This is a genomic window from Variovorax soli NBRC 106424 (assembly GCF_001591385.1).
In the GTDB taxonomy this organism is placed as follows: domain Bacteria; phylum Pseudomonadota; class Gammaproteobacteria; order Burkholderiales; family Burkholderiaceae_C; genus Variovorax; species Variovorax soli.
In genome coordinates this window covers 1-55,872 of the sequence record NZ_BCUU01000011.1, presented here as the reverse complement: position 1 = coordinate 55,872, position 55,872 = coordinate 1, and the positions used below count along the sequence as shown (strand labels likewise).

The window sequence follows — 55,872 nt, the reverse complement described above, 5'->3', positions numbered from 1 at the left end:
GCCTCGATGCTGAGCTTCTTCGGCGGCGGCCTGGTGCCCGGCTATGCAGCCAGCAAGGGCGGCGTGGCGCAGCTGACCAAGTCGCTGGCGCTGGCCTATGCGGCCGACCGCATCCGCGTCAACGCCGTGGCGCCGGGCTGGATCGCCACGCCGCTGACCCAGGCGCTGCAGGAGGACGCCGGGCGCAGCGACGCCATCCTGGCCCGCACGCCGATGGGCCGCTGGGGGCAGCCCGAAGACGTGGCGCAGGCGGTGGCCTTCCTGTGCTCGCCGGCGGCCTCGTTCGTGACGGGCGTGATCCTGCCGGTGGACGGTGGCTACCTGGTGGCGTGACGTGCTGCGCGGGCGCCAACGGGCGTGCAGTTCGCGGCCCGATAATTCCGGCTCGATTCTTCGCCCCTAACGCCCGTTGATGCCGCCTTCACGCGATGCCGCCGGCAAGGTGCCGCCCGCCGTGGCGGGCACCGCCGCCTTCTCCAAGTTCATGCATGTGCTGCAGCTCGTCGCCGACGCGCCGCAGCCCTTGGCCATGGCGAAGCTGGTGCAGGCCAGCGGCTATCCGCGGCCCACGGTCCACCGCATCGTCGCCGCCTTGATGGCCGAAGGCCTGGTGGTCGACCGCCCGGGCGGCGCCGGCTATGCGCTGGGTCCGCGCCTGCTGCAGCTGGCCAGCCGCAGCTGGGGGCGCTCCGAGCTGCGCCTGGCCGCGGTCGACGAGCTCAAGCGGCTGCGCGACATCACCGGCGAGACGGTGCACCTGGCGGTGCCCAGCGGCTCGGTCATGGTCTACATCGAGAAGCTCGAAAGCCCGTCGGCGGTGCAGATGAGCTCGCGCATCGGCACCACCGTGTGCCTGCATGCCACCGCCGTGGGCAAGGCCTGGCTGGCGCAGCTGGACGAGCCGTCGCGCGAACGCATGCTCAAGGACCTGCCCATGCCCGCCTTCACCGAGCACACGCTGACCACGCTGCCGGCGCTGCGCGAGCAGCTGGCCGTGACGCGCGAGCGCGGCTGGTCGATGGACGACGAGGAGCACGAGCCCGGCATCCAGTGCTACGGCGCGGCCGTGCTGGGCGCGGACGGCCAGCCGCTGGCGGCCATCAGCGTGACGACGCTGCGCTTTCGCCGCAAGGACGATCCGCAGGCCGCCTACGTGCAGCCGCTGCTGGCGGCCTGCAGCGCCATTTCGGCGCACATTGCGGCGACGCCGCAGCTGTCTTCGGCCAGCCTGCTGTAGGCGTCAGGGCACCCGCTCGTGCGGCTGCAGGTAGCGCCACTGGCCGGACGGCAATCCGGCCAGCGGCACGCGGCCGACGCGGATGCGCTTGATGGCCTGCGCCTCCAGTCCCGCGCGCTCGAGCATGTGCGGAATCTGGCCGGGCACCAGCCCCTTCATCGCAAAACGCAGGCCGGTGCCCGCGGCGCCCTGCCGCCCGATGCTGACCCGCACCGGCGCGCGGTTGAGCTGGGCCAGCTGCTGCGGCGTCACGGCGGCGGCCACGTCCACCGTCACCTCGTGTTCGATGTAGTCGGCGTCTTCGGTGAACTTGCGCTCCACGCGCCACTCCTGGGTGAACACCAGCAAGCCGCTGGCCAGCGGGTCGAGCGGCGTCACGCAGCGCTGCGCAAGCACATGGCGCGGCAGCATCGGGCGGGCCATGGCGCCGCTGCCGGTGAAGAGGTTGGCGGGCACCAGCAACGCTGCGGCATCCTCGATGCGCAGCCCCGCCGGCTTGTGCAGCAGCAGCGTCACGGGCGGCACTTCCACCGGGCGTGCGCCGGGCTCGATGCGCACGTCCTGCGCCGGCAGGACGCGGGCCTGGGGCAGCAGCGTCACCGTGCCGTCCACGCGCACCGCGCCGTTCTCGATGAGCAGCTCCGCCTCGCGCCGGGAACAGCCGGCCAGGGCCGCCACGCGCTTGGCGAGGCGAACCCCTTGCGGATCTTCTGAAGTCATTCGAAAGCTTTCGTGCCTCGCACTGCGCCGCAAGCCCCGGTCGGAGCAGCCGGGCAGGCGCTCATAAGGTCGACAGGGCGGAGGGCAGGGCGCCCGGCCGCGAAGCCAGCTCGCGGATGCGCTCCACGTGCGCCGCGAGCGAGCGCGCCGCCACGGGCCACAGCTGCTGCGGCACGTCGTCATAGGCCATGGCCAGCCAGTCCTCGGGCGTGCCGGCCGGCAGCTTGCGCATGGCGCGGGCGATCTTGGATTCGCGCTGCAGCCGGTGCGACTTGAGCTTGGCAATGGCCGCACGCGCATCGCCCAGCACATGGCCGTGCGCGGGCAGGATGAATTCGATGCCGCCGTCGGCGCAGGCTTCGTCCAGCAGGTCGAGCGACTCGAGGTACTCGGTCATGTTGCCGTCCGGCGGATCGACCACGGTGGTGCTGCCGTTGAGCACATGGTCGCCGGAGAACAGCAGGCCGTCTTCCTCCAGCACCAGGCACAGGTGGTTGGCCGCGTGGCCCGGCGTGTGGATGACGCGCAGCGTGTGGGTGACGGGCTCGCCGGTGGCCGCATCGATGCCGCTCAGTTCCAGCCGCTCGCCGTGCTCCAGCGCGCGTTCGGGCGTGAAGCGTGCAGGCGGCCGGGCGGTTGGGGCGGAGGGTAGGCCCAGGATCGGCGGCTTGTGCGGGCACAGGGCCTGCAGCGGCTGCGCGCCCGGCGAATGGTCGGCATGCGAATGGGTGCACACGATCATCCGGATGTCGCCGTTCGTTGCGCGCCACAGCCGCCCGACGTGGTCGAAGTCGGCAGGGCCGGGGTCGATCACGATGAAGCCGGTGCTGGCATCGCCCACCACATAGCTGTTGGTGCCCGGGCCGGTCATGGCCGAGGAATTGCCGGCCGTCAGGCGCTGCACGTTCCGCAGCAGGGGCACCGGCTCGGTGTGCTGCCAGTCGAGCGCGTGCAGCAGCCGGCCGTCGGGCACGACCAGGGCCAGCTCGCCGTAGGGCGCTTCGTGCTCCATGTAGCGCACGTCTTCGCTGTTCAACCGGGCGCCGCGCGGGCAGCTGGTCCACAGCGGCTTTTCCTGCGCGCACAGCTGCAGCACCGAATCCACGCTGGAGAAGACCGTGAGCCGCTTGAGCGTGCGCAGGGTCGGGAAGATCATGTGGAAGCGCCCCTTGGCATGGCGCGCCAGCGCATCGGCCGGGCGCACCCACACGGGCTCGAACTGCTCGGCGTCGTCGGACACCGGCACCTGGTCGGCCGGCATGCGGGCCACCAGGAAGGGCACGTCGAAGCGCTTGGGCAGGTCGCGGTCGGTGATCCAGTGGGCCAGGGTGTAGACCTGATCGGTGGCCAGGCGCAGTCCGCGCGCCGCGCATTGCTCGACGAAGGAGAAGGCGTTGGCGCCGCTGCGGTCCATGGCCGCGATTTCGGCGGCGCTGACCGGCGTGCCGTCGGCATGGTGGGCGAGCAGCACACCCAGTTCCTCGAAGGTCTCGCGCACGGCGGTGATGGCCTGCGTGAGCTGCACCCGGCTCTGGGTGCGGCGGCGCGTGGAGATGGCGCGCGCATGGGCGTCCGCGTCGTCGATGGTGCCGCCGGGAAACACGTAGGCGCCGGGCGCGAAGCTGGCTTTTTCGGAGCGCCGGGTCATCAGGACCTCGAGACCGTCCGGGCCGTCGCGCAGCAGCAGCACCGTGGCCGCGGGCCGCGTGGGCGCCGGCTCTCGGTAGGGGTGAAGCTGTTGGGAAGGGCGGACCATGCGGCGATTATCGAACCGCGCAGCTTAAACCGGTGGGCGTCCGGTCCCAACGACTCGTAACGTCTGCGTGGCAATTGCCCAACGCGTTGGGGTGCGCCATTCAAACCTTGGTTTGCAGGCGGCGCGCGGCCGGTCCGGAAAGCGCAACGAACCGGTGCGCCTGCCGCGCTCACCTGGCCTGCGCGTTCACGAGCCAGCTGATGCCGAACTTGTCCGTCACCATGCCGAAGCTTTCGGAGAAGAAGGTCTTTTCCAGCGGCATCTCGACCTTGCCGCCATCGCTGCCGAGTGCTGCAAACGCCTTGCGCGCGGCGGCCGCATCGGCCACGGCGATGGACAGCGAGAAGCCCTGGAACTTGACCGCATCACCGCCGCGGCAAAAGCCGTCCGAGCCCATCAGCGTCGTCTCGCCGATCTTGAACTCGCAGTGCATCACCTTGTTCTCGGTGCCGGGCGGCAGCTTCATCTTGACGGATTCGGACTCGGGGTTGTCCTTGTTGCGCATCAGCATGACCACTTCGGCGCCGACGGCCTTCTTGTAGAACTCCACGGCCTCTTCGCAGCGGCCTTCGAAGAAGAGATAGGGCTGAACCAGCATGGGGAACTCCTTTGGGTGGGATGAAAGAAAACGGAAGGAACGGGTATTTGTGTACACCGTCCACAAACGATAGCAGCAATAATGGACACTGTCCACTTTGGAAGAGAAATGCAGGATCAAGACCACGTTGCCGACTTCCGCCCGCCTGCGCGCGACACCTACCGCCACGGCGACCTGCGGCGGGCCCTGCTCGATGCGGGCATCGAGCTGGCGCGTGGCGGCGGCCCGCAGGCCGTGGTCCTGCGCGAGGCCACGCGCCGGGCGGGGGTGGCGCCCAATGCCGCCTACCGCCACTTCGAGAACCGCCTGGCGCTGCTCGATGCGGTCCGCCTGGCCGCGCTCACCGAGCTGGCGCAGGCCATGGAAAAGGAAGTGGCCGGCGTGCGCCGGGCGCGCAACTCGGCGGCCTATGCGCGCGACTGCCTCAGCGCCGTGGGCGCGGCCTACCTGCGCTTCGCCCAGGAGGAGACGGGGCTGTTCCGCTCGGCCTTCGTGCCGCCGGATCCTTCGGAGCCGGAGCAGCCCGGCGGTCGGCCGGCCAAGGCGCAGCCCGGCGTTCCGCATCCCTTCCTCCTGCTCGGCGCGGTGCTGGACCGGATGGTGGAGTCCGGCGTGCTGCCGGCGTCGCGCCGGCCGGGCGCCGAATACCTGGCCTGGTCGGCCGTGCACGGGCTGGCCATGCTGGTCATCGACGGGCCGCTGGCCGTCATGCCGCGCAAGGAAGTGCAGGCGCTGGGCCGGCGCCTGCTCGACATGGTGGAAAAGGGCCTGTGAGGCGCCAGCCTTGCGGCGCGCACGGATAATCCGAAACCATGCGTGTTCACTTCACCAAGATGCAGGGCGCTGGCAATGATTTCGTCGTGCTGGACGAAACGGCCGCGCAGCTGGGCCTTTCTGCCGACCAATACCGCTTCCTGGCCGATCGCCACTTCGGCGTGGGCGCCGACCAGATCCTGAGCGTGCGGCCTTCGCCGGCCCAGGGCGTGGACTTCGAATACGTGATCCACAACGCCGACGGCGGCGAGGTGGAGCAGTGCGGCAACGGCGCGCGCTGCTTCATGCGCTTCGTGCGCGAGCGCGGCCTCACGGCCAAGAACGCGGTGCGCGTGCAGACCTTGTCAGGCGTGATCGAGCCGCGCATGGGCGAGGACGGGCGGGTGACGGTCGACATGGGCGCGCCCATCTTCGAGAACGAGCGCGTGCCCTTCGACGCCGCCGGCCTGAGCCCGATCACCACCGGCAACTGGTACCAGTGGCACCTGGCGCTGGGCACCCATGCCGAAAGCGCCATTGTGGCGGTGTCCGTCCTGTCGATGGGCAATCCGCATGCGGTGCAGCTGGTCGACAACGTCGACACCGCGCCGGTGGCCCAGCAGGGGCCGCTGATCGAGAACCATCCGCGCTTTGCGCAGCGTGTCAACGCCGGCTTCATGCAGGTGGTCAGCCGCAACCAGATCCGCCTGCGCGTGTTCGAGCGCGGCGCCGGCGAAACCCTGGCCTGCGGCACCGGCGCCTGTGCCGCGGTGGTGGCGGGCATTCGCCTGGGCCTGCTCGATTCGCGCGTGGACGTGCACACGCGCGGCGGGCTGCTCACCATCGAATGGCAGGGCCAGGGGCAGCCGGTCCTGATGACCGGACCCGCCGTGACCGTGTTCGAGGGCGAGATCGACGTGCCCGCGCAGCCATGACCCCCATTCATCCGCACCCACAACAAGACGCCATGAATCCCATCACCGAAGACGACATCGCCAACTACCTGGCGAACACGCCGGACTTCTTCGAGCGCCATGCCCAGCTGCTGGCGCAGGTGCAGCTCACCAGCCCGCACGGCAACCGCGCCGTGAGCCTGCAGGAGCGCCAGGCCGAGATGCTGCGCGAGAAGATCAAGGCGCTGGAGCACCGCATCATGGACATGGTGCGCCACGGCACCGAGAACGTGCTCACCGCCGACCGCCTGCAGCGCTGGACGCGGGGGCTGCTCACCACCCGCGAGCCGCGCGGCCTGCCCTGGCAGATCGCCGCCGACCTGCAGGCCATCTTCCTGGTGCCCCAGGCGGCCATCAAGGTCTGGGACGTGAGCCCCGAATACGAGAACGAAGGCTATGCCCAGGGCGCCGGCGAAGACGTGCGCGCCTTGGCCACCTCGCTCACCACGCCGTACTGCGGCCTCAACACCGGCTTCGACGCCGTCAACTGGCTGGGCGACGCGCGTGCGGCCGTCTCGGTGGCCATGATCCCGCTGCGCAACGAGCCCTCGGAGTCGGCCTTCGGCCTGCTCATCCTCGCATCGCCCGACGGCCAGCGCTTCCACGCCGACATGGGCACCGACTTCCTGGAGCGCATCGCCGACCTGTCGTCGGCCGCGCTCTCGCGCCTGCGCCCCTGATGCGCACGCTGGGGCGGCGCCTGGGCTGGCTGGTCCTCGGCCTCGCCTTTTTCGTGGCGGCGCTGGGGCTATACGTCTGGATGCATGCGCAAGAGCGCCTGGCCCAGCCGCAGCTGCACCCGGCCGATGCGGCGCTCGTGCTGGGCAACCGCGCCTACCTCGACGGCCGGCCCAATCCCTGCCTGACCCAGCGCGTCGACCGCGGCGTGCAGCTGTGGCGTGACGGGCGGGTGCGCCTGCTCACGCTTTCAGGTGGGGTCGACCGCGAGGACGGCCGCATCGAAGCCGAGGTGATGGCCGCGCATGCGCGCGCCGAAGGTTATTCGGGCGTGCTGCTGAAGGAATCGCTTTCCTCGTCCACCCGCGAGAACCTGGCGATGTCCTGGCCGCTGCTGGCGGCGGCCGGCGTGCGCCGCGTGATCGTCGTGTCGGACGCCTACCACCTGTGGCGTGTGGAGCGCCTGGCCAAGGCCAGCGGCTTCGACGGCGCCTTCGAGGTGCAGTACGCGGCGGCGCCCGCCGACTGCGGCCGGCCCGCCTGGCAGGCCATGCGCAGCGCATTGCGCGAGCCGCTGGCCATCGTGAACAATGCGCTCAATGGCTACCTCTAGCGCCCCCAGCGCCGGCACGCCCGCAACGTCTCCCTGGATCGACAAGTACCTGGAGCATGTGCGGGTGGAGCGCCGTCTGGCAGCCCGCACGGTCGAGCTCTACGCCATTCACCTGGCCACGCTGGCCGATCTGGCCGCCGCCGCCGCACTGCCGCTGGAGTGCGTGGGCACCGCCCACATCCGCCGCTGGATGGCGCAGATGCATGGCGCCGGCCGCGAGCCGCGCGGCATCGCGCTGGTGCTGTCGTGCTGGCGCAGCTTCTACCGCTGGCTGGGCCAGCAGGGGCAGATTCCGTCGAACCCGGTGCAGGACGTGCACGCCCCCAAGGCCGCGCGCCCCTTGCCCAAGGCGCTCGATGTGGACGACGCGGTGCGCCTGGCCGAACTGCACGATGCCGATGCCGACCCCTGGACCGAAGCGCGCGACCGCGCCCTGGTCGAGCTGCTGTACGGCTGCGGCCTGCGCGTGAGCGAGCTCACCGGCCTGGACGTGCACGCCGGCAAGGCGTCGCTCGGCTGGATCGACCTGGACGGCGCCGAGGCGCATGTGCTGGGCAAGGGCGGCAAGCGGCGCAGCGTGCCGGTGGGCAGCAAGGCCATGGAGGCCCTGCGCGCCTGGCTGGCCGTGCGCGAGGACTGCGCCGCCCTGGCAGGCGCCCGCCTGCAGGCGCCGGACGCGGCGGCGGCCCTCTTCATCGGCCGCAGCGGCAAGCGGCTGTCTTCGCAGGGCGCATGGAAGCAACTGCGCCAGCGCGGCGTGAAGGCCGGCGTGGCCGCGCCGGTGCATCCGCACATGCTGCGCCACTCCTTTGCCAGCCATGTGCTGCAGTCCAGCAGCGACCTGCGCGCGGTGCAGGAACTGCTGGGGCACGCCAACATCGCCACCACGCAGGTCTATACGCGCCTGGATTTCCAGCACCTGGCCCGTGCCTACGACGCGGCGCATCCGCGCGCCAGGCTCAAGGGCGACAAGGGCGAGCCGCGCGCCGCCGATGTCCCGGCGCCGGCGGCGAAAATCGGCAAATGAAAACACTTCGCTTGCGCGCCGGCAAGGAGCGCTCCCTGCTGCGGCGCCATCCCTGGATCTTCGATTCCGCCATCGCCAAGGGCGGCGGCGATGGCGGCGAGACGGTGCGCGTCGAGGCCGACGACGGCCGCTTCCTGTGCTGGGCCGCCTTCAGCCCCGCCTCCAAGATCCGGGCGCGTGCCTGGAGCTTTCGGGAGGACGAGCGCATCGACGCCGCCTTCTTTCGCCAGCGCGTGGCCCGCGCGGTGCAGGCGCGCCAGCTCTTTTCGCTGCCAAGCAGCGGCGTTCGCCTGGTGCATGGCGAGGCCGACGGCCTGCCGGGCCTGATCGTCGACCGCTATGGCGACGTGCTGGTGGCGCAGTTCCTGTCCGCCGGCGTCGAGCGCTGGAAGAAGGTGCTGGTCGACGCGCTGCTGGCCGAAACCGGCCTCGCGCATTTCTACGAGCGCTCGGATGCCAGCGGGCGCGAACGCGAAGGCCTCGCGCCCGTCACCGGCTGGCTGGCCGGCGGCGAAGGGCAGGGCACCGAACTCACCATCCAGGAGCACGGCTGGAAGCTGACGCTGGACGTGGCCACCGGCCACAAGACCGGCTTCTACCTGGACCAGCGCGACAGCCGGCGCCGCTTTGCCGAGATGGCGCAGCAGCGGCGCTTCCGGCGCGTGCTCAACTGCTACTGCTACACCGGCGGCTTCACCGTGGCCGCCTTGTGGGGCCTGCGCGCGGCCGGGGCGCTGGAAGGCGCGCAGCTGGTGTCGGTCGATTCGTCCCTGCCCGCGCTGGAGCGGGCCCGGGCCCATGTCGAACTCAACGGCTTTGCCGGCGCCGACTGCCAGTTTCTCGACGCCGACGTCAACGCCACGCTGCGCCGCTTCATCGACCAGGGCCAGACCTTCGATGCCATCGTGCTCGATCCGCCCAAGTTCGCGCCCACCATCGCCCATGCGGAGCGGGCCGCGCGCGCCTACAAGGACATCAACCGCCTGGGCCTGAAGCTGCTGGCGCCGGGCGGCGTGCTGCTGACCTTTTCCTGCTCGGGCGGCATCGGCGCCGAGCTGTTCCACAAGATCGTGGCCTCGGCCGGCATCGACGCCGGCGTGGACGGCTACATCAGCGAGCGGCTGGGCGCGGCGCCCGACCATCCCATGACCATCGAGTTTCCCGAGGGTGAATACCTCAAGGGGCTGGCGGTGGTGCGCAAGCCGGCCTGAACCCCGGCTAAACCTCGCCTAAACCCTGCCGCAGCGGGCCCATGGCCCGCTGGCTAAACTTTCCGGCTTTCCCCATCTTCTTATTCGCAATCGGACCCCGGAGCACGCCATGGCCCTCATTCCCGCCACCATCCTCACCGGCTTCCTGGGCTCGGGCAAGACGACGCTGCTCAAGCGGGTGCTGACCGAGGCCCACGGCCAGAAGATCGCCGTCATCGAGAACGAATTCGGCGAAGAGAACATCGACAGCGACATCCTGGTGACCGAGTCCAAGGAGCAGATCGTCCAGATGAGCAACGGCTGCATCTGCTGCACCATCCGCGAGGACCTGCGCGAGACGCTGCAGCTGCTGGCCGCCAAGAAGCGCAAGGGCCTGCTGGACTTCGAGCGCGTCGTGATCGAGACCACCGGCCTGGCCGACCCCGGCCCCGTCGCCCAGACCTTCTTCATGGACGACGAGATCGCCGAAACGTATCTGCTGGACTCCATCCTGACCCTGGTGGACGCCAAGCACGCCGCCCAGCAGCTCAACGACCGCCAGGAGGCGCGCCGCCAGGTGGGTTTTGCCGACCAGCTCTTCGTCAGCAAGACCGATCTGGTGAGCACGGAAGAGGCCGACGCCCTGATCCACCGCGTCAAGCACATGAACCCGCGCGCGCCGGTCCAGAAGGTGCACTTCGGCGAGGTGCCGCTGTCGCAGGTGTTCGACCTGCGCGGCTTCAACCTCAACGCCAAGCTGGACATCGACCCGGACTTCCTCAAGGAAGACGAGCACGACCACCACCATCACGACCATGACCACGCGCATGGCGAGCACTGCGACCACCCCTCGCACGCCCACGAGGGCCACGGCCACCACCACCACGTGGACGACGATGTAAAGAGCTTCGTCTACAAGGCCGACCGCCCGTTCGACCCGGCCCGCCTGGAGGACTTCCTGGGCGCCATCGTCAACATCTACGGCCCGCGCATGCTGCGCTACAAGGGCGTGCTCAACATGCAGGGCACCGAGCGCAAGGTGATCTTCCAGGGCGTGCACCAGCTCATGGGCAGCGACCTGGGCCCGGCCTGGGCCGAGGGCGAGGCGCGCCAGAGCCGCATGGTGTTCATCGGCATCGACCTGCCGCGCGACATCCTGGAGCAGGGCCTGGAACAGTGCTTGGTGTAAACCTGCACTGACGCCCCGGTCCGGCCGCCCGAGTTCTCTATACAATCGCGCCCCTGTTTGGGGGTCACAACGGGTGTCTATTGAGGCCTGGTGTGACTTCCGGCATACACGAAGGCGCGTTTGCGGCCCGCAATCGGGGGTATAACCCCACGAATTGCTACCGGTGAGCCCCTATAAACGTGGGGTCTGCAGTTGCCTCCAAGCGTTGCGGAATCCACGGGCGGGTCGCCCGCCGGTGGAGCAAGCGCATTTGAGTCCAACAAAGGAGCCTGTCACCGTGAACAAAGCCGTCGCCAAGGCCAAGCCTGCTGCCAAGCCGGACGTCAAGAAGACCCCGGCCACGAAGCAGTCTGCGCCAGCGGCCAAGAAGGTGACAGCTGCAAAGACGTCTACCAAGAGCCCCGCCAAGGCCGCGGAACCGGCGCCCGCCCCCAAGGCGGCTGCCCCCGCGCCCGACCCGGCCATGCCGGTGCGCAGCGGCCGAGTTTCGGCCAGGCTGTCTTCGCTGACGGTCCCCTCCATGCCCCCCGCGGTGGCCTCCACGGCCGCCAAGTCCAGTTTTACGCAGACCATGTCCACAGTCCTCGTCCCCCCGCCGCTTTCGATCAAGAAAGACCCGAAGCTCGCCAACAACTGGAAGACCAAATCGGCCGAGGAGCTCAGCGATGAAGAAGTCATCGCCATGCCCGATTCGGAATACATGAACGACAAGCAGATGGCCTTCTTCCGCCACAAGCTTGTTCAGCTCAAGAAGGGCATCCTCGACAACGCTGGCGAGACCACGGAGCACCTGCGCGAAGACACCGTGGTGGTGCCCGACCCGGCCGACCGCGCCACCATCGAGGAAGAGCACGCCCTGGAACTGCGCACCCGCGACCGCGAGCGCAAGCTGCTCAAGAAGATCGAGCAGTCCATCCAGCGCATCGATGCCGGCGACTACGGCTACTGCGACGAGACCGGCGAGCCCATCGGCGTCGGCCGCCTGCTGGCCCGCCCGACCGCCACCCTGTCGCTGGAAGCGCAGCAGCGCCGCGAACTCAAGCAGAAGATGTTCGGGGATTGAGAGCCCCGTGCGTCCCTTCGCGCGCGAGCAGGCGTTGAGCTGAGGCCATGGGCAAGGAAGATACCGGCCGCCTCCTGTCCAAGGTGGCGAAGTTCGTCCGCAATCCGCTGAAGGACTGGTCCGAGCTGGATGCCCAGGAGTCCGTTCCGGCGGACAACGGCTACAGCCGCGAGATGCTCAAGGAGATGATCGAGCGGCGCCAGCGCAACGACTTCGTGCGCCGGCGCGAGTTCGACATGCTGCGCAAGCTGCGCCAGCGCGAGGCCGCCGGCGGCACGCCCGAAGGCGCCGCCGCCATTTCCTCCTTCAGCATCAGCACCTCGGGCAAATCCGAGGGGCGAGCGCTCACGCTCAAGAAGATCGACGAGATCGAAGAGCAGATGTCGCAGCAGTGGTGGAAGGGACGCGGCCAGGGCGCCGACGTACCCGGCACCGCGACGGGGCCCGCGGCACCCGAGCAGGCACCGGGCAGCAGCGAGGAAGCCCATGCCGAGCGCCGCGCCCGCGCCTATGCCGACACCGAGCCGGGTGTGTCTCCGCCAGCACCGCATGCAGCCGGCGCCATGGCGCCGCGCGAAGGCGGCGTTCCCGCCAGCCTGGAAGATGCGGCCATCCGTTTTGCGCAGAGCGACGACGCCGGGACCGAGGCCGTGCTGCTTCAGATGACGGCGCCGGACAGCCCGCATGCCGATCACACCGAGGTCTGGCGCGCCCTGCTCGACTTCTACCGCGCCACCGGCGATGCGGAGAAGTTCGGCGCAGCGAGCACGCGCTACGCCCAGCGGCTCAAGCGGCCGGGGCCCGAGTGGGTGTCGCTGCGCAGCCTGGCGCGCGATGCGCAGGCGGACCTGGATGCGAAGCCGGCCGAGCAGGCCAGCGCAGCAGCCCCGCAGCAGCGCCGCGCCGACTGGTATTGCCCCGCGCTGCTGACCCGTGAAGGGCTGGCCGACCTCACCCGTTCGCTGGCAGCGGCCGGTCCCGTGTGGCACATGGATTGGCAGAGCCTGACGGCCATCGACCACGACGCCGCGGCGCCCCTGCGTGCGCTGTTCAACCACTGGGCCGACTCCCCCGTGCAGTTGCGCTTTACCGGTGTGCACCGCTTGCTCGACGTGCTGGAAAAGGCCGCGCCCACCGGCGACAAGAGCGTCGACGTCGTGTGGTGGCAGCTTCGCCTGGCCGTGTTGCGCACCGTGCACGAGCCCGACGGCTACGAGCTGGCGGCGCTCAACTACTGCATCACCTTCGAGGTTTCGCCGCCGTCCTGGAGCGATCCGCGCGGCAGCTACACCAGCCTCGACCCGGCGGCTGCGCCGGCAACCGAGCTTGGGGCCGACTCGGGCGGTGCCGCACTGGTCGGCTATCTGGGGGGCGACTGCAAGCCCAAGCTGCAGCGGCTCGATGCGCAGCTGATGCATGCCCTCATGCCCATCGTGTCCTGTGCCGCGCTGCTGCGGGTGGACCTGGAAGGTGCCCGCGCCATCATCGACTGGGTGGCGGGGCACGAGGAGCAGGGGCGCCGCATCGAGTTCGTCGACATGCATCGTCTGGTGGCCACCTTCTTCCACGTGGTGGGCATCACCGACCACGCCAGCGTCAGCATTCGCAGCAATTAGTTTCATCGCGCAAGCTGGCGCAAGCTGGCGCAATCTGGGGCAATCTCGCGCAATTGGCCTTGCAATTCCGCCGGTCCGCCCCCAAATTGTTCCGATGGAACAATTTCACGGAACCACCATCGTCAGCGTGCGCCGCAAGACGCCCGCCGGTGACCAGGTCGCCATTGGCGGCGACGGCCAGGTCACCCTGGGCAATGTCGTCATCAAGGGTACGGCGCGCAAGGTGCGGCGCCTCTATAACGGCAAGGTGCTGGCCGGCTTTGCCGGCGCCACGGCCGACGCCTTCACGCTGTTCGAGCGTTTCGAGGCCAAGCTCGAGAAGCACCAGGGCCAGCTGGCACGCGCCGCCATCGAGCTGACCAAGGACTGGCGCACCGACCGCGTGCTGCGCCGCCTGGAGGCCATGCTGGCGGTGGCCGATGCCAGCGTGTCGCTCATCATCACCGGCAACGGCGACGTGCTGGAGCCCGAAGGCGGCATCGTGGCCATCGGCTCGGGCGGCGTGTATGCCCAGTCGGCCGCCAAGGCGCTGCTGGAGAACACCGACCTGTCCGCCGAGGACGTGGTGCGCAAGTCGCTGGCCATTGCCGGCGAGCTGTGCATCTACACCAACATGAACCATACGATCGAGACGCTCTGACGAGCGCATCCCCCATGCCGCTTCGCGGCTCCCCCTTCTTCCGCACGCGGGAAGGGGGCGCACCCAGCGGCCTGGCAAAGCCAGTTCCGCGGGTGCCCTGGCACGGGCTCACCGCCGTTCTCAGACATTGGCAGCACACAACATGACCATGACCCCCCAGGAGATCGTCTCCGAACTCGACAACCACATCGTCGGACAGCTCGATGCCAAGCGCGCCGTGGCCATTGCCCTGCGCAACCGCTGGCGCCGCCAGCAGGTGGATCCGAAGCTGCGCGCGGAGATCACGCCCAAGAACATCCTCATGATCGGCCCCACCGGCGTGGGCAAGACCGAGATCGCGCGCCGACTGGCCCGGCTGGCCGATGCGCCCTTCATCAAGGTGGAGGCCACCAAGTTCACCGAGGTGGGCTACGTGGGCAAGGACGTCGATTCCATCATCCGCGACCTGGCCGAAGTGGCCGTGAAGCAGACCCGCGAGGCCGAGAGCGCCAAGGTGCGCATGCGCGCCGAGGACGCGGCCGAGGAGCGCATCCTCGACGTGCTGCTGCCGCAGGCCCGCGCCGCCGACGGCACGCCGGCCTCGGGCGACGGCGGCAACGCCACCCGCCAGGCCTTTCGCAAGAAGCTGCGCGAAAAGCAGCTGGACGACAAGGAAATCGAGATCGACCTGGCCGAGGCGCGCGCGCCGCTGGAGATCATGGGCCCGGCCGGCATGGAGGAAATGGCCGAGCAGCTGCGCGGCATGTTCGGCCAGCTGGGCCAGGCCAAACGCAAGACCCGCAAGCTCAAGATCGGCGAGGCCATGGTGCTGCTGATCGAGGAAGAGGCGGCCAAGCTGGTCAACGAGGACGAGATTCGCACCCAGGCCATTGCCAATGCCGAGCAGAACGGCATCGTCTTCATCGACGAGATCGACAAGGTGGCCACGCGCAGCGACACCCAGGGCTCCGACGTCTCGCGCCAGGGCGTGCAGCGCGACCTGCTGCCGCTGGTGGAAGGTACTTCCGTCAGCACCAAGTACGGGCCGGTGCGCACCGACCACATCCTGTTCGTGGCCAGCGGCGCCTTCCACCTGAGCAAGCCCAGCGACCTGATCCCCGAGCTGCAGGGTCGCTTTCCGATCCGGGTCGAGCTGCAGTCGCTCTCGGTGGCGGATTTCGAGAGCATCCTCACGCAGACGCGCGCCTCGCTGGTCAAGCAGTACCAGGCGCTGCTGGCCACCGAAGGCGTCACGCTGGAGTTCACGCCCGAGGGCATCACGCGCCTGGCGAGCATCGCCTTCGAGGTGAACGAGCGCACCGAGAACATCGGGGCGCGGCGCCTGTCGACCGTGATGGAGCGGCTGCTGGACGAAGCCAGCTTCGACGCCACCCGCTTTGCCGGCCAGACCATCCGCATCGATGCGGCCTACGTCGACGACCGCCTGAAGGCCCTGAGCCACGACGAAGACCTGTCCCGCTTCATCTTGTGACAGGCGGCCGCGCCAGCGGCCTGAAAATCGATGCTTCCCAGTTGCGCGGCGCCCTCGAGGCGCCGCGTGCTTTTTGCGCACCTTGCGCAGGTAGTTTTCACTCGTCTCGGCAGTCCGGCCTATGCCGCAGGCCGTGTGCATGTCTCATAAAACACATGCAATGCCTTTGCTAAGTACTTACTTTTAAACAACTTTTCCACATCGACTCGACTGTGGGAAACGCCGCTAAGTCGTTGATTCCATTACAAAAAATACAGCTCGACCCCGTTGCGCGGTAGGCGTTTCCTGCTACAGTGCAAAAAAGTGCAGTTAAGTGGGAAAAAGTGTCGGTACCTGCCCAATCCGGGGCCATTCCGGCAGTCATCACAGGGTTTCGTCGGTCGTGTTTCAAGGCGCTTCATCGCTGAGTCTGGATGCCAAGGGGCGGCTGTCGGTGCCGACCCGGCATCGTGACGTGCTGACCGCCACTGCGGCCGGCCAGCTCACGGTCACGCGCCATCCGCACGGCTGCCTGATGATCTTCCCGCGCCCGGCCTGGGAGCAGTTCCGCGAACGCATCGCCGCCATGCCCCTGAAGGACCAGTGGCTCAAGCGCCTGTTCCTCGGAAATGCCATGGACGTGGAGATGGATTCCACCGGTCGTATCCTCATTTCTCCCGAACTGCGGGCCGCGGCCGGCATCTCGCGCGAGACGCTCATGCTGGGCATGGGCAGCCACTTCGAGCTGTGGGACAAGGCCACGCACGACGCCAAGGAGGCGGAAGCCCTGGCCGCCGGCCTGGCGAGCGAGTCCCTCCAGGACCTGGCCTTCTGAACACGAGAGAGCTGGCGTTGGACACCCCATGGACCCACACCACCGTGCTCCTGGAAGAAGCGGTCGACGCTCTCCAGGCCACGGGTTCGCGCGACACCTTCGTGGACGCGACCTTCGGGCGCGGCGGCCACTCCCGCGCCATCCTGGACCGGCTGGCGCCCGAGGGGCGGCTCATCGCGTACGACAAGGACGCGGAAGCGGTGGCCGAAGCAGCGCGCATCGAGGATGCGCGTTTTTCCATCCGGCACCAGGGCTTCAAACATCTGGGGGAGTTGGCGCCGGCCAGCGTCGGTGGCCTGTTGATGGACCTCGGCATCAGCTCTCCCCAGATCGACAACCCCGCACGGGGTTTTTCTTTTCGTTTCGACGGGCCCCTCGACATGCGCATGGACACCTCGCGCGGCGAGAGCGTGGCCGAGTGGCTGGCAACGGCCGAACCCCAACAGATAGCGGAGGTCATCCGTGACTATGGCGAAGAACGGTTTGCTGTTCAGATTGCAAAGGCGATTGCTGCTCGCCGACAAGAACGGGGCCCAGTTTCAACCACCGCCGAGCTGGCCGAGCTCGTGGCTGGCGCGGTCAAAACCCGCGAGCCGGGCCAGAACCCTGCAACGCGCACATTTCAGGCTCTTCGGATTTTCATCAACGCCGAGCTTGAAGAGCTGCAACAGGCGCTAGAGGCCAGTCTTTCCGTGCTCAAACCCCAGGGGCGCCTTGCGGTGATCAGCTTCCACTCGCTGGAAGACCGCATCGTCAAGCAGTTCATCGCCAAGCATTCGCGCGAGGTGTTCGATCGCCGCGCGCCTTTTGCGCAAGCCCCTGAAATGAAGCTGCGTTCCATCGGCCGCATCAAGCCCAGCGAGGCCGAGGTGCAGGCCAACCCGCGCGCGCGCAGCGCCATCCTGCGCGTGGCCGAACGCACGGGGGCGCCGGCATGAGCGCGCGCTGCGGCAACAAGACCGTATCGGGGGGTGGCACGTGCTGACCCGCCTGAACCTGCTTTTGCTGCTGGCGGTGATCGGCTCCGCGCTGTATCTGGTGCACTTCGAATACACCGCGCGCCAGCTCTACACCGAGATGCACAGGGCCGAGCAGGAAACGCGCCGCATCGAGCTCGACTTCGAGCGGCTGCAGCTGGAAAAGCGCGCCCAGGCCACGCCGCTGCGCGTGGAGAAGCTCGCGCGCGAGCAGCTCAAGATGCGCACGGCCACGCCAGCCATCACCCAGTACGTGCGGCCCGACGGCAGCGTGATTCCCGCCGTGGCGCCGCCGCCGCCCACCACGCCGCCCACCGGCCGCCCGGCATCGGCCGCCGCCGGCTCGGCTGCAAGGAGCCAGCGATGAGCCGGCGCAGCGTCCGCTACACCACCAGTCCGCTGCTGGCGAGCAAGACGCCCGTCTGGCGCAGCAAGTTCATCGTGGCCGCCATTGCGCTGGGTTTCGTCGTGCTGGCCGCACGCGCGGCGTACGTGCAGGTGATCGGCAACGCCTTCTTCCAGCGCCAGGGCGAGGTGCGCTATGCGCGCAACCTGGAGCTGCCGGCCAACCGCGGCCGCATTCTCGACCGCAACGGCCTGCTGCTGGCCTCCAGCGTGGTCGCGCCCAGCATCTGGGCCATTCCGGAAGACGTCGAGCGCGACGACCCCGAGGTGCGGGCCAAGCTCAAGCAGGTGGCCAAGCTGCTGGAGATGCCGCAGAAGGACTTCGACAAGAAGCTGCAGGACGAGGACAAGACCTTCGTCTGGATCAAGCGCCAGGTCGACCTGCCCATCGCCCAGCAGATCGCCGCGCTCAACATCAAGGGCATCTACCAGCGCCGCGAATACAAGCGCGAGTACCCCGAGGGCGAATCGGCCGCGCACGTGGTGGGCTTCACCAACGTGGAGGACAACGGCCAGGAAGGCATCGAGCTGTTCTTCGACAAGCAGCTGTCCGGCAAGGCCGGCACGCGCCGCGTCATCAAGGACCGCCTGGGCCGCGTGGTGGAGGGTGTGGGCGAGACCGTGCCGCCCACGGACGGCAAGGACATCCAGCTGTCCATCGACAGCAAGGTGCAGTTCTTCGCCTACCAGAAGCTGCGCGATGCGGTGACGGCCAACAAGGCCAAGGCCGGCAGCGTGGTGGTGCTCGATGCGGTGACGGGCGAGGTGCTGGCGCTGGCCAACTACCCGAGCTACGTGCCGGACAAGCGCCAGAACCTCTCGGGCGAGCAGCTGCGCAACCGCGCGCTCACCGACTCCTTCGAGCCGGGCTCGACCATGAAGCCGATCACCGTGGCCGCCGCGCTGGAGGCCGGACGCATCACGCCGCAGTCGGTGATCGATACCAGCCCGGGCCGCATGAGCATGGGCGGCTTCACCATCAGCGACACGCACAACTACGGCGCGCTCACGGTGGAGGGCGTCATCCAGAAGTCCAGCAACATCGGCGCATTGAAGATTTCGGCGCGCATGTCGCCCCAGGAAATGTGGGACGTCTACACGCAACTGGGCTACGGCCACAAGCCGCAGCTCGAGTTTCCCGGTGCCGTTACCGGCCGGCTGCGCCCCTGGAAGAGCTGGAAGCCGGTGGAGCAGGCCACCATGGCCTACGGCTACGGCCTGTCGGCCTCGCTGCTGCAGATGGCGCATTCGTACACCGCGCTGGCGCATGACGGCGAGGTGCTGCCCCTGACCATCCTGAAGAACAACCAGCCGGCGGTGGGCGTGAAGGTCTTCTCGCCGCAGACCGCCGCCGCCGTGCGCAAGATGCTGCAGATGGCGGCCGGCCCCGGCGGCACGGGCCCGCTGGCCCAGACCATCGGCTACTCGGTGGGCGGCAAGTCGGGCACTGCGCACAAGCAGGTGGGCAAGGGCTACGCCAGCAACAAGTACCGCGCCTGGTTCACCGGCATGGCGCCCATCGGCAAGCCGCGCATCATCGTCGCGGTGATGGTGGACGAGCCCAGCGCCGGCAAGTACTTCGGCGGCCTGGTGGCCGCCCCGGTGTTCAGCGAGGTGGTGCAGCAGACGCTGCGCATGATGAACGTGGCCCCCGACCTGGCGGTCAAGCCGCTGGTGGTGACCACCGGTGTGGAAGAGAGCTTCTAACACCATGGTCCAGCAACTCCGCACTCCCACCGAAGCCGCGCAGTGGCTGCGTGCGCGCGTGCGCGGCGGCCTGCATGCCGACAGCCGCAAGGTCGGGGCAGGCGACGGCTTCGTGGCCTGGCCAGGCGCCGCCACCGACGGCCGGCGCCATGTGGCCGACGCATTGGCCAAGGGTGCCACGGCCTGCCTGGTCGAGCATGAAGGCGCCGAAGCCTTCGGCTTTTCCGGCGACGCGGTGGCGAGCTATGCCGGCCTGAAGGCGGCCACCGGCCCCATCGCCGCCAGCTACTACGAACATCCGTCCGATCGGCTCGACCTGCTTGCCGTCACCGGCACCAACGGCAAGACGTCGACCGCGTGGTGGCTGTCGGAGGCGATCTCCGGCCTGCCGGGCCGCGGGCCGTGCGCCGTGGTGGGCACGCTGGGCATCGGCAGGCCGCCCGAGCTGAGCTACACGGGCCTGACCACGCCCGACCCGGTCATGCTGCAGCGCAGCCTGCGCGAGTTCGCGGACCAGGGCTATTCGGCCTGCGCGATCGAGGCCTCGTCCATCGGCATCGTCGAGCGGCGCCTGGACGGCACGCGCATCGCGGTGGCCGTGTTCACCAACTTCACGCAGGACCATCTCGACTACCACGGCAGCATGGACGCCTACTGGCGGGCCAAGGCGGAGCTTTTCGCCTGGCCGGGGCTGCGCGCCGCGGTGGTCAACGTCGACGACTTGCACGGCGCAAGCCTCGCGGCCGAACTGGCTGCGCGCGGAGCCGCCAGTGCCGTCGACCTCTGGACCCTCTCGACCGCCGCAACGCCGGCGCGCCTGGTGGCGCGCGATATCGGCTACGACGCGCAGGGTTTGCGTTTCACCGTGGTCGAGAACGGTGCGACGCCCATTTCCATGGCCACCGGCCTGATCGGCCAGTACAACGTCTCCAACCTGCTGGGCGTGATCGGCGCGCTGCGCGCGCTGGGCCTGGGGCTGCCCGATGCGGTGGCGGCATGCGGCGGCCTGACGCCCGTGCCGGGCCGCATGGAGCGCGTGACCGGCAACGCGGATGCGCCGATGGTGGTGGTCGACTATGCCCACACGCCCGATGCGCTGGACAAGGCGCTGGCCGGCCTCAAGCCGCTGGCCCGCCAGCGCGGCGGCCGGCTGTGGTGCCTGTTCGGCTGCGGCGGCGACCGCGATCCGATCAAGCGCCCCCTGATGGGCGCGGTGGCCGAGGCGCAGGCCGACTGCGTGCTGGTGACCAGCGACAACCCGCGCAGCGAAAAGCCGGACGCCATCATCAGCCAGATCCTGCGCGGCCTGAGCAGCCCCGAGCGCGCCCAGGTCGAGCCCGACCGCGCCCGCGCCATCGTGCAGGCGGTGGCGCAGGCCGCGCCGCAGGACGTGGTGCTGCTGGCCGGCCGCGGCCACGAACTCTGGCAGGAAGTGGCGGGGGGGGAGCGCATCGCCTTTTCCGACAAGGCGCATGCGGCCGAGGCCCTCGCTCAAAGGAGGGGGGGAGCATGACCATGATGATGACGCTCGAGCAAGCGCGGGCCTGGGTGCCAGGCGCACGCCTGGTGGGCGACCCGGCAACCGCGATTGCACGCGTGCACACCGACACGCGCACGCTGGCCGCGGGCGACCTGTTCGTGGCGCTCAAGGGCGAGCGCTTCGATGCCAACCAGTTCCTCGGCCAGGCCAAGGCGGCGGGCGCCGTCGCGGCCATCGCCCATGGCGGCCTGGAGGCGGCGGGCCTGGCGGGCCTCGAAGTGCCCGACACGCTGGCGGCGCTGGGTGCGCTGGCCAACGGCTGGCGCCGCCAGTTCCAGTTGCCGCTGATCGCCGTGACCGGCAGCAACGGCAAGACCACGGTCACGCAGATGATCGCCGCCATCCTGGCGGCCAGCACCGGGCCCGAGCGGTCCCTGGCCACGCGCGGCAACTTCAACAACGAAGTGGGCCTGCCGCTCACGCTGCTGCGCCTGGCGCCTCAGCATCAGCTGGGCGTGGTCGAGCTGGGCATGAACCATCCGGGCGAGATTGCGCGGCTGGCGGCCATTGCGCAGCCCACCATCGCGCTGGTCAACAACGCCCAGCGCGAGCACCAGGAATTCATGGCCACGGTGGAAGCCGTGGCGCGCGAGAACGGCGCCGTGTTTGCCGCGCTGCCGCCCGACGGCACCGCGGTGTTTCCGCACGGCGATGCCTTCACCCCGCTCTGGACCCTGCTGGCGCGCGAGGGCGCCTCGCGCCGTTGCCTCAGCTTCGGCGAGCATGCGCAGGCCGATGTGTCGGTGGCCGATGCCGTGTGGCACGGCGAGGCGTGGGCGCTGGAGCTGCGCACGCCGCTGGGCAACCTGCGCTGCCAGCTGCGCATTGCGGGCCGGCACAACCTGCTCAATGCCGCGGCGGCCACGGCCTGCGCGCTCGCGGCCGGCGTCTCGCTGGGCGACATCGCGCGCGGCCTCGAATCGTTCCAGCCGGTGGGCGGGCGCTCGAACGCGCGCGTGCTGGTGCGTGCCGACGGGCAGCCGCTCACGCTGGTGGACGACACCTACAACGCCAACCCCGATTCGATGCGCGCCGCCATCGACGTGCTGGCGGCGCTGCCAGCGCCGCACTTGCTGGTGCTGGGCGACATGGGCGAGGTGGGCAACCAGGGGCCGCAGTTCCACGCCGAGGTCGGCGCCTGGGCCGCCACCCGCGGCATCGAGTGCGTGTATGCGCTGGGTTCCGAATCCGCGCACAGCGTCCAGGCCTTCGCGGCCGAGTCCATGGGCGCCGGCGAGGGGCTGCATTTTGCAAACGAACAGATCGAGGCGCTCAACGACGCCGTGCGGGCCAGGCTGCCGCGCGTGGGCAGCGTGCTCGTCAAAGGATCGCGCTTCATGAAGATGGAGCGCGTGGTGCAGGCGATTGCCGCGCACGTTCAGAACAACGATTCCGAGGAGGCCGGACATGCCTGATGTTCCGGACAGTTTTCCATGCTGATAAGCCTGGCCCAATGGCTGCAGACGCTGTCGCCCGAGTTCGGGTTCCTGCGCATCTTTCAATACCTGACCTTTCGTGCGGTGGGGGCGGCGCTGACCGCGCTGCTGGTGGGGCTCATCGCGGGGCCGGGCGTCATCCGGCGCCTGACGGCGCTCAAGATCGGCCAGCCGGTGCGCGGCTACGCCATGGAAACGCACCTCGTGAAGAGCGGCACGCCCACCATGGGCGGCGTGCTGGTGCTGTTCGCCATCGCGCTGGCCACGCTCCTGTGGTTCGATTTGTCCAACCGCTTCGTCTGGATCGTGCTGTGGGTCACGCTGGGCTTCGGCGCCATCGGCTGGGTGGACGACTGGCGCAAGGTGGTCAAGAAAGACCCCGAGGGCATGCGCTCGCGCGAGAAGTACTTCTGGCAGTCGATCATCGGCCTGCTGGCCGCTTTCTATCTTCTGTTCAGCATCTCGGAAGTGTCGAACTGGCGCGTGCTGGAGCTTTTCTATGCCTGGGTGCGCTCGGGCTTCGACCTGGACTTTCCGCCCAAGACCAACCTGCTGGTGCCCTTCTTCAAGGAGGTGAGCTACCCGCTGGGCGGCGTGGGTTTCGTCGTGCTCACCTACCTGGTGATCGTGGGGGCGAGCAATGCCGTCAACCTGACGGACGGGCTGGACGGCCTGGCCATCATGCCAGTGGTGATGGTGGGCTCCGCCCTGGGCGTGTTCGCCTACGTCACCGGCAGTTCGGTCTTCTCGAAGTACCTGATCTTTCCCTACATCCCGGGTTCGGGCGAACTGCTGGTGTTCTGCTCGGCCATGGCCGGCGCAGGCCTGGCCTTCCTGTGGTTCAACACGCATCCGGCGCAGGTCTTCATGGGCGACGTGGGCGCGCTGGCGCTGGGCGGCGCTTTGGGCACCATCGCCGTGATCGTGCGCCAGGAGATTGTCTTCTTCGTGATGGGCGGCATCTTCGTGGTCGAGGCCATCTCGGTGATGGCCCAGGTGAGCTACTTCAAGTACACCAAGCGCCGCTACGGCGAGGGGCGGCGCGTGCTGAAGATGGCGCCGCTGCACCACCACTTCGAAAAGAGCGGATGGCGCGAGACCCAGGTGGTCGTGCGCTTCTGGATCATCACCATGCTGCTGTGCCTCGTGGGTTTATCGACCCTCAAGCTGCGATAGAGGACGGGCGAGCGTGAAGCACCTCAACCAACTCCACGTGCTGATCCTGGGCCTGGGCGCCTCGGGTCTGGCGATGGCGCGCTGGTGCGCCCGCCATGGCGCCGTGGTCACCGTGGCCGACACGCGCGAGGCGCCGCCGCAGCTGGCGACGCTGCGCGCCGAATGGCCGGATGCCGTTTTCGTGGGCGGTCCCTTCAGCAGCGCCCTGGTCGAGGGCACGTCCGTCCGCGCCGTGTACTGCTCGCCCGGCCTGTCGCCGCAGGCGCTGGCACCGGTGGTCTCGACGGCACGCGCCATCGGCTTGCCGGTGGGCGGCGAACTGGACCTTTTTGCGCAGGCGCTGGCCGACCTGGCGGTGCCGCCGGCCGAGGAGCCGGGCGAGGTCGAATCCCCGCCGCAAGATGATGCCGCCGCACCGCAAGACGAACCGGCCGAAGGCATGGGCGACGCAGTGGCACCGGCCGCGCCGGCCGATGAGCTTGCCGATGCTGCCGACGCTCGCGATGCAGCGGCCGAGTCCTCCGCCGACGCCCCTGCTGCCGCCGACGAGGAAGCACCCGCGCCGGCACCGGCCGACGACGAGGACGAAGCGCCCGCCCCGGTGATCGTGCCGCCCAAGCCGCGCGGCTACGAACCGGCCGTGCTGGCCATCACCGGCACCAACGGCAAGACCACCGTCACCTCGCTCACTGGCCAGCTGGTGGAGCGCGCGGGCAAAACCGTGGCGGTGGCCGGCAACATCGGCCCGACCCTGCTCGACACGCTGGCCGCGCGAATGGACGCGCAAGACCTGCCCGAGGTGTGGGTGCTCGAACTCTCCAGCTTCCAGCTCGACGGCGTCCAAGGCTTCGAGCCCACGGCCGCCACGGTGCTCAACGTGACGCAGGACCACCTGGACTGGCATGGCGACATGGACGCCTATGCCAAGGCCAAGGCGCGCATCTTCGGCCAGAAGGGCCTGATGGTGCTCAACCGCGACGACCCCGTCGTGATGGCGATGCTGCCACCGCCGGTGCGCGTGAAGCTGCAGCGGCCGCAGATCCGGGCCCACATCACCTTCGGCGCCGAGCTGCCGCGCCGCCCCGGCGACTTCGGCATCGAGCGCCTGAACGGCATGGCCTGGCTGGTGCGCGCGCATGAAGCGGACGAAACACAAAAGCGCAAGCGCGGCGCACCGGTGGAAGAGGAAGAGATCCACCTGCAGCGCCTGATGCCCGCCGATGCCCTGCGCATCCGCGGCCAGCACAACGCGCTCAATGCACTGGCGGCGCTGGCGCTGGCCGTGTCGGCCGGCTGCAGCCTCGCGCCCATGCTGTATGGCCTGCGCGAATACCGGGGCGAGCCGCACCGCGTGGAGCCGGTGGCCATGATCGACGAGGTCGAGTACTTCGACGACAGCAAGGGCACCAACGTGGGCGCCACCGTGGCTGCGCTGAGCGGTCTCGGCGTGGACCGCCGCGTGGTGCTGATCCTGGGCGGCGAAGGCAAGGGGCAGGACTTCTCGCCGCTGGCCGCGCCGGTGTCGCGCTATGCGCGGGCGGTCATCCTCATCGGCCGCGATGCCCCGCTGATCGAGCAGGCGCTGGCCGATACCGGTGTCAGCCTGCAGCACGCCGCCTCCATGGAAGAGGCGGTGCAGGCCGCGTCGCGCCGCGCCAACCCGGGCGATGCGGTGCTGCTGTCGCCGGCCTGCGCCAGCTTCGACATGTTCAAGGACTACGCCCACCGCGCCGCCGTCTTCTGCGAGGCGGTGCAGGTGCTGGCTGAGTCACCCCGTGGCGACCTGGATGGCGCCGGCAGCGAAGGAGGGCTCGCGTGAACAGCGCCGCCGTCGCCGCCAGCAACAAGGGCCAACGCACGGGCGGGCTGCTGCGCCGCCTGTTCGGCCGCGCCCGCGAAGGCGTGGATGCGCTGCCCATGCACCTGCCGGTGCACCTGGGCGGCGCCGGCGTCACCCAGACGCGGGCCGAGCCGGTGCGCGTGCTGGGCTTCGACCAGGCGCTGCTGTGGGTCACGGTGGCGCTGCTGGCCTGGGGCTTGGTGATGGTCTATTCGGCCTCCATCGCCATCGGCGACAACCCGCGCTTCGCGCGCGCCAACTACCAGGAGACCTACTTCCTCGTGCGCCACAGCGTGTCGCTGGTGGTGGCCTTCGTGGCGGCGCTGCTGGCCTTCCAGGTGCCCATGCGCAACTGGGAGCGAGCGGCGCCGTGGCTCTTCATCGCCGCGCTGCTGCTGCTGGTGGCCGTGCTCATTCCGCACGTGGGCCGCAGCGTGAACGGCGCGCGCCGCTGGATTCCGCTGGGCATCACCAACTTCCAGCCCTCCGAGCTCGCCAAGCTGGCCATGGTCATGTATGCGGCCAGCTACATGGTGCGCAAGATGGAGATCAAGGAGCGCTTCTTCCGCGCCGTGCTCCCCATGGGCATTGCGGTGGTGATCGTGGGCATGCTGCTGCTGGCCGAGCCGGACATGGGCGCCTTCATGGTGATCGCCGTCATCGCCATGGGCATCCTGTTCCTGGGCGGGGTGAATGCCCGCATGTTCTTCGTGATCTCCGCGCTGGTGGTGGCCGCCTTCGCGATGATGGTGGCCTCGTCCCCGTGGCGGCGCGAGCGCATCTTTGCCTACCTCGACCCGTGGAGCGAGACCAATGCGCTGGGCAAGGGCTACCAGCTCTCGCATTCGCTCATCGCCATCGGCCGCGGCGAGATCTTCGGGGTGGGCCTGGGCGGCAGCGTGGAGAAGCTGCACTGGCTGCCCGAGGCGCACACCGACTTCCTGCTGGCCGTGATCGGCGAGGAGTTCGGCCTGGTGGGTGTGCTCACCGTCATCGTGCTGTTCCTGTGGATGACGCGCCGCATCATGCACATCGGCCGCCAGGCCATCGCGCTGGACCGGGTGTTCTCCGGCCTGGTGGCGCAGGGCGTGGGCGTGTGGATCGGCTTCCAGACCTTCATCAACATGGGCGTGAACCTGGGCGCACTGCCCACCAAGGGCCTCACGCTGCCGCTGATGAGCTACGGAGGCTCGGCCATCATCATGAATCTGGTGGCGCTCGCGGTCGTGCTTCGCATCGATTACGAGAACAGGGTATTGATGCGGGGAGGGCGCGTATGAAGACGGCGCTCATCATGGCGGGCGGCACGGGCGGCCACATCTTCCCCGGCCTGGCCGTGGCGGAAGCCCTGCGCGCACGCGGCTGGCGCGTGCACTGGCTGGGCGCGCCCACCGGCATGGAGCACCAGCTGGTGCCGCCGCGCGGCTTCGCCTTCGAGCCGGTCGAGTTCGGCGGCGTGCGCGGCAAGGGCCTGGTGACGTTGGCGCTGCTGCCGCTGAAGCTGCTGCGCGCCTTCTGGCAGGCCATCGGCGTTGTGCGCCGCGTGAAGCCCGACGTGGTGGTGGGCCTGGGCGGCTACATCACCTTTCCGGGCGGCATGATGAGCGTGCTGCTGGGCAAGCCGCTGGTGCTGCACGAGCAGAACTCGGTGGCCGGCATGGCCAACAAGGTGCTGGCCGGCGTGGCCGACCGCATCTTCACCGCCTTTCCCAACGTGTTGAAGAAGGCCCAATGGGTGGGCAATCCGCTGCGCGAGGCGTTCCTGAACCAGCCCGAACCCGCGGCGCGCTTTGCCGGCCGCGAAGGGCCGCTGAAGCTGCTGGTGGTGGGCGGCAGCCTGGGCGCCAAGGCGCTCAACAGCATCGTGCCGCAGGCGCTGGCGCGCATCGCGCCGGCCGAGCGTCCCATCGTGCTGCATCAAAGCGGCGCCAGGCAGATCGACGAGCTGCGCGCCAACTACACCGCGGCCGGCGTGCAAGCCGAGCTCACCGCTTTCATCGACGAGACGGCCGAGGCGTTTGCACAGGCCGACCTCGTCATTGCGCGCGCCGGCGCCAGCACCGTGACAGAGATCGCGGCGGTGGGTGCGGCGGCGCTCTTCGTTCCATTTCCCTCGGCGGTGGACGACCACCAGACCACCAACGCTCGCTTTCTTGTCGACGCGGGAGGCGGCTGGCTCGTTCAGCAGTCCGAACTCACACCTGAATTGCTTTCCGATTTGCTGCAAAAGACCACACGAGCCGCTCTGCTGGAGCGCGCCACCAAGGCCAAGGGCCTGCAAAAGACCGAAGCGGTCATCGAAGTCGTCCGTGCCTGCGAGGAGCTAGCCAGATGAAGCACGCGATCAGACACATCCATTTCGTAGGCGTCGGGGGCGCGGGCATGAGCGGCATCGCCGAAGTGCTGCTCAACCTGGGCTACCAGATTTCGGGCTCAGACCTGGCCGACAGCGCCACGCTGCGCCGGCTGGCGGGCCTGGGCATTGCCACGCACGTGGGCCATGACGCGGCCCACATCGCCGGCGCCGATGCGGTGGTGACCTCCACCGCGGTGAAGGCCGACAACCCCGAGGTGGTGGCGGCCCGCGAGAAGAAGATTCCCGTGGTGCCCCGCGCGCTGATGCTGGCCGAGCTCATGCGCCTGAAGCAGGGCATTGCCATTGCCGGCACGCACGGCAAGACCACCACCACCAGCCTGGCCGCCAGCGTGCTGGCCGCGGCCGGCCTGGACCCGACCTTCGTCATCGGCGGCCGCCTGAACAGCGCCGGCACCAACGCACGCCTGGGCAGCGGCGACTACATCGTGGTGGAGGCGGACGAATCGGACGCCTCGTTCCTGAACCTGCTGCCGATCATGGCGGTGGTCACCAACATCGACGCCGACCACATGGAGACCTACGGGCACGACTTCGCGCGCCTCAAGGGCGCCTTCGTCGACTTCCTGCACCGCATGCCCTTCTATGGCGTGGCGATCCTGTGCACCGACGATGCGGCCGTGCGCGAGATCGTCACGCAGGTGTCCTGCCCGGTCACCAGCTACGGCTTCAACGAGGAGGCCCAGGTGCGCGCGGTGGATGTGCGCGCCGAGGGCGGCCAGATGCACTTCACCGTGCAGCGCCGCAACGGCGTGACGCTGCCCGACCTGCCCATCACGCTCAATCTGCCGGGCGAGCACAACGTGCGCAATGCGCTGTCGGTGATCGCCATGGCAGTGGAACTCAACATCCCCGACGAGGCGGTGCAGCGCGGCCTGGCCGACTTCAAGGGCGTGGGCCGGCGCTTCCAGCGCTACGGCGACGTCGCCGTGCCTCAGGGCGCAGGCAGCTTCACCGTGATCGACGACTACGGCCACCACCCGGTGGAGATGGCGGCCACCATCGCGGCGGCGCGCGGCGCCTTTCCGGGGCGCCGGCTGGTGCTGGCCTTCCAGCCGCACCGCTACACCCGCACGCGCGACTGCTTCGAGGACTTCGTCAAGGTCATCGGCCAGGCCGATGCCGTGCTGCTGGCCGAGGTGTACGCGGCCGGCGAAGCGCCCATCGTGGCGGCGGACGGCCGTTCGCTGGCGCGCGCGCTGCGCGTGGCCGGAAAGGTCGAGCCTGTATTTGTCGACGAGATTGCCGATATGCCCCGGGCGATCTTGAACAACGCACGGGACGGCGACGTGGTGATCTGCATGGGCGCAGGCTCCATCGGCGCCGTGCCCGCCAAGGTGGTCGAGCTGGGCAACGCGCCGGCCGCCGCAACCGCAAAGGAAAGCAAGTGAACGCCCGCCAAGAAAATTCCCTGGGCAAGGTGGCCGTCCTGATGGGCGGCAGTTCGGCCGAGCGCGACGTGTCGATCATGTCGGGCACCGGCGTGCTGGGCGCGCTGCGTTCGCGCGGCGTCGACGCGCACGAATTCGATCCGTCCAAGCGCCCGCTGGTCGACCTGCAGCGCGAAGGCTTTTCGCGCTGCTTCATCGCATTGCATGGCCGCCACGGCGAAGACGGCACGGTGCAGGGCGCGCTGGAGCTGCTGGGCATTCCCTACACCGGCTCGGGCGTGATGGCCTCGAGCGTGGCCATGGACAAGGTCATGACCAAGCGCATCTGGGTGGCCGACGGCCTGCCCACGCCGCGCTATGCACGCCTGGCCTTCGACCAGCAGACGCTGGAGCAGGTGCGCGCGGTGCCCGACGTGCTGGGCCTGCCGCTGATCGTGAAGCCGCCGCGCGAGGGCTCGTCCATCGGCGTGACCAAGGTCAAGGGCTACTCCGAGATGCAGGAGGCGGTGAAGCTGGCCGCCGGCTACGACGCCGACGTGCTGTGCGAGGAATTCATCGAAGGCGAGGAAGTCACCTGCGCGGTGCTGGGCACCGGCCAGTACGCCAGGGCGCTGCCGGTGGTGCGCATCGCCGCGCCCGACGGCGCTTACGACTACCAGAACAAGTACTTCACCGACGACGTGAAGTACCACTGCCCGAGCGGCCTGCCGCCCGAACTCGAGTCCGAGATCCAGCACCTGTCGCTGGCCGCCTACCGCACGCTCGGCTGCCGCGGCTGGGGCCGCGCCGACCTGATGATCCGCGCCAGCGACCGCAAGCCCTTCCTGCTGGAGATGAACACCTCGCCCGGCATGACCAGCCATTCGCTGGTGCCGATGTCGGCGCGCGCGGCCGGCATCAGCTACGAGGACCTGTGCCTGCAGGTGCTGGCGAGCGCCACGCTGGATTCGGCCAAGCCGACCCAGGGAGAAGGGCAACCCTGAACATGGCCGACAGCATCCCCGCCCCCTTCGACGTCAAGCTCATGAACATCGTGGCAACGCTCATGTTTGCGTTGTTCGGCGTCATGCTGCTGGCGGCGGCCGGCTGGTGGTTGCTGCGCCAACCTTTTTTCCCGCTGGCGGGCATCCGCGTGGACGGCGAGCTGACCCACACCAACGCCGTGACCTTGCGCGCCAACGTCACGCCGCAGCTGGCGGGCAACTTCTTCACCGTCGACCTGGCCAAGGCGCGCACGGCGTTCGAGTCGGTGCCCTGGGTGCGCAAGGCGGTGGTCAAGCGCGAGTTCCCGAACCGGCTGCGGGCCACCCTGACCGAGCAGGTGCCGGTGGCCTTCTGGGGCGCGGAGGACGAGTCGCGCCTGATCAATGGCTACGGCGAAGTGTTCGATGCCAACGTGGCCGAGGTCGACCAGGCCCTGCCGCGCCTGACCGGGCCGCTGGACCATGCCGGGCAGGTGCTGGGCATGTACCAGGTGCTGCAGCCCTTGTTCGCGCCTTACGACCTGAGCGTGGAAGAGCTGTCCCTGTCGGCCCGGGGCAGCTGGGAAGCCCGCCTGGACACGGGCGCAGTGATCGAGCTGGGCCGCGGCCAGGCCGAGGAAGTGTCGGCGCGGGTGGAGCGCTTTCTCACATCGGTGCGCCAGGTGGCGAGCCAGTACGGCCGCACCCTGGATTCGATCGAGAGTGCGGACCTGCGCCACAAGGATGCGTATGCCTTGCGCCTGCGGGGCGTGACCACCGTGGCCGATGGCGCCGCGCTCCCGGCAAAGAAGAAATAGCGAAATGTTGCAACGAGGAATTCATGCCTAAAGACTACAAAGACCTGGTCGTCGGCCTCGACATCGGCACCGCCAAGGTGATGGCGGTGGTGGCCGAGGTGCTGCCCAGCGGCGACCTGAAGCTGGCGGGACTGGGGGTGGCGCCGAGCAACGGCCTCAAGCGCGGCGTGGTGGTCAACATCGATGCCACCGTGCAGAGCATCCAGCAGGCGCTGAAGGAGGCCGAGCTGATGGCCGACTGCAAGATCAGCCGCGTCTACACGGGCATCACGGGCAGCCACATCCGCGGCATCAACTCCAGCGGCATGGTGGCGGTCAAGGACAAGGAAGTCACGCCCGCCGACGTGGCGCGCGTGGTGGAGACGGCGCGCGCCATCAACATCTCCAGCGACCAGCGCCTGCTGCTGGTGGAACCGCAGGAATTCGTGATCGACGGCCAGGACGTGAAGGAGCCGATCGGCATGAGCGGCATGCGCCTGGAAGCCAAGGTGCACATCGTCACCGGCGCCCAGAGCGCGGCCGAGAACATCATCAAGTGCGTGCGCCGCTGCGGCCTGGAAGTGGACCAGCTCATGCTCAACCCGCTGGCCTCCAGCCAGGCGGTGCTCACAGAAGACGAGCGCGAACTGGGCGTGGTGCTGGTGGACATCGGCGCCGGCACCACCGACGTGGCCATCTTCACCAACGGCGCCATTCGCCACACGGCGGTGATCCCGATCGCCGGCGACCTGGTCACCAGCGACATCGCCATGGCCTTGCGCACGCCGACCAAGGACGCCGAGGACATCAAGGTCGAGAACGGCTTTGCCAAGCAGCTGCTGGCCGACCCCGAGACGCAGGTGGAAGTGCCGGGCCTGGGCGACCGCGGCCCGCGCCTCTTGAGCAAGCAGGCGCTGGCCGGCGTGATCGAGCCGCGCATCGAGGAAATCTTCTCGCTGGTGCAGCAGGTGGTGCGCGAGTCGGGCTACGAGGAAGTGCTGTCTTCCGGCGTGGTGCTCACCGGCGGCAGCGCGGTGATGCCGGGGATGATCGAGCTGGGCGAGGACATCTTCCTCAAGCCCGTTCGCCGCGGCATTCCCAAGTATTCGAGCGCGCTGTCGGACATGGTGGCGCAGCCGCGCGCGGCCACCGTCATGGGCCTCCTGGAAGAAGCGCGCTTTGCCCGCATGCGCGGCTACAAGGTCGCGCAGAAGAGCGGCTCGGTGAAGACGGCTTTCGGCCGCTTCAAGGACTTCATCGTGGGGAACTTCTGACCATGTTCTTCACCACTTATCGACTTTGGCTGGCACGCGGAAGTCCTCCGCGCCATTTCAATGAGCGATGGCGGCGCACAGGCCCACCGCCATAAGGCTCACAAGCAAGCAAACAAGCAAGAACAAGCAACGCAAACCGAACAAGACGGCAACTGCAAATTTCAAGGAGTCAGGACATGAGCATCGAAATGATCGAAGTCGAAGAATTCAACCAAGGCACGCAGATCAAGGTGATCGGTGTCGGCGGCGGCGGCGGCAATGCCGTGGCGCACATGATGGAGCACGGCGTGCAAGGTGTGCAGTTCGTCTGCGCCAATACGGACGCGCAGGCGCTCACCCGCAGCAACGCGCACAAGGTGATCCAGCTGGGCACCAGCGGGCTGGGCGCCGGCAGCAAGCCGGCCAAGGGCCGCGACGCGGCCGAGGCCGCGGTGGAAGAGATCCGCGAAGCCATCGAAGGCGCGCACATGCTCTTCATCACCGCCGGCATGGGCGGCGGCACCGGCACCGGCGCGGCCCCCGTGATCGCGCGCGTGGCCAAGGAGATGGGCATCCTGACGGTGGGCGTGGTGACCAAGCCCTTCGACTGGGAAGGCGGGCGCCGCATGACCAACGCGGAGCAAGGCCTGCAGGAGCTGGAGGCGAACGTCGATTCGCTGATCGTGGTGCTGAACGAGAAGCTGCTGGACGTGCTGGGCGACGAGGTGACCCAGGAGGAAGCCTTTGCCCATGCCAACGACGTGCTGAAGAACGCCGTGGGCGGCATCTCGGAAATCATCAACGAGTACGGCGGCGTGAACGTCGACTTCGAAGACGTGCGCACCGTGATGGGCGAGCCGGGCAAGGCCATGATGGGCACTGCGGCGGCGGCCGGCCCCGACCGCGCCCGCATCGCCGCCGAGCAGGCCGTGGCCTGCCCGCTGCTGGAAGGCATCGACCTGTCGGGCGCCAAGGGCGTGCTGGTGCTGGTCACGGCATCGAAGGCTTCGCTGAAGCTGTCGGAGTCGAAGCTGGCGATGAACACCATCCGTGCCTACGCCTCGCCGGACGCGCACGTCATCTATGGCGCTGCTTACGACGAGCGCCTGGGCGACGAGATGCGCGTGACGGTGGTGGCCACCGGCCTGTCGCGCCAGAGCCAGGCGCGCCAGCCGCAGCTGGAGGTGATCCGCACCGGCACCGACAACGTGCCGTTCAACGTGCCCACGCTGGGTGCGGGCGCCGGCGGTGTCGGCGCAGGTGCTGCGCAGCCGAACTACGACGGGATGTCGGTGCCGAGCGTGTGGCGCACCAACCGTACCATGGCTGCGGCCAAGGTGGATGCGCTGTCGTCGGGGGGGATGGACGATTTCGAGATCCCCGCCTTCCTCCGCCGCCAAGCCGATTGACGACGCATAAGGCTACTGCGCGGCCCGATCTCGCATCTGCGCTTCTCGCCGTACCCCAGTACGGCTGCGATGCTCGATGCGACCTCGGGTCGCTCGCTACGCCTTCTGCGCCATCAATCGCCGTGGTTGGGGTTGACGTCCTTGGGGCGTCGTTCTTGGGAGTGTCTTCTTGTCGGCTATTGCCGCGATAGCGAGGCGTGCAGTGCGTCTGGGGGGCGGGCCGCCTAAAATTGCGGCCGTGCTTCAGCAACGTACTCTCAAATCCATCAGCCGCGCCGTGGGCGTGGGGCTGCACAGCGGGCAGCGGGTGGAGCTCACCCTGCGGCCGGCGCCGCCGGATACCGGCATCGTGTTCCGGCGGGTGGACCTGCCCGAACCGGTCGAAATTCCCATGGAGGCCCAGTTCGTCACCGACACGCGACTGGCCTCGACCATTTCGCGCGGCGGCGCCAAGGTGCAGACCGTCGAGCACATCATGTCGGCCTGCGCGGGTTTGGGGCTGGACAACCTGTACATCGACATCACGGCCGACGAGGTGCCCATCCTCGACGGCTCGGCATCCTCCTTCGTCTTCCTTCTGCAAAGCGCGGGCATCGCGCTGCAGAAGGCGCCGCGCCGCTTCATCCGCGTGACGCGGCCCGTGGAGGTTCGCGAGGGCGAGGGCGCCGACGAGAAGTGGGCGCGGCTCGCGCCCTATCACGGCTTCAAGCTGGCCTTCGAGATCGACTTCAGCCACAAGGTGGTCAATTCCACCGGCCAGCGCGTGGAGTTCGACATGGGAAGCGGCTCGTACAGCCGCGACATTGCCCGTGCACGCACCTTCGGCTTCACCAAGGAAGTGGAGTACATGCGCTCCAAGGGCCTGGCCCTGGGCGGCGGGCTGGACAACGCCATCGTGATGGACGATACCAAGGTGCTCAACACCGACGGCCTTCGCTATGACGACGAGTTCGTCAAGCACAAGATCCTGGACGCCATCGGCGACCTCTACATCATCGGCAAGCCGCTGCTGGCGGCCTACACCGCCTTCCGCTCCGGCCACGCGCTCAACAACAAGCTGCTGCGCGCGCTGCTGGCCAACCGCGACGCCTACGAGATCGTCACCTTCGAGGACGAGGCCGACGCACCGCGCGGCTTTGCCGAAGTGGCGCGCGCCTGGTAGGCCGCGGGCGCAGGAAGGGCGACACTACCGATGCTGGTTTTCCGCTGGGCCATCCTGCTGCTTCTGCTGGTGGCCGGCGTGTCCTTCGCCTTCTATGCCGGCACCGGCCAGCTCAAGTACCGCCGCTTCGGCTGGATCGTGCTGAAGTGGACGCTGCTGGCGGCGCTCGGCTTCTTCGCCGTGCTGATTGCCGAGCGCGTGGCCTGACGAGCCTCAGGCTTCCTGGCGTATTCAGGCAGCGCGCGAAAGCTGCCAGGCCGCGATGATGGCCACTACCCCCGGCACGAGAAAGTTGGCCAGCAGGATCGGCAACTCGTCCTTCACGCTGTAGCCCGCGTGGGCCACGCCCACCCACATGTTCACCGCCACCACCACCAGCCACACGGGCAGGAACAGCTTGGCGGCCGTGGCCATCGCGGCGGGCGTGGTGCCCCAATGCCAGCCGAAGATCAGGAACACGCCGAGCTGGACCAGCCCGCCGACCATCACCATCACGATATGCATCTGCTTTTCTCCCCTGGTTTTGCGGCGCCTGGAATCTTCTGCCAAGGCCGCGGAACGACTCAGCGCGTGCGGCCCTGCCGGTAGCTGGCGCCCGCACCCTTCTTCACGGCATCGCCCAGCCGCGCCAGCGAGTGTCCGACATGGGCATGCGTGATGGCAATGCCCAGCGCGTCGGCCGCGTCGGCGCCCGGCACGCCCGGCAGGTTCAGGAGGCGCTTGACCATCTCCTGAACCTGCGCCTTGGCCGCATTGCCATGGCCGGCCACGGCCTGCTTCATCTGCAGCGCCGTGTATTCGGCCACGTTCAGCCGATTGGCCACGAGCGCCGTCAGGCAGGCGCCGCGCGCCTGGCCCAGCATCAGCGTCGACTGCGGGTTGACGTTGACGAAGATGATTTCGACGGCCGCCGCATCCGGCTGGTAGCGCTCGCTGATCTCGCCAATGCCGTCGAACAGCACCTTCAGACGCAGCGCCAGCGGCTCGCCGACCATGTGCCTGGTGCTGATGGTGCCGCTGGCCACGTAGCTCAGCTGCTGGCCGTGCGCGTCCACCACGCCGAATCCGGTGGTTTGCAGGCCGGGGTCGATGCCGAGGATGCGCATGTCAGCGGCGCCCGGCCGCCCGTAGCGGCTGACGCGCCCCCTCGGGGGGCAGCGATACGTTGGGCGCCACCCGCGACGCATGAAACCGGCGCGCCCCGATGCCAAGGCACCCGCGGAACCGGCTTTGCCGGGCCGCTGGGTGCGCCCCTTGAGGGGGAGTCGAGCGACACGAAGTGCGCGAGGGACGGGGTGGTTTCATTTCAGACGCCGAAGTACCAGCGCACCGAATGGAAGAAGATCGGCGCGGCAAAGCACAGCGCATCGATGCGGTCCAGCAGGCCGTTGGCGCCCGTCACGCCCACGCCGCGCGGCCCCCAGTTGGGAATGCCGCGATCACGCTTGAGCGCCTTCATCACCAGGTGCCCCATCGACCCCGCCACGCACGCGATGAGCGCCATGGCCATCGACTGGCCGATCTTGAAGGGCGTGATGAAGGAGAACAGCCCGCCCAGCACGACGGCCGGCACCAGCCCGACGGCCCAGGTGCTCCAGTTGAAGCTGCGGCTGACGTTGGGCGCGAAGGGCTCGCGCTCCAACCGCCGTGAAAGAAGGTGCTGCACCACCATGCAGGCCTGCACCACGCTGACCAGGAAGAACACCAGGAAGGCGCTCTTGCCCTGGTAGCCGGGAAACTCCAGCAGCAGCAGCGCCGGCACGTGGCTCAGACCGTAGACGCAGACCATGATGCCCCACTGCAGCTTGGCATTGCGCTCGAGGAAGTGGCTGGGATCGTCGGCCAGCGCGCTGGCCACCGGAATGGCCAGGAACACGTAGACCGGAATGAACACGGTGAACAGGTCGAACTTGGCCGTGGCCACCAGCCAGAACTGGATCGGCAGCACCACGAAGAAGGCCAGGATCAGGCTGCGGTGGTCGCCGCGCCGGGTGGGCGACAGCGTGATGAACTCGCGCAGGGCGAAGAAGGACAGGAGCGCGAACAGAACCGTGGCCACGGTTTCGCCCAGCGCCCAGCCGATCCAGAACACCACCACCATGAACCAGGTGGTGCGCATCAGGCTGCGCCCGTGCTCCAGTTCCTGCTGCCAGCGCTCGCCGTGCACCGGGTGGCGCTTCTCGCGCAGCGAAAGCAGGAGCGTGGTGATGCTGATCAGCGCGAGCACGCCGAACACGAAGAGAAAGAGCGTCGCGACCTGCTGGGTCGGGGTGAGGGATCGCAGGAAATTCATGACTGGCTAGACATCCCGCAGGGCGATCACGGCATCGCGCGCGCGGTCGAGAAAGGGGCGGCGCTCCTCGCCGTCCTCGATCCGGATGGGCGCGCCGAAGGTCACCGAGCACAGGATCGGCACCGGCACCACTTCGCCCTTGGGCATGACGCGCTGCACGTTGTCGATCCAGGCGGGCACCAGCACGACTTCGGGGAACATGGTGGCCAGCGTGTACAGGCCCGACTTGAACTTCTGCGGCTCGCCCGTGTGGCCGCGCGTGCCTTCGGGAAAGATGATGATCGAATCGCCGCTTTGCAGCGCATCGATCAGCGGCTGCAGCGGCAGCATGGCTTCGGGCGTGCCGGGTGTCAGGCGCTCGGCTTCGGGCGCCGCTTGTTGTGCAGCCGCCGCCTGCGCAGCGGCTTCCAGCGGAAGCTGTGCCTGCCCCGGTTCTTCCGGGTGGGCGACGGCGTCTGCGGCAGGCCCTGCGGGCAATGGCATGGCGTCGAAGGAGGGCTCGATGCGCTCGCGCACCGGGTCGGCTGCTGGTGCTGCGGCAGCAGGCGGCGCCGACAGGTCCGCCGGCAGCGGCGCGCTGCCGCCGCGCTCCACGTAGATCGCGTTGAACACTTCGGTGGTGATCCAGCGCTTGAGGGGCGAACTGGTCCAGTAGTCGCGCGCCGCGATCGGCCGCGTGATGGATCGCAGCTCTTGCGGCAGCGCCGCCCAGATCATCACCAGGTCGATGTGGCTCTGGTGGTTGGCGAAGTAGATGCGCTGTTCCGCCTTGGGCGGGCAGCCCCACCAGCGGGCCTGGGCGCCGGTGAGCAGGCGGACCAGCGCCAGCAGCGCCCACCCGGTGAACTTGGCAAGAAGCATGGCGGCGATGATACGGGCCGGCCCAGGCCGATGCGTCAGGGCAGCTCGGCGGCGGACATGCGCGCCACGATGGTGGAGGTGCGGCTGGCCAGGTAGCCCGAGCCCTGCCGCGTCTCGAAGAATTTCGGGCTGGGCAGCATCACCGCCAGGCGTGCCGCCTCGTAGGCGCTGAGGCGAGACGCCGGCTTCCTGAAGTAGTGCTGCGCCGCGGCCTCGGCGCCGAACACGCCTTCGCCCCATTCCACGTTGTTGAGGTAGATCTCAAGGATGCGGCGCTTGTCCAGCAGCAGTTCCAGCGCGGTGGCCAGCACCAGCTCCTGCCCCTTGCGCAGCAGGGTGCGCTCGCCCGAGAGGAAGAGATTCTTGGCCAGCTGCTGCGTGATGGTGGAGCCGCCGCGCAGCTTGGGCGGGCGCACGGCCTTGCCGGTGCGTGCGGCCTGCGCGGCCCGGCGCGCCGCGATCTCTTCCGCCCGCTCGTTGCGCTTGCGCGCGGCCTCGATGGCGTCCCACTCCACGCCGTAGTGGTTGACGAACTCCCCATCCTCGCTGGCGATCACCGCGCGCTTGAGGTTGTCGGAAATCTGCGCGTAGGGCACCCAGCGCTGCGCCCATTCCTTCTTGCCGTTGGCACGGCCGTGCACCGCGATCTGCCAGGCTTCGGAGCGCTGGAAGGCGGTGGATTGCGGATCGACCACCACCATGGCGGCAATGCGCAGCACGAAGAACAGCTGCAGCGCCAGGCCCGCGAGCAGCAGGCAAGCCAAAAGCCGGAGAAGGGCGCGCATCCGCTCGCGTGCGCCTAGCCCACGATGGCGCGCAGCTCGGCCAGCACCTGCGCCGAGGGCGGGCGAACGCCGCGCCAGATGTGGAAGGCTTCGGCCGCCTGCTCCACCAGCATGCCCAGGCCGTCGCGCGGCTCGGCGCCGTGCGCCCGCGCCCAGGCCAGGAAGCCGGCGGCGGCCGGTCCGTACATCATGTCGATGGCCAGTGCACCGGGCTTGAGGACGCTGGCGGCCACCGGCACCTCGGCGCCGGCCAGGCTGGAAGCGCTGGCGTTGATCACGATGTCGAAGCTGCCGGCCACCTGGTCGAGCGCCTGCGCCTCCACGTCTGCGTGGTGCGGCAACGCCACGGCTGCGTGCCGCTGCACCAGGGCGATGGCCTTGGCGAGCGTGCGGTTGGCCACCACGACGCGGCGGGCGCCCGATTCGAGCAGCGGCCCCAGCACGCCGGCCGAGGCGCCGCCCGCGCCGATGAGGAGGACATCCTTGCCTGCCAGCGCCACGCCGGCGTTGCGGGTGATGTCGTTCACCAGGCCCGCGCCGTCGGTGTTGTCGCCATGGACGCCGTCTTCGCGAAAGCTCAGGCAGTTGACGGCCTGTGCCAGGCGGGCGCGCTCGCTCAGGTGGTCGGCCGCTTGGGCGGCGTCGAACTTGAAGGGCACGGTGACGTTGCAGCCGCGCGCCGTGCCGGCCGTCTCGCCGCGGAAGGCGGCCAGGCCCTGCGCGAATTCGCCCAGCGGCACCAGGCGCCGGCCGTAGTCGAGCTGCTGCCCGGTGAGTTCGGCGAAGCGGGCGTGGATCCAGGGCGAGCGGCTGTGCTCGACCGGGTTGCCCATCACGCAATAGAGGTCCATGGCCTCGTCGTCCCTTGTGGTCGTTCGGTTACTTGGGTGCCGTGGTGGTGGCACTCACCTGCGTTTCGAGCGTCTCGTCGCGCGTGAACTTGAAGCGCGATGGCAGCACGATCTGGTCGGTCTGCTTGCGCATGGCGTCGGTGAACTTGCCGAAGTTGCCGATGCTGCGCACGATGGCCTGCGCGCGCCGGTCCAGCAGCTGGTTGCCCGAGCCCTCCACCACTTCGGTGCCCAGCACGCCGCCGTCGAAGTTGACCGTGACCAGCATGGTCAGCTCGCCATAGAGCTTCTTGCCGGCGGCGGTGGGAAAGTTCTCGGTGCCGCGCGCCTCGATGCGGCGGCGCAGCTGGTCCACGTACACCGCATAGGCCGCCTCGCGGGTGGCGGGGCTCACGTAGCGCTTGCGGGGGCGCGCGTTTTCTTCGTTCACCCGGCGCTCGATCTCGGCCAGCAGGTCGACCAGCTGCTTGCGCTTTTCTTCCTGTGCCGTGTTCTCGTTGGGCGCGCCCGCGTTGCGCGGATCGGGCACCGGCATGGTGGCCAGCTGCTGCTTGAGCTGCGCCAGCAGCAGCATCTGCTGCGCCTGCATGGCCTCGATCTGGCGCTGCGCGTCGTCCAGCGAGTCGCCCACCGCCGTGAAGGCCGAGGGCGGCAGCGGACTGGTGGCGCGGCCCTTGTCGAGGTCGCCGCCGCCGGCCAGCGAGGTCTGCGCGATGGCGCGCGCCTTGTCGGGCTTCTCGTTGGTCTTGGCGTTGACCAGGATCACCTCGAGCGCCGTGTCCTCGAACACGCGGTTGAAGGCTTGCGGGTCGGCAAAGCGCACCGCGAGCAGGGCGGCGTGCGCCAGCACCGAAACGCCGAGCGCAATTTGCAGGGTGCTGAAGTCGCGCAGTTTCATGCGGCCAGGTTCATGCGGCTGTGGTGGGGGCAGGCGCGGTGGGTTCGCCTTCGGCATCGCTCATGTCCACCGCGATGGCGAGCGGGCCGGCTGCGACTTCTTCCTCGTCCTCGCCCGACTCTTCCTCTTGCGCCGACGCAGGCGGCTTGTCCAGGCGCTCGATCACGCTGCCGTGCACGTCCAGCGAAATCTCGTCGATGTCGGTGAGCCGCGCGCGCACGCGGGCGCCGCGCGCCAGGCCCTGCGTGCCGGTCAGGCCGAACACCAGCGGCAGCGTGTCGGCACGGGCCAGGGCGGCATTGGGCATGTCCTTGATCAGCGTGGCCTCGACTTCGGTGATGCCTTCCTGCTCGAGGTACTTGAGCGTCCAGAAGCGTTCCATCGCGGCCTGGTAGCCGTTGTAGGTGCTGTAGGCGGCGTCGAAGCCCGAGAGGATGGAGAACAGGTCCGCATCCTTGGGCTTGAAGGGCGCGGCCAGCGCGGCGGTCTTGCCGTGGCGGGCCGCGGCGATGATCTGCCACTGGTTGACCAGGTCGGTGTAGCGGCGCAGCGGCGAGGTGCTCCAGGCGTAGCTCTTCACGCCCAGGCCGGCATGCGGCAGCGCCTTGGTGCCCATGCGCACCTTCACGCCCGGCGCCAGGCTGGCCTGGCTGCGGTACAGGCCCGGCACGCCCAACTCGCCCAGCCAGCTGCCCCAGCTGCTGTTGGCCAGGATCATGGCCTCGGAGACGATCAGGTCCAGCGGCGCGCCACGCGCGCGCGTGCCGATCTGCACCCGTTCGCTGCCATCGGGCTCGCCATCGTTGCCGACCAATCTGAAGGTGTAGTCGGGCCGGTTGAAGCTTTCGGGCTTGCCGCGGGCCACTTCGCGTTGCGCCTTCAGGTGCTTGGCCAGGCGGAACAGGAAGGACAGTGGCTCGCGCAGGCCGGCCGCCGGCTGCGGCACCTCGGACGACACGGCGGGGTCTTCCAGCCAGGCCTGCGTGATGAAGGCATCGAGCTTGTCGTGCCGCAGGTTGGCGGCGATGGGCACGCGCTCCAGGCGCGTCTCGGTGGCCTGCAGCGCGAGGCTGGCCTCGTCGAAGCGGGCATAGATCGAGACGGCAGGGCAGTCGCGCCCTTCTTCCAGCGTGTAGGCGGCCACGACCTCGTCGGGCAGCATGGTGATCTTGTGTCCCGGCATGTACACGGTGGACATGCGGGCGCGCGCCACCTGGTCGATGGGGCTGCCGGGCGTGAGGGCCAGGCCGGGCGCGGCGATGTGGATGCCCACCGTGACCGTGCCGCTGCCCAGGCCCTGCACCGACAGGGCGTCGTCGATCTCGGTGGTGTGCGAGTCGTCGATCGAGAAGGCCTGCACGGCCGCCAGCGGCAGCTCGTCCTGGATCGCGGGCGCCGACAGCGCCGGAAAGCCGGTGCCCTTGGGAAAGTTCTCGAACAGGAAGCGCTTCCAGTGGAACTGGTAGGGCGAGTCGATGGCGCCGGCTGCTTCCAGCAGGGCCAGCGGCGGCTTCTGCGTGGCGCGGGCGGCCTCGACCACGGCCTTGTATTCGGGCGCGTTCTTGTCGGGCTTGAACAGGATCTTGTAGAGCTGCTCGCGCACCGGCGCCGGGCAGGTGCCGGCCGCCAGCTGCGCGGCCCATTCGCCGATTTGCGCCTGGACCTGCTTCTTCTTCTCGATGGCCGCCAGGGCCTGCTGCACGATCTCGGCCGGCGCCTTCTTGAAGCGGCCCTTGCCGGCGCGCCGGAAGTAGTGCGGCGCCTCGAACAGTGCCAGCAGGGCTGCGGCCTGCTGCGTGACCGTGGGCTGAGTACTGAAGTAGTCGGATGCCAGGTCGGCAAAGCCGAATTCGCCTTCGGGCGCGAACTCCCACGCCAGGTCCAGGTCCATGCCGGCGGCCAGGTCGCGCGCTTCGGCCATCAGTTGCGCAGGGGTGGGCTTGTCGAAGCGCAGCACGATGTTGGCTGCCTTCACCTTGACCCGCTTGCCGGTGTCGAGTTCCACTTGTGCCGAGGCTTCCGCCTCGGACAGCACGCGGCCGCCCAGGTATTTCCCGGCTTCTTCAAACAATACGAACATCCGTCGATTGTCCCTCAGGACGAGGGCGGGACCGGCTCAGACCAGCTGCAGGAAATCCAGCACGTCGCGCAGATGCGCCACTTCGAAATCGGACAGCGCGTGGTCGCCGCCTTCCAGCAGCTTGATCCGGCTTGCGGGGTAGCGCGCCACCATCTCGGTCCAATCGAGCACTTCATCGCCCTTGGCGACGATGGCCAGGCAGCGCTCGGGATGGGGCAGGCGGCCGGTTTCCAGGGCCTTCAGCTCGTCGATGTACTCAGCCTTGAAATAGAAATGCTCCTCGGGCGCGTGCCACTGCGTCTGGTCGCCGATGTAGCGGGCCAGGTCGCGCGCCGGGTGCACCGCCGGGTTGAGCAGCACGGCCCGGCAGCCGGTGGCGGCGGCCACGTGGGTGGCATAGAAGCCGCCCAGCGAGGAGCCGACCACCGCCATGGCCTCGCGCGGCCAGTCGCGGATGCCCGCCATCACCAGGTCCATGGCCTCGCGCGGGGACGGGGGCAGCTGCGGCGCCCACCAATGGACGGCCGGGTGCTCGCCGGCCACCCGCCGGGCCATGATCTGCGCCTTGGCCGAGCGCGGGGAGGAACGGAAGCCGTGCAGATAGAGAAGATGGGTGGTGCGGGACATTTGGGCGCCATGCTAGCCGCAGCAGGCGCGCGAGGCAGCCTCGCTGCTGGGATAATTGCGGCCCCATGTCCGCCGTCTTCGACCAGCCTTCTCTTGCGCGCCGCATCGCGCCCGTTTTCCAGGGCTACGACGGTTTTCTCGCCTTCGCGGTGTTCCTGCTGGCGTGCGCCGGCATGGTCACCATGTACTCGTCCGGCTTCGACCACGGCACCCGCTTCGCGGACCATGGGCGCAACATGATCCTGGCCGGGTTCATCATGTTCGTGGTGGCGCAGATTCCGCCGCAGCGGCTGATGAGCTTCGCGGTGCCGCTTTACACGCTGGGCGTGGCGCTGCTCATCGCGGTGGCGATGTTCGGGCTGGTGAAGAAGGGGGCCCGGCGCTGGATCAACGTGGGCGTGGTCGTCCAGCCCAGCGAAATCCTCAAGATCGCCATGCCGCTGATGCTGGCCTGGTGGTTCCAGCGGCGCGAGGGGCAGCTGCGCGCGCTCGACTTCGTGGTGGCCACGGTGCTGCTGGCGGTGCCGGTGGGGCTCATCATGAAGCAGCCCGACCTGGGCACCTCGCTGCTGGTGCTGGCGGCGGGGCTGTCGGTCATCTTCTTCGCCGGGCTGTCCTGGAAGCTGATCATTCCGCCGGTGATCCTCGGCGCGGTGGCGGTGGTTCTCATCATCAGCTTCGAGCCCACGCTGTGCGCCGAGGGCTTCGACTGGCGCGTGCTGCACGACTACCAGAAGCAGCGCGTGTGCACCTTGCTCGACCCCACCAAGGACCCGCTGGGCAAGGGCTTCCACATCATCCAGGGGATGATCGCCATCGGCTCGGGCGGCCTCGGCGGCAAGGGCTTCATGCAGGGCACGCAGACGCACCTGGAATTCATTCCCGAGCGCACCACCGACTTCATCTTCGCGGCGTACTCCGAGGAATTCGGCCTGATGGGCAACATCTTCCTCATCTGCGCCTTCCTGTTCCTGATCATGCGCGGCCTGATCATCGCCATCGACGCGCCCACGCTGTTCTCCCGCCTCATGGCCGGCGCGGTGACCATGATCTTCTTCACCTACGCCTTCGTGAACATGGGCATGGTCAGCGGCATCCTGCCGGTGGTGGGCGTGCCGCTGCCCTTCATCAGCTACGGCGGCACGGCCATGGTCACGCTGGGGCTGGGGCTGGGCATCCTGATGTCCATTTCCCGCTCGAAGAAGCTGGCGGCCAAGAACCCCGACCGGCTGGAAATCGGCTAACTCCGCAATGGTTTGGCGGGGCGCTCATAATGTTTGAATGATCTCCCGCGAACCCACCATCGAGCGCCTGGCCACGGCGCAGCAACTCCTCCTCACGCCCTTCGGCCTGGACGAATCGCACCTGTCGCGCGCGCTGGCCGAGATCCGCGCGCACCGGGTCGACGACGCCGACCTGTACTTCCAGTACACCCGCAGCGAGGGCTGGAGCCTGGAAGAGGGCATCGTGAAGACCGGCAGCTTCAGCATCGACCAGGGCGTGGGCGTGCGGGCCGTGAGCGGCGAGAAGACGGCCTTTGCCTATTCCGACGATATTTCCGAGGCCTCGCTGCTGGATGCCGCCCGCACCGTGCGGGCCATTGCCAGCGCCGGCAAGGCTGGCAAGGTCAAGGCGGCCGCGCGCAAGGTGGCCGCCAGCCGGGCGCTGTATGGCGGCATCGACCCCATCGCCACGCTGGACAGCACGTCCAAGGTGCAGCTGCTCGAAAAGGTGGAAAAGCTCGCGCGCTCGCGCGATCCGCGCATCGTGCAGGTGATGGCGGGCCTGGCCAGCGAATACGACGTGGTGCTGGTGGCGCGCGCCGACGGCACGCTGGCGGCCGACGTGCGTCCGCTGGTGCGCCTGTCCGTCACCGTGATCGCCGAGCAGAACGGCCGGCGTGAAGTGGGCTCCGGCGGCGGCGGCGGCCGCTTCGGCCTGGCGTATTTCGACGACGAGCACATCGCCAGCTACGTCGACCAGGCGGTCGGCGCGGCCCTGGTCAACCTCGAATCGCGCCCGGCACCGGCCGGCGAGATGACTGTGGTGCTCGGCCCCGGCTGGCCCGGCATCCTGCTGCACGAGGCGGTGGGCCACGGCCTGGAAGGCGACTTCAACCGCAAGGGCTCCAGCGCCTTCTCCGGCCGCATCGGCCAGCGTGTGGCGGCCAAGGGCGTCACGGTGCTGGACGACGGCACCATCGCCGACCGCCGCGGCTCGCTCAACGTGGACGACGAAGGCCACGCCAGCCAGCGCAACGTGCTCATCGAGGACGGCATCCTCAAGGGCTACATCCAGGATTCGCTCAACGCCCGCCTGATGGGCGTGGCGCCCACCGGCAACGGCCGGCGCGAGAGCTATGCCCACGTGCCCATGCCGCGCATGACCAACACCTACATGCTGGGCGGCGACAAGGACCCGAAGGAGATCGTCGCCAGCATCAAGAAGGGCCTGTACGCCACCAACTTTGGCGGCGGCCAGGTCGACATCACCAGCGGCAAGTTCGTGTTCTCGGCAAGCGAGGCCTACTGGGTGGAAAACGGCAAGGTGCTGTACCCGGTGAAGGGCGCCACCATCGTGGGCAACGGCCCCGACGCGCTCAAGCGCGTGAGCCTGATCGGCAACGACATGGCGCTGGACAGCGGCGTGGGCACCTGCGGCAAGGAAGGCCAGAGCGTGCCCGTAGGCGTGGGCCAGCCCACCCTGCGCATCGACGGCCTCACGGTCGGCGGCACCGCCTGATCAAAAAGCTGTGCTAGAGTTGCCGCCAATGTCCGCCCTCCGCGCTTACTTTTTTGCCTACTTTTGGTTCCCGGTTTCCGGCGGACGAGAGGCGCGCGCGTAGAGCAAAGACAAGCAGAACCTCCCAAAACCGCCGGTGCCAACAGCCCGGCGGTTTTTTTTCGCCCCACCTTTTCCTTAAACCTCAACTCAACACTTCGAAAAAAGGAATCAGCCATGAGCAGCAGCACGAACTCCGCCACCGACGGCTGGTATGCGCGCGTCGAGAAAACCAGCAAGACCGACGACGAACGCATCAAGGACATCAACGTGCTGCCCCCGCCCGAACACCTGATCCGCTTCTTCCCGATTCGCGGGACCCCGGTGGAATCGCTCATCACCCACACCCGCAAGAGCATCCACAAGATCATGGCCGGCAAGGACGACCGGCTGCTGGTGGTGATGGGCCCGTGCTCCATCCACGACCCGGCCGCGGCGCTGGACTACGCGCGGCGCCTGAAGGCCGAGCGCGAGAAGCATGCCGACACGCTGGAGATCGTGATGCGCGTGTACTTCGAGAAGCCGCGCACCACGGTGGGCTGGAAGGGCCTGATCAACGACCCCTACCTGGACGAGAGCTACCGCATCGACGAGGGCCTGCGCATCGCGCGCCAGCTGCTGATCGAGATCAACCGCATGGGCCTGCCGGCCGGCAGCGAGTTCCTGGACGTGATCTCGCCGCAGTACATCGGCGACCTGATCGCCTGGGGCGCCATCGGCGCACGCACCACCGAGAGCCAGGTCCACCGCGAACTCGCCTCGGGCCTGTCGGCGCCCATCGGCTTCAAGAACGGCACGGACGGCAACATCCGCATCGCCACCGACGCCATCCAGGCGGCGGCGCGCGGGCACCACTTCCTGTCGGTGCACAAGAACGGCCAGGTGGCCATCGTGCAGACCCAGGGCAACCCCGACTGCCACGTGATCCTGCGCGGCGGCAAGGCGCCCAACTACGATACCGCGAGCGTGGCGCAGGCCTGCGCCGACCTGGACGCGGCCAAGCTGCCGCCCACGCTGATGGTGGACTGCAGCCATGCCAACAGTTCCAAGCAGCATCAGAAGCAGATCGAGGTGGTGGCCGACATCGCGCGGCAGATCGAGGGCGGCTCCAGGAGCGTGTTCGGCGTGATGGTGGAGAGCCACCTGAACCCCGGCGCCCAGAAGTTCTCGCCGGGCAAGGACAAGGTGAGCGGCCTGGAATACGGCAAGAGCATCACCGACGCCTGCATCGGCTGGGACGACTCGGTGGGCGTGCTCGACACGCTGGCGCGCGCCGTCAAGAAGCGCCGCGGCTGAACGGCCTGGCCCCCGGGGCAGGGCTGCGCCGGCTCAGATCAGCGCCGCCAGCTCCGGCCAGTGATGGCGCAGGGCGGCGGCCTCGTCGCCGTCCGGCGCCATGAAGCTGAAGTCGTCGAAATCGAAGCCCGGCCCGACGGTGCAGGTGACCAGGGTGAATTCGGCGTCGCCAGGCGACAGGAGCGGGCGAGCGGCCTGCCACTGGCCGGCCGGCACCACATGCTGCGGATGGGCGCCATGCAGGCCCACCGGCCCCAGCTTCACATGGCCCGGCGCCGTGCGAAGCTGCGCATCGCTGGTGTAGAGCGCCAGCGGCGCGCCGCCCAGGTGCACCCAGACTTCGTCCGACAGCACCCGGTGCCAGCGCGAATGCTGGTGCGCCTCCAGCAGGAAGTAGATGGTGGTCAGCGCGTCGCGCGCCGACCGCCCGTCGGCGGGGGCCACGCTGGTGCTCGAGCGGAACACCTCGCGGTACCAGCCGCCTTCGGGATGGGGCTTGAGGCCCAGCGTCTCGATGAGCTTGCGCGCTTGCATCATGGCTCGACTCTAGGCCTGCGCGCCGAGCGCGTCGAGCAGCTTCTGGTGGATGCCGCCGAAGCCGCCGTTGCTCATGCACACGATGTGATCGCCAGGCGCTGCCGCTGCCGCCACTTGCTGCACCAGGCGCTCGATGTTGTCGGCCACCCGTGCGCGATCGCCCATCGGGGCCAGCGCGGCTGCAGCGTCCCAGCCGAGGCCGGCGCTGTGGCAGAAGGCGAGGTCGGCCGCTTCCAGGCTCCACGGCAGCTGCGCCGCCATAGCGCCCAGCTTCATGGTGTTGCTGCGCGGCTCGAACACGGCCAGGATGCGTTCATCCTTCTGGCCCGCGTCGTCCAGCTTGCGGCGCAGGCCGTCGAGCGTGGTGCGGATGGCGGTGGGGTGATGCGCGAAGTCGTCGTACACGCGGATGGCGCCGCCGGCGCGCGGGGCGCTGCCGCGCAGCTCCATGCGCCGGCGCACGTTGCGAAAGCCCCCCAGCGCCTGGGCCGCCTCGGCCGGCGAGACGCCCACGTGCTGCGCGGCCGCAATGGCGGCCAGCGCGTTCATCTGGTTGTGCAGGCCCGACAGCGCCCATTGCACACGGCCCACGGCCTGGCCCTGGTGCATGACGTCGAAGGCGTCGTGCGTGCCGCGGGCCTGCCAGTCGGCGCGCTCGCCGCCGAAGCCCGCCACCTCGCTCCAGCAGCCTTGCGCCAGCACGCGCTGCAGGCTGTCCTCGGTCGCGTTGACCACCAGCCGGCCCGTTGAAGGCACGGTGCGCACCAGGTGATGGAACTGCCGCTCGATGGCCGCCAGGTCGTCGAAGATGTCGGCGTGGTCGAACTCCAGGTTGTTCAGGATCGCCGTGCGCGGGCGGTAATGGACGAACTTGCTGCGCTTGTCGAAGAAGGCGGTGTCGTATTCATCCGCCTCGATGACGAAGGCCGTGCCGGCCCCGAGGCGTGCCGACACGCCGAAGTCCAGCGGAACGCCGCCCACCAGGAAGCCGGGCGCCTTCCCGCAGCGCTCCAGGATCCACGCCAGCATCGAGGTGGTGGTGGTCTTGCCGTGCGTGCCGGCCACCGCCAGCACGTGGCGGCCTTGCAGCACATGCTCGGCCAGCCACTGCGGGCCGCTGGTGTAGCGCGCGCCCGCGTCGAGGATCGCTTCCATCAGCGGGAACTTAGGGCTGCCGTCTTCCAGCCGGGCGCGGGACACGACATTGCCCACCACGAAGACGTCGGGCGCCAGCGCCATCTGGTCGGCGCCGAAGCCTTCGATGAGTTCGATGCCCAGGGCGCGCAGCTGGTCGCTCATGGGGGGATAGACGCCCGCGTCGCAACCCGTGACGCGATGGCCGGCCTCGCGGGCCAGGGCAGCCAGGCCGCCCATGAAGGTGCCGCAGATGCCGAGAATGTGAATGTGCATCGGCCGATTCTAGAGAGCGCGAAGCGCCTCCCTCGACCGAGGCGGCCTTACATCACGCGGGCGATTTCGCTCGCCGCGCGGCGCAGCTTGTCCAGCTGCTGCAAGGCGCTGGGCAAGGGCATGCGCACGGCCGGTGCCTGCAGCGCCACCGCGCAGCGCACCGGGCCGTTGGCCTCGTCGCGCACGGGCACGGCCACGCACACCATGCCGTCGATGAACTCCTCGGCGTCCACCGAATGGCCTTCCTGGCGGATGCGCTCCAGCTCGGTCTCGAGCCTTTCGCGCGTGTCCAGCGTGTGGGGCGTGTAGCGCTGCAGGTCCAGGCCGTCGAGCAGCCGCTCGCGCTGCGGACGCGGCAGGTGCGCCAGGAAGAGCTTGCCGCTGGCCGAGCAGTGCAGGGGCACGCGCGAGCCGGGACGCAGGTCCATGCGCAGCGGAAAGGCGGTCTCGACCCGGTCGATGTAGAAGACCTCGGAGCCCGACAAGGCCGTGAGGTTGCAGGTTTCGCCCACGTCCGCCACCAGCTGGCGCAGCAGCGTGTGGCGCACGCCGGTGCTGCTGCTGGCACGCAGCACGGTTTCGGCAAAGCGGATCAGGCGCGGCGTGATCGCGTAGCGGCGGCCGTCGGCGCCGCGCGCGAGCAGACCACCCACTTCCAACTGCTGGAGCATGCGATGGACGGACGGCTTGGGCTGGCCGCTGAGGCGCACCACGTCGGCGAGCGATTGCGCCTCGCCGGTGGCCGCGACGAGTTCCAGCATTTGAAGAAGGCGCAGGCCGGGCGTATGCGCCTGATCTTGCTCGACTTGGTCGCGAGCTTCGGCAAGGGGGACGGATAAATCCATGTGACGTATCGAATTACGAGACTAGCTATCTATGATTTCGAGATTGTCCTTCAAATGTGGCTAAAATGGATGACTTCTGAAGTATTTTTTCGATGGTTCATCCTTTAGCCAATCTGGTCATCACCGGTGCCTGCGGCGGCCTGGGCCGCGCCATGGCGCAGGCCGCGCTGGCGCGCGGTGCCCGGGTGGCCTTGGTGGGGCTGGACCGTTCCGTGCTCGATTCGCTGGCGGCGGCCGCGCCGGGGCGTTGCGCCATGTACATGCCCGACGTGAGCGACGGCGCGGCCATGCAAGCCATGGCCGCGGATTGGATGGCGCGCTTCGGCGTGCCCGATGCGGTGATTGCCAACGCGGGCGTGGCCGGCGGCTTCGACACGGCCGAGGCCTCGGACCTGGCGGTGTTCAAGCGCATGCTCGAGATCAACCTGCTCGGCGTGGCCGCCACCTTCCAGCCCTTCGTGAAGCCCATGCGCGAGCGCGGCAGCGGCGTGCTGGCCGGCATTGCCAGCATCGCCGGCCGGCGCGGCATGCCGGGCAACGGCGCCTACTGCGCCAGCAAGGGTGGCCTCATCCGCTACCTGCAGAGCCTGCGTGCCGAACTGCGTGCGGCCGGCATCACGGTCTGCACCGTCAGCCCGGGCTATCTGCGCACGCAGCTCACCGCCGGCAACAAGTTCGCCATGCCGGGCCTCATGGCGCCTGAGGCGGCGGCCGAGGCGATCCTGCGCGCGCTGGCCGAGGGCCGCGAGCAGCTGGTGCTGCCGCGCCGCGTCGGCTGGCTGTCCAACCTGCTGGGCCTGCTGCCCGATGCCTGGCATGACGCGCTGCTGCTGCGCCAGCCGCGCAAGCCGCGCGCGGGCGAGGCTGGCGCCACGGCCATTCCCGGCCTGGGCGCCGCCGGCGCCGCGCCGCAACCATCGTCCGACAAGGCCGCGCGCTGAGCGCGCGGCCTCGAAGTTCTTCCTGGAGTCTGTCTGTGTCCGTTCCTGCGTCCGCACTCGTGCCTACCCACCAGCAGATCGCCCTGATCGGCGCCGGCCCTTCCGGCCTGGCCGGTGCGCGCAACCTGCAGAAGCTGGGCATTCCGTTCCAGGGCTTCGAGGCGCACAGCGACGTCGGCGGGCTGTGGAACATCGACAACCCGCGAAGCACCGTCTATGCGTCGGCGCACCTGATCTCTTCCAAGCGCACCACGGAGTTCAAGGAATTCCCCATGCCGGACCATGTGGCCGACTACCCGAGCCACACCGAGCTGGCACGCTACTTCAGCGCCTTTGCCGATCACTTCGACCTGCGCCGCCACTTCCGCTTCAACACCAAGGTGATCCGCGTCGAGCCGGTGACCGAATGCGCCACCACGCTGTGGCGCGTGAGCGTGGACGCCGGCAACGGGCGCATCGAGACGGCCGACTACAAGGGCGTGGTGATCGCCAACGGCACCTTGTCCGAGCCCTCGATGCCGCGCTTTCCGGGCTACTTCGACGGCGAGCTGCTGCACACGAGCGCCTACAAGAAGGCGAGCCTCTTTGCCGACAAGCGCGTGCTGGTGGTGGGCGCGGGCAACAGCGGCTGCGACATCGCGGTCGATGCGGTGCACTACGCCAGGAGCGTGGACATCTCGGTGCGCCGCGGCTACTACTTCGTGCCCAAGTACATCTTCGGCAAGCCGGCCGACACGCTGGGCGGCAAGCGGCCGCTGCCGGCCTGGATCAAGCAGCGCCTGGATGCGCGGGTGCTCCAGTGGTTCACGGGCGATCCGGTGCGCTTCGGCTTTCCCAAGCCCGACTACCGCATGTACGAGTCGCACCCGGTGGTCAACTCGCTCATCCTGCACCACATCGGCCACGGCGACATCGGCGTGCGCGCCGACATCGAGCGCCTGGCGGGCCACACGGTGCACTTCAAGGACGGCAGCGCGCGCGACTACGACCTGGTGCTGTGCGCCACCGGCTACAAGCTGCACTACCCCTTTATCGACCGCACCTGGCTCAACTGGCAGGGCATGGCGCCGCGCCTGTACTTGAACATCTTCGCGCCGGGCTTCGACAACCTGGCGGTGCTGGGCATGATCGAGGCCAGCGGCATCGGCTGGCAGGGCCGCTACGAGCAGGCCGAACTGCTGGCGCGCTATTTCAAGGCGCAGGCCGAGGGCAAGCCCCAGGCCGCGGCGCTGAAGGCCGCCAAGACCGGGCCGGCGCCCGACCTTTCGGGTGGCTACCAATACCTGAAGCTCGAACGCATGGCCTACTACGTCAACAAGGACGCCTACCGGCAGGCCGTGCGCGAAGCCTCGGCCAGGCTGGCCTGAAGGCGCTGCGCCTTTCCAACCAATAACAACCAGGACGCGCGATGCTCCCAGTCGATGAAATACGCCTGAACTTCAATCCGGCCTCGCTGGTGCTGCTCAACGCGGTGCTGGGGTTCCTGATGTTCGGCATCGCCCTGGACACGCGGGTGGCCGATTTCAGGCGGGTGGCGCGCATGCCGCTGGCCATGGCGGTCGGCATTGCGGCGCAGTTCATCGTGCTGCCAGCCATCACCTTCTGCCTGACCTTGGTGCTCCAGCCCGCGCCGAGCATCGCGCTGGGCATGATCCTGGTGGCTTGCTGCCCGCCGGGCAACATCTCCAACATCCTCACGCACCGCGCGGGCGGCAATGTGGCGCTGTCGGTGTCGATGACGGCCATCTCCAACCTGATCTCGATCGTGGTGATGCCGATCAACTTCGCCTTCTGGGGCGGCATCCATCCCACGGCTTCGGCGCTGCTCAAGACCATTGCGCTGAACCCGGCTGAAATGGTGGTGCACATCATCACCATCATCGGCGCGCCCTTCGTGCTGGGCATTGCGGTGGCGCATTTCCTCCCGGGCTTCACCGGGAAGGCGAAGAAGCCGATCCGCATCCTGAGCTTTTTGTGCCTGGTCGGCTTCATCATCGGCGCCATTGCCGGCAACTGGCGCTACTTCATGGACTACGTGGGCCTGGTGCTGCTGGCCGTGGTGCTGCACGACGCGCTGGCCTTCGCCACCGGCTACCTCTGCGCCTCGGCGACCCGGCTGGCCGAATACGACCGGCGGGCGGTGAGCTTCGAGGTCGGCATCCGCAATGCGGGGCTGGGCCTGGTGCTCATCTTCGGCTTCTTCGGCGGCCTGGGCGGCATGGCGGTGGTGGCCGGCGTGTGGGGCTTCTGGGACATCATCGCCGGCCTGCTGCTGGCCGGCTGGTGGGGGCGGCGGCCGCTGCCTTCGACTTCTTCTGAATCTGGTTCTTCCACGGCCGCCCGCTCGGCCTGAACCCTATCTTTCTCCTTTTCATGGTCATGACCACCCCCCATCCGGCACGCCGGATATTGATCACCGGCGCCGACGGATTCCTCGGCCGCACGGTGGTGGCCGCGCTGGCGCAACTGCCCGACATCGACAGCGTGGTGGCGCTCGATGTGCGGGAAGTGCCGGCGCAGCGCCGCGTGCCCGGCGTCGTCTACCTGGTGCAGGACATCCGCGCGCCCGAGCTGCGGGCCACGCTCGCCGATCATTCCATCGACGCGGTCGTGCACCTGGCCGCCATCGTCACGCCCGGCGCGGGCAGCAACCGCGAGTTCGAGTACTCGGTGGACGTGCTGGGCACCGGCAACGTGCTGGAAGCCTGCGTGGCCAGCAACGTGGGGCACCTGGTGGTGTCGTCCAGCGGCGCCGCCTACGGCTACTGGGCCGACAACCCGGCCTGGATCGACGAGGGCCAGGCGCTGCGCGGCAACGAGAGCTTTGCCTATTCGCACCACAAGCGGCTGGTGGAGGAGATGCTGGCCGACTACCGCGCCCGCTTTCCGCAGCTGCACCAGACGGTGCTGCGCATCGGCACCATCCTGGGCGAGCAGGTCAACAACCAGATCACGGCGCTGTTCGACAAGCCGCGCATTCTGGCGATCCAGGGCAGCGAGAGCCCCTTCGTCTTCATCTGGGACGAAGACGTCACCGGCTGCATCGTGCATGCCATCAAGACGGGCCGCACCGGATGCTTCAACGTGGCGGGCGACGGGGCGCTCACCCTGCCGCAGATCGCCGCGCTGCTGCGCAAGCCGCTGCTGTCGCTGCCGGCGCCGCTGCTCAAGCTGGCACTGGTGGTCGGCTCGCGCCTGGGCGTGAGCCGCTATGGCCCCGAACAGCTCGACTTCCTGCGCTACCGGCCGGTGCTGTCCAACACCCGGCTCAAGACCGAGTTCGGCTACGTACCGCGCAAGACCAGCCTCGAAGCCTTCCTCGCCTTCAAGTCGGCGCGCCAGTCGCGCGCCAAGTCCGCGGCGATGCTCGCCTGAAGCAAACCTCGGCCTGCTGCGCGGCATTGCGTCGCATGCTTCTGCCCGGCAGCCAGCACGGGCACAATGGGCCGATGGACAGCTCGTCATCGTCTTCCAAGCGGGAAATCGCCGCCTTCGCCGCGCGCATGGTGGTGGAAGAGGGGCTGGAATACGGCCCGGCCAAGCGGCGCGCGCTGCGCGAGCTGGGCCTGCCCGCGCGCACTGCGCTGCCCAACAACGACGAAGTCGAGGCCGAAGTGCGCGACTACATCCAGCTCTATTGCGCCGACACGCAGCCTGGCGAGTTGCGCGCGCTGCGGCGGCTGGCGCTGGAATGGATGGAGCACATGGCGGCCTTCCGGCCGTACATCGGCGGTGCCGTGTGGCACGGCACGGCCACCCGCCTGTCGGACATCTACATTCAGCTGTTCTGCGACGATTCGAAGTCGGCCGAAATTGCACTCATCGACCATCACGTGGACTACGAGCCGCGGATGGTCACAGGCTTTCACGGCGAACAGGTGGAGGCGCTGAGCCTGCACGTGTACAGCCACGAACTGAGCGAGGAAATCGGCGTCCATCTCATGGTCTACGACCTCGACGACCTGCGCGGCGCCCTCAAGGCCGATTCGCAGGGCCGGGTCCCGCGCGGCAACCTGGCGGCCTTGCGCCGTCTGCTGGAACAGGACAATTCAACTTCATGAGCGACAACCCTTCCGCCCCCAACCCTTCCCGCCGCCTCTGGCTCTATGGCGCCGCCGCCGTGCTGGCGGCCGGTGCCGGCGCCGGCGCGGCCTGGTGGAAGCAGCGTCCCGCCGGCGGCCACGAAGCCCTGGGCGCCGACTTCTGGAGCAGGAAATTCGAGCGGCCCGAGGGGGGCGAGCTGGCCCTTCAAGCCTTGCGCGGCAAACCCGTCCTGCTGAACTTCTGGGCCACGTGGTGCGCGCCGTGCGTCGAAGAAATGCCAATGCTCGACCGCTTCTTCCGCGAACACGCGGCTAACGGCGTGCAAGTTGTGGGATTGGCCATCGACCAGCCCAGCGCTGTGCGCAAGTTCCTCCAGCGTACGCCGGTCACCTATCCGATCGGCCTGGCCGGCCTGGACGGCACCGAATTGATCCGTGCGCTGGGCAACACGGCGGGCGGTCTGCCATTTACCCTCGCGTTGACCGCTGACGGGGCGGTCGCAGAACGTAAAATGGGCAAGCTCGAACAGGTCGACCTCGACACCTGGCGCCGAGAATTTTTTCACGGTTAGAATCCAGCGCCCCGCAATAGTGAATTGGCGTCCGAACGCCGATGTTCGCCGATGATCCGGCGATTTAGTTCAAATAATCGGCTTTCTGCCGGCGATGGAGTTCCATGGATCTGCGCAAACTCAAGACACTGATCGACCTGGTGTCTGAATCCAATATTTCCGAACTGGAAATCACCGAGGCCGAAGGCAAGGTGCGCATCGTCAAGGGCGGTACGGCGGCAGCGGCCGTCCAGTACGTGCAGGCCATGCCCGCCGCGGCAGCAGCTCCAGTGGCCGCCGCCGCGGTTCCGGCGGCAGGCGCCCCG

Annotated in this window: 55 protein-coding genes (1 of these 55 only partly in view); 40 read left to right on the top strand and 15 right to left on the bottom strand. The window is 68.7% G+C overall.

Annotation, left to right across the window (positions count from 1 at the left end; genetic code table 11):
- Together VSO01S_RS05680 and VSO01S_RS05675 are read left to right on the top strand one after the other, a co-directional pair.
- Positions 1-333: the 3' portion of an SDR family NAD(P)-dependent oxidoreductase gene (locus tag VSO01S_RS05680; RefSeq protein WP_068640829.1), read on the top strand. It extends 390 nt beyond the left edge of the window; only the last 333 of its 723 coding nucleotides appear in the window; its start codon lies beyond the left edge, outside the window; it ends in the stop codon at positions 331-333.
- Between the two features lie 79 nt (positions 334-412).
- Positions 413-1,237 carry an IclR family transcriptional regulator gene (locus VSO01S_RS05675; RefSeq protein WP_068640828.1) on the top strand — a complete coding sequence of 275 codons (825 nt, stop codon included), beginning with the start codon at positions 413-415 and terminating at the stop codon, positions 1,235-1,237.
- Positions 1,238-1,240: 3 nt separating this feature from the next.
- On the opposite strand, the gene VSO01S_RS05670 is transcribed toward VSO01S_RS05675, so the two are convergent.
- The 3 genes from VSO01S_RS05670 to VSO01S_RS05660 all read right to left on the bottom strand — a co-directional run bounded on the left by VSO01S_RS05670 (position 1,241) and on the right by VSO01S_RS05660 (position 4,311).
- Entirely contained in the window at positions 1,241-1,957 is a 717-nt protein-coding gene (locus VSO01S_RS05670; protein WP_068640827.1) for an RNA pseudouridine synthase, read from the bottom strand.
- A 61-nt stretch (positions 1,958-2,018) separates the two neighbouring features.
- Positions 2,019-3,713: an MBL fold metallo-hydrolase gene (locus VSO01S_RS05665; RefSeq protein ID WP_068640826.1), complete on the bottom strand. Its 1,695-nt coding sequence runs from the start codon at positions 3,711-3,713 to the stop codon at positions 2,019-2,021.
- Between the two features lie 169 nt (positions 3,714-3,882).
- A complete protein-coding gene (locus VSO01S_RS05660; protein WP_068640825.1) occupies positions 3,883-4,311 on the bottom strand; it encodes a VOC family protein in 429 nt (142 codons plus the stop codon).
- Positions 4,312-4,419: 108 nt separating this feature from the next.
- Here VSO01S_RS05660 and VSO01S_RS05655 point away from each other — a divergent pair, with 108 nt between their 5' ends.
- The 28 genes from VSO01S_RS05655 to VSO01S_RS27690 all read left to right on the top strand — a co-directional run bounded on the left by VSO01S_RS05655 (position 4,420) and on the right by VSO01S_RS27690 (position 34,954).
- Complete coding sequence (locus tag VSO01S_RS05655; RefSeq protein WP_068640824.1) at positions 4,420-5,085, top strand: TetR/AcrR family transcriptional regulator; 666 nt, start codon at positions 4,420-4,422, stop codon at positions 5,083-5,085.
- A 38-nt stretch (positions 5,086-5,123) separates the two neighbouring features.
- The gene (dapF, locus tag VSO01S_RS05650) at positions 5,124-5,999 is read left to right on the top strand and encodes a diaminopimelate epimerase (protein WP_068640823.1); all 876 of its coding nucleotides are present in this window, start codon (positions 5,124-5,126) and stop codon (positions 5,997-5,999) included.
- Positions 6,000-6,031: 32 nt separating this feature from the next.
- A complete protein-coding gene (locus VSO01S_RS05645) occupies positions 6,032-6,697 on the top strand; it encodes a DUF484 family protein (protein ID WP_245684122.1) in 666 nt (221 codons plus the stop codon).
- Positions 6,697-7,308, top strand: a complete 612-nt coding sequence (locus VSO01S_RS05640) for a YdcF family protein (protein ID WP_068640821.1) — start codon at positions 6,697-6,699, stop codon at positions 7,306-7,308. The genes VSO01S_RS05645 and VSO01S_RS05640 overlap by 1 nt, the downstream gene beginning before the upstream one ends.
- Positions 7,295-8,335 carry a tyrosine-type recombinase/integrase gene (locus VSO01S_RS05635; protein ID WP_068640820.1) on the top strand — a complete coding sequence of 347 codons (1,041 nt, stop codon included), beginning with the start codon at positions 7,295-7,297 and terminating at the stop codon, positions 8,333-8,335. The genes VSO01S_RS05640 and VSO01S_RS05635 overlap by 14 nt, the downstream gene beginning before the upstream one ends.
- Positions 8,332-9,546, top strand: a complete 1,215-nt coding sequence (locus VSO01S_RS05630) for a class I SAM-dependent rRNA methyltransferase (RefSeq protein ID WP_068640819.1) — start codon at positions 8,332-8,334, stop codon at positions 9,544-9,546. The genes VSO01S_RS05635 and VSO01S_RS05630 overlap by 4 nt, the downstream gene beginning before the upstream one ends.
- A 109-nt stretch (positions 9,547-9,655) precedes the next feature.
- The gene (locus tag VSO01S_RS05625) at positions 9,656-10,714 is read left to right on the top strand and encodes a CobW family GTP-binding protein (RefSeq protein ID WP_068640818.1); all 1,059 of its coding nucleotides are present in this window, start codon (positions 9,656-9,658) and stop codon (positions 10,712-10,714) included.
- A gap of 370 nt (positions 10,715-11,084) precedes the next feature.
- On the top strand, positions 11,085-11,777 hold the full coding sequence (gene dksA / locus VSO01S_RS05620; RefSeq protein ID WP_373282878.1) for an RNA polymerase-binding protein DksA: 693 nt from the start codon (positions 11,085-11,087) through the stop codon (positions 11,775-11,777).
- A gap of 47 nt (positions 11,778-11,824) precedes the next feature.
- Positions 11,825-13,393: an STAS domain-containing protein gene (locus tag VSO01S_RS05615; protein ID WP_068640817.1), complete on the top strand. Its 1,569-nt coding sequence runs from the start codon at positions 11,825-11,827 to the stop codon at positions 13,391-13,393.
- A 94-nt stretch (positions 13,394-13,487) separates the two neighbouring features.
- Positions 13,488-14,033 carry an ATP-dependent protease subunit HslV gene (gene hslV, locus VSO01S_RS05610; RefSeq protein WP_068640816.1) on the top strand — a complete coding sequence of 182 codons (546 nt, stop codon included), beginning with the start codon at positions 13,488-13,490 and terminating at the stop codon, positions 14,031-14,033.
- Between the two features lie 142 nt (positions 14,034-14,175).
- The gene (gene hslU / locus VSO01S_RS05605) at positions 14,176-15,504 is read left to right on the top strand and encodes an ATP-dependent protease ATPase subunit HslU (protein ID WP_068640815.1); all 1,329 of its coding nucleotides are present in this window, start codon (positions 14,176-14,178) and stop codon (positions 15,502-15,504) included.
- A 382-nt stretch (positions 15,505-15,886) separates the two neighbouring features.
- Positions 15,887-16,318, top strand: a complete 432-nt coding sequence (gene mraZ, locus VSO01S_RS05600; RefSeq protein ID WP_068640814.1) for a division/cell wall cluster transcriptional repressor MraZ — start codon at positions 15,887-15,889, stop codon at positions 16,316-16,318.
- A gap of 17 nt (positions 16,319-16,335) precedes the next feature.
- Positions 16,336-17,256 carry a 16S rRNA (cytosine(1402)-N(4))-methyltransferase RsmH gene (gene rsmH / locus VSO01S_RS05595; protein ID WP_068640813.1) on the top strand — a complete coding sequence of 307 codons (921 nt, stop codon included), beginning with the start codon at positions 16,336-16,338 and terminating at the stop codon, positions 17,254-17,256.
- A 43-nt stretch (positions 17,257-17,299) separates the two neighbouring features.
- Positions 17,300-17,662 carry a cell division protein FtsL gene (ftsL, locus tag VSO01S_RS05590; protein ID WP_068640850.1) on the top strand — a complete coding sequence of 121 codons (363 nt, stop codon included), beginning with the start codon at positions 17,300-17,302 and terminating at the stop codon, positions 17,660-17,662.
- Positions 17,659-19,407, top strand: coding sequence for a peptidoglycan D,D-transpeptidase FtsI family protein (locus VSO01S_RS05585; RefSeq protein ID WP_068640812.1), 1,749 nt, complete (start codon positions 17,659-17,661; stop codon positions 19,405-19,407). The genes ftsL and VSO01S_RS05585 overlap by 4 nt, the downstream gene beginning before the upstream one ends.
- Positions 19,408-19,411: 4 nt before the next feature.
- Positions 19,412-20,920: a UDP-N-acetylmuramoyl-L-alanyl-D-glutamate--2,6-diaminopimelate ligase gene (locus tag VSO01S_RS05580; protein ID WP_068640811.1), complete on the top strand. Its 1,509-nt coding sequence runs from the start codon at positions 19,412-19,414 to the stop codon at positions 20,918-20,920.
- 2 nt (positions 20,921-20,922) lie between these two features.
- The gene (locus VSO01S_RS05575; protein WP_068640849.1) at positions 20,923-22,362 is read left to right on the top strand and encodes a UDP-N-acetylmuramoyl-tripeptide--D-alanyl-D-alanine ligase; all 1,440 of its coding nucleotides are present in this window, start codon (positions 20,923-20,925) and stop codon (positions 22,360-22,362) included.
- An 18-nt stretch (positions 22,363-22,380) separates the two neighbouring features.
- Positions 22,381-23,559 (top strand): phospho-N-acetylmuramoyl-pentapeptide-transferase, encoded by a 1,179-nt coding sequence (gene mraY, locus VSO01S_RS05570; RefSeq protein ID WP_068640810.1) that lies wholly within the window; start codon positions 22,381-22,383, stop codon positions 23,557-23,559.
- 73 nt (positions 23,560-23,632) lie between these two features.
- Positions 23,633-25,378 carry a UDP-N-acetylmuramoyl-L-alanine--D-glutamate ligase gene (murD, locus tag VSO01S_RS05565; RefSeq protein ID WP_084241707.1) on the top strand — a complete coding sequence of 582 codons (1,746 nt, stop codon included), beginning with the start codon at positions 23,633-23,635 and terminating at the stop codon, positions 25,376-25,378.
- The gene (gene ftsW / locus VSO01S_RS05560; RefSeq protein WP_068640808.1) at positions 25,375-26,679 is read left to right on the top strand and encodes a putative lipid II flippase FtsW; all 1,305 of its coding nucleotides are present in this window, start codon (positions 25,375-25,377) and stop codon (positions 26,677-26,679) included. The genes murD and ftsW overlap by 4 nt, the downstream gene beginning before the upstream one ends.
- Complete coding sequence (gene murG / locus VSO01S_RS05555; RefSeq protein ID WP_068640807.1) at positions 26,676-27,734, top strand: undecaprenyldiphospho-muramoylpentapeptide beta-N-acetylglucosaminyltransferase; 1,059 nt, start codon at positions 26,676-26,678, stop codon at positions 27,732-27,734. Before ftsW ends, murG begins: the two co-directional genes overlap by 4 nt.
- A complete protein-coding gene (gene murC, locus VSO01S_RS05550) occupies positions 27,731-29,164 on the top strand; it encodes a UDP-N-acetylmuramate--L-alanine ligase (protein ID WP_068640806.1) in 1,434 nt (477 codons plus the stop codon). The genes murG and murC overlap by 4 nt, the downstream gene beginning before the upstream one ends.
- Positions 29,161-30,147, top strand: coding sequence for a D-alanine--D-alanine ligase (locus VSO01S_RS05545; RefSeq protein ID WP_084241703.1), 987 nt, complete (start codon positions 29,161-29,163; stop codon positions 30,145-30,147). The genes murC and VSO01S_RS05545 overlap by 4 nt, the downstream gene beginning before the upstream one ends.
- A gap of 2 nt (positions 30,148-30,149) precedes the next feature.
- Complete coding sequence (locus tag VSO01S_RS05540) at positions 30,150-30,944, top strand: cell division protein FtsQ/DivIB (RefSeq protein ID WP_068640805.1); 795 nt, start codon at positions 30,150-30,152, stop codon at positions 30,942-30,944.
- Between the two features lie 23 nt (positions 30,945-30,967).
- Positions 30,968-32,197, top strand: coding sequence for a cell division protein FtsA (gene ftsA, locus VSO01S_RS05535; RefSeq protein ID WP_068640804.1), 1,230 nt, complete (start codon positions 30,968-30,970; stop codon positions 32,195-32,197).
- A 176-nt stretch (positions 32,198-32,373) separates the two neighbouring features.
- Entirely contained in the window at positions 32,374-33,585 is a 1,212-nt protein-coding gene (gene ftsZ / locus VSO01S_RS05530; protein ID WP_068640803.1) for a cell division protein FtsZ, read from the top strand.
- A 238-nt stretch (positions 33,586-33,823) separates the two neighbouring features.
- A complete protein-coding gene (lpxC, locus tag VSO01S_RS05525) occupies positions 33,824-34,747 on the top strand; it encodes a UDP-3-O-acyl-N-acetylglucosamine deacetylase (protein WP_068640802.1) in 924 nt (307 codons plus the stop codon).
- Between the two features lie 30 nt (positions 34,748-34,777).
- Entirely contained in the window at positions 34,778-34,954 is a 177-nt protein-coding gene (locus VSO01S_RS27690) for a hypothetical protein (RefSeq protein ID WP_165402393.1), read from the top strand.
- Positions 34,955-34,978: 24 nt separating this feature from the next.
- Here VSO01S_RS27690 and VSO01S_RS05520 read toward each other — a convergent pair whose 3' ends face one another.
- The 9 genes from VSO01S_RS05520 to VSO01S_RS05480 all read right to left on the bottom strand — a co-directional run bounded on the left by VSO01S_RS05520 (position 34,979) and on the right by VSO01S_RS05480 (position 43,142).
- The gene (locus VSO01S_RS05520) at positions 34,979-35,251 is read right to left on the bottom strand and encodes a hypothetical protein (RefSeq protein WP_068640801.1); all 273 of its coding nucleotides are present in this window, start codon (positions 35,249-35,251) and stop codon (positions 34,979-34,981) included.
- 59 nt (positions 35,252-35,310) lie between these two features.
- A complete protein-coding gene (gene ruvC / locus VSO01S_RS05515; protein WP_068640800.1) occupies positions 35,311-35,853 on the bottom strand; it encodes a crossover junction endodeoxyribonuclease RuvC in 543 nt (180 codons plus the stop codon).
- Positions 35,854-36,053: 200 nt separating this feature from the next.
- Entirely contained in the window at positions 36,054-37,040 is a 987-nt protein-coding gene (locus VSO01S_RS05510; RefSeq protein WP_068640799.1) for a phosphatidate cytidylyltransferase, read from the bottom strand.
- A gap of 6 nt (positions 37,041-37,046) precedes the next feature.
- On the bottom strand, positions 37,047-37,901 hold the full coding sequence (locus VSO01S_RS05505) for a lysophospholipid acyltransferase family protein (RefSeq protein WP_068640798.1): 855 nt from the start codon (positions 37,899-37,901) through the stop codon (positions 37,047-37,049).
- A gap of 35 nt (positions 37,902-37,936) precedes the next feature.
- Positions 37,937-38,686, bottom strand: a complete 750-nt coding sequence (gene mtgA / locus VSO01S_RS05500; protein ID WP_068640797.1) for a monofunctional biosynthetic peptidoglycan transglycosylase — start codon at positions 38,684-38,686, stop codon at positions 37,937-37,939.
- A gap of 14 nt (positions 38,687-38,700) precedes the next feature.
- Positions 38,701-39,537: a shikimate dehydrogenase gene (gene aroE, locus VSO01S_RS05495; RefSeq protein ID WP_068640796.1), complete on the bottom strand. Its 837-nt coding sequence runs from the start codon at positions 39,535-39,537 to the stop codon at positions 38,701-38,703.
- A 28-nt stretch (positions 39,538-39,565) separates the two neighbouring features.
- A complete protein-coding gene (locus tag VSO01S_RS05490; RefSeq protein WP_068640795.1) occupies positions 39,566-40,435 on the bottom strand; it encodes an energy transducer TonB in 870 nt (289 codons plus the stop codon).
- Between the two features lie 10 nt (positions 40,436-40,445).
- Positions 40,446-42,515 (bottom strand): ribonuclease catalytic domain-containing protein, encoded by a 2,070-nt coding sequence (locus VSO01S_RS05485; protein ID WP_068640794.1) that lies wholly within the window; start codon positions 42,513-42,515, stop codon positions 40,446-40,448.
- Positions 42,516-42,551: 36 nt separating this feature from the next.
- Entirely contained in the window at positions 42,552-43,142 is a 591-nt protein-coding gene (locus VSO01S_RS05480) for a YqiA/YcfP family alpha/beta fold hydrolase (RefSeq protein WP_068640793.1), read from the bottom strand.
- Between the two features lie 65 nt (positions 43,143-43,207).
- Between VSO01S_RS05480 and rodA the strand changes: the two genes are divergently transcribed.
- From rodA to VSO01S_RS05465, 3 genes are all read left to right on the top strand, one after another.
- Positions 43,208-44,386 (top strand): rod shape-determining protein RodA, encoded by a 1,179-nt coding sequence (gene rodA, locus VSO01S_RS05475; protein ID WP_068640792.1) that lies wholly within the window; start codon positions 43,208-43,210, stop codon positions 44,384-44,386.
- A gap of 37 nt (positions 44,387-44,423) precedes the next feature.
- The gene (gene tldD / locus VSO01S_RS05470) at positions 44,424-45,884 is read left to right on the top strand and encodes a metalloprotease TldD (RefSeq protein WP_068640791.1); all 1,461 of its coding nucleotides are present in this window, start codon (positions 44,424-44,426) and stop codon (positions 45,882-45,884) included.
- Positions 45,885-46,100: 216 nt separating this feature from the next.
- Entirely contained in the window at positions 46,101-47,219 is a 1,119-nt protein-coding gene (locus tag VSO01S_RS05465) for a 3-deoxy-7-phosphoheptulonate synthase (protein ID WP_068640790.1), read from the top strand.
- A 33-nt stretch (positions 47,220-47,252) separates the two neighbouring features.
- On the opposite strand, the gene VSO01S_RS05460 is transcribed toward VSO01S_RS05465, so the two are convergent.
- Genes VSO01S_RS05460 through VSO01S_RS05450 form a run of 3 tightly spaced genes read right to left on the bottom strand, consistent with a single transcriptional unit; the run spans position 47,253 to position 49,927 of the window.
- Positions 47,253-47,753, bottom strand: a complete 501-nt coding sequence (locus VSO01S_RS05460; protein ID WP_373282877.1) for a cupin domain-containing protein — start codon at positions 47,751-47,753, stop codon at positions 47,253-47,255.
- Between the two features lie 12 nt (positions 47,754-47,765).
- Positions 47,766-49,166 carry a UDP-N-acetylmuramate:L-alanyl-gamma-D-glutamyl-meso-diaminopimelate ligase gene (gene mpl, locus VSO01S_RS05455; protein WP_068640788.1) on the bottom strand — a complete coding sequence of 467 codons (1,401 nt, stop codon included), beginning with the start codon at positions 49,164-49,166 and terminating at the stop codon, positions 47,766-47,768.
- A 47-nt stretch (positions 49,167-49,213) separates the two neighbouring features.
- Complete coding sequence (locus VSO01S_RS05450; RefSeq protein WP_245684119.1) at positions 49,214-49,927, bottom strand: IclR family transcriptional regulator; 714 nt, start codon at positions 49,925-49,927, stop codon at positions 49,214-49,216.
- Positions 49,928-50,103: 176 nt separating this feature from the next.
- On the opposite strand from VSO01S_RS05450, the gene VSO01S_RS05445 reads away from it, so the two are divergent.
- From VSO01S_RS05445 to VSO01S_RS05415, 7 genes are all read left to right on the top strand, one after another.
- The gene (locus tag VSO01S_RS05445; protein WP_068640786.1) at positions 50,104-50,952 is read left to right on the top strand and encodes an SDR family oxidoreductase; all 849 of its coding nucleotides are present in this window, start codon (positions 50,104-50,106) and stop codon (positions 50,950-50,952) included.
- 59 nt (positions 50,953-51,011) lie between these two features.
- On the top strand, positions 51,012-52,319 hold the full coding sequence (locus VSO01S_RS05440) for a flavin-containing monooxygenase (RefSeq protein WP_068640785.1): 1,308 nt from the start codon (positions 51,012-51,014) through the stop codon (positions 52,317-52,319).
- Between the two features lie 41 nt (positions 52,320-52,360).
- Entirely contained in the window at positions 52,361-53,305 is a 945-nt protein-coding gene (locus VSO01S_RS05435; protein ID WP_068640784.1) for a bile acid:sodium symporter family protein, read from the top strand.
- A 26-nt stretch (positions 53,306-53,331) separates the two neighbouring features.
- Positions 53,332-54,327, top strand: a complete 996-nt coding sequence (locus tag VSO01S_RS05430; protein WP_068640847.1) for an SDR family oxidoreductase — start codon at positions 53,332-53,334, stop codon at positions 54,325-54,327.
- Positions 54,328-54,401: 74 nt separating this feature from the next.
- Positions 54,402-55,013, top strand: coding sequence for a hypothetical protein (locus tag VSO01S_RS05425; protein ID WP_068640846.1), 612 nt, complete (start codon positions 54,402-54,404; stop codon positions 55,011-55,013).
- Entirely contained in the window at positions 55,010-55,567 is a 558-nt protein-coding gene (locus VSO01S_RS05420; protein ID WP_068640783.1) for a TlpA family protein disulfide reductase, read from the top strand. The genes VSO01S_RS05425 and VSO01S_RS05420 overlap by 4 nt, the downstream gene beginning before the upstream one ends.
- Positions 55,568-55,671: 104 nt before the next feature.
- The coding region (locus tag VSO01S_RS05415) for a DUF8684 domain-containing protein (protein ID WP_506016897.1) at positions 55,672-55,872 on the top strand (201 nt) is incomplete at its 3' end.

Excerpts from the sequence above, each read along its gene's own strand:
- VSO01S_RS05675 (WP_068640828.1), top strand. The coding sequence starts at position 413 with ATGCCGCCTTCACGCGATGCCGCCGGCAAGGTGCCGCCCGCCGTGGCG.
- VSO01S_RS05670 (WP_068640827.1), bottom strand. The coding sequence starts at position 1,957 with ATGACTTCAGAAGATCCGCAAGGGGTTCGCCTCGCCAAGCGCGTGGCG.
- VSO01S_RS05665 (WP_068640826.1), bottom strand. The coding sequence starts at position 3,713 with ATGGTCCGCCCTTCCCAACAGCTTCACCCCTACCGAGAGCCGGCGCCC.
- VSO01S_RS05660 (WP_068640825.1), bottom strand. The coding sequence starts at position 4,311 with ATGCTGGTTCAGCCCTATCTCTTCTTCGAAGGCCGCTGCGAAGAGGCC.
- VSO01S_RS05655 (WP_068640824.1), top strand. The coding sequence starts at position 4,420 with ATGCAGGATCAAGACCACGTTGCCGACTTCCGCCCGCCTGCGCGCGAC.
- dapF (WP_068640823.1), top strand. The coding sequence starts at position 5,124 with ATGCGTGTTCACTTCACCAAGATGCAGGGCGCTGGCAATGATTTCGTC.
- VSO01S_RS05645 (WP_245684122.1), top strand. The coding sequence starts at position 6,032 with ATGAATCCCATCACCGAAGACGACATCGCCAACTACCTGGCGAACACG.
- VSO01S_RS05640 (WP_068640821.1), top strand. The coding sequence starts at position 6,697 with ATGCGCACGCTGGGGCGGCGCCTGGGCTGGCTGGTCCTCGGCCTCGCC.
- VSO01S_RS05635 (WP_068640820.1), top strand. The coding sequence starts at position 7,295 with ATGGCTACCTCTAGCGCCCCCAGCGCCGGCACGCCCGCAACGTCTCCC.
- VSO01S_RS05630 (WP_068640819.1), top strand. The coding sequence starts at position 8,332 with ATGAAAACACTTCGCTTGCGCGCCGGCAAGGAGCGCTCCCTGCTGCGG.
- VSO01S_RS05625 (WP_068640818.1), top strand. The coding sequence starts at position 9,656 with ATGGCCCTCATTCCCGCCACCATCCTCACCGGCTTCCTGGGCTCGGGC.
- VSO01S_RS05615 (WP_068640817.1), top strand. The coding sequence starts at position 11,825 with ATGGGCAAGGAAGATACCGGCCGCCTCCTGTCCAAGGTGGCGAAGTTC.
- hslV (WP_068640816.1), top strand. The coding sequence starts at position 13,488 with ATGGAACAATTTCACGGAACCACCATCGTCAGCGTGCGCCGCAAGACG.
- hslU (WP_068640815.1), top strand. The coding sequence starts at position 14,176 with ATGACCATGACCCCCCAGGAGATCGTCTCCGAACTCGACAACCACATC.
- VSO01S_RS05585 (WP_068640812.1), top strand. The coding sequence starts at position 17,659 with ATGAGCCGGCGCAGCGTCCGCTACACCACCAGTCCGCTGCTGGCGAGC.
- VSO01S_RS05580 (WP_068640811.1), top strand. The coding sequence starts at position 19,412 with ATGGTCCAGCAACTCCGCACTCCCACCGAAGCCGCGCAGTGGCTGCGT.
- VSO01S_RS05575 (WP_068640849.1), top strand. The coding sequence starts at position 20,923 with ATGATGATGACGCTCGAGCAAGCGCGGGCCTGGGTGCCAGGCGCACGC.
- mraY (WP_068640810.1), top strand. The coding sequence starts at position 22,381 with ATGCTGATAAGCCTGGCCCAATGGCTGCAGACGCTGTCGCCCGAGTTC.
- murD (WP_084241707.1), top strand. The coding sequence starts at position 23,633 with ATGGCGCGCTGGTGCGCCCGCCATGGCGCCGTGGTCACCGTGGCCGAC.
- murG (WP_068640807.1), top strand. The coding sequence starts at position 26,676 with ATGAAGACGGCGCTCATCATGGCGGGCGGCACGGGCGGCCACATCTTC.
- murC (WP_068640806.1), top strand. The coding sequence starts at position 27,731 with ATGAAGCACGCGATCAGACACATCCATTTCGTAGGCGTCGGGGGCGCG.
- VSO01S_RS05540 (WP_068640805.1), top strand. The coding sequence starts at position 30,150 with ATGGCCGACAGCATCCCCGCCCCCTTCGACGTCAAGCTCATGAACATC.
- ftsA (WP_068640804.1), top strand. The coding sequence starts at position 30,968 with ATGCCTAAAGACTACAAAGACCTGGTCGTCGGCCTCGACATCGGCACC.
- ftsZ (WP_068640803.1), top strand. The coding sequence starts at position 32,374 with ATGAGCATCGAAATGATCGAAGTCGAAGAATTCAACCAAGGCACGCAG.
- VSO01S_RS27690 (WP_165402393.1), top strand. The coding sequence starts at position 34,778 with ATGCTGGTTTTCCGCTGGGCCATCCTGCTGCTTCTGCTGGTGGCCGGC.
- VSO01S_RS05520 (WP_068640801.1), bottom strand. The coding sequence starts at position 35,251 with ATGCATATCGTGATGGTGATGGTCGGCGGGCTGGTCCAGCTCGGCGTG.
- ruvC (WP_068640800.1), bottom strand. The coding sequence starts at position 35,853 with ATGCGCATCCTCGGCATCGACCCCGGCCTGCAAACCACCGGATTCGGC.
- VSO01S_RS05510 (WP_068640799.1), bottom strand. The coding sequence starts at position 37,040 with ATGAATTTCCTGCGATCCCTCACCCCGACCCAGCAGGTCGCGACGCTC.
- VSO01S_RS05505 (WP_068640798.1), bottom strand. The coding sequence starts at position 37,901 with ATGCTTCTTGCCAAGTTCACCGGGTGGGCGCTGCTGGCGCTGGTCCGC.
- mtgA (WP_068640797.1), bottom strand. The coding sequence starts at position 38,686 with ATGCGCGCCCTTCTCCGGCTTTTGGCTTGCCTGCTGCTCGCGGGCCTG.
- aroE (WP_068640796.1), bottom strand. The coding sequence starts at position 39,537 with ATGGACCTCTATTGCGTGATGGGCAACCCGGTCGAGCACAGCCGCTCG.
- VSO01S_RS05490 (WP_068640795.1), bottom strand. The coding sequence starts at position 40,435 with ATGAAACTGCGCGACTTCAGCACCCTGCAAATTGCGCTCGGCGTTTCG.
- VSO01S_RS05485 (WP_068640794.1), bottom strand. The coding sequence starts at position 42,515 with ATGTTCGTATTGTTTGAAGAAGCCGGGAAATACCTGGGCGGCCGCGTG.
- VSO01S_RS05480 (WP_068640793.1), bottom strand. The coding sequence starts at position 43,142 with ATGTCCCGCACCACCCATCTTCTCTATCTGCACGGCTTCCGTTCCTCC.
- rodA (WP_068640792.1), top strand. The coding sequence starts at position 43,208 with ATGTCCGCCGTCTTCGACCAGCCTTCTCTTGCGCGCCGCATCGCGCCC.
- tldD (WP_068640791.1), top strand. The coding sequence starts at position 44,424 with ATGATCTCCCGCGAACCCACCATCGAGCGCCTGGCCACGGCGCAGCAA.
- VSO01S_RS05465 (WP_068640790.1), top strand. The coding sequence starts at position 46,101 with ATGAGCAGCAGCACGAACTCCGCCACCGACGGCTGGTATGCGCGCGTC.
- VSO01S_RS05460 (WP_373282877.1), bottom strand. The coding sequence starts at position 47,753 with ATGCAAGCGCGCAAGCTCATCGAGACGCTGGGCCTCAAGCCCCATCCC.
- mpl (WP_068640788.1), bottom strand. The coding sequence starts at position 49,166 with ATGCACATTCACATTCTCGGCATCTGCGGCACCTTCATGGGCGGCCTG.
- VSO01S_RS05450 (WP_245684119.1), bottom strand. The coding sequence starts at position 49,927 with ATGCTGGAACTCGTCGCGGCCACCGGCGAGGCGCAATCGCTCGCCGAC.
- VSO01S_RS05445 (WP_068640786.1), top strand. The coding sequence starts at position 50,104 with ATGGTTCATCCTTTAGCCAATCTGGTCATCACCGGTGCCTGCGGCGGC.
- VSO01S_RS05435 (WP_068640784.1), top strand. The coding sequence starts at position 52,361 with ATGCTCCCAGTCGATGAAATACGCCTGAACTTCAATCCGGCCTCGCTG.
- VSO01S_RS05430 (WP_068640847.1), top strand. The coding sequence starts at position 53,332 with ATGACCACCCCCCATCCGGCACGCCGGATATTGATCACCGGCGCCGAC.
- VSO01S_RS05425 (WP_068640846.1), top strand. The coding sequence starts at position 54,402 with ATGGACAGCTCGTCATCGTCTTCCAAGCGGGAAATCGCCGCCTTCGCC.
- VSO01S_RS05420 (WP_068640783.1), top strand. The coding sequence starts at position 55,010 with ATGAGCGACAACCCTTCCGCCCCCAACCCTTCCCGCCGCCTCTGGCTC.